This is a genomic window from Streptomyces sp. NPDC090088, assembly GCF_044747345.1.
Lineage (GTDB): Bacteria > Actinomycetota > Actinomycetes > Streptomycetales > Streptomycetaceae > Streptomyces.
In genome coordinates this window covers 1,682,619-1,740,289 of the sequence record NZ_JBIVDZ010000001.1, presented here as the reverse complement: position 1 = coordinate 1,740,289, position 57,671 = coordinate 1,682,619, and the positions used below count along the sequence as shown (strand labels likewise).

48 protein-coding genes (2 of these 48 cut by a window edge) are annotated in these 57,671 nt (G+C 71.4%); 20 read left to right on the top strand and 28 right to left on the bottom strand.

Annotated elements, in window-relative coordinates; translation table 11 throughout:
- Both ACIPSJ_RS07685 and ACIPSJ_RS07680 read right to left on the bottom strand, forming a co-directional pair.
- Positions 1-82 carry the start of a hypothetical protein gene (locus ACIPSJ_RS07685; RefSeq protein WP_365680673.1) on the bottom strand. It extends 245 nt beyond the left edge of the window, so the window shows 82 of its 327 coding nt (coding positions 1-82); it begins with the start codon at positions 80-82; its stop codon lies off the left edge, out of view.
- 70 nt (positions 83-152) lie between these two features.
- Positions 153-1,106 (bottom strand): heme o synthase, encoded by a 954-nt coding sequence (locus ACIPSJ_RS07680; RefSeq protein ID WP_359222081.1) that lies wholly within the window; start codon positions 1,104-1,106, stop codon positions 153-155.
- 378 nt (positions 1,107-1,484) lie between these two features.
- Here ACIPSJ_RS07680 and tkt point away from each other — a divergent pair, with 378 nt between their 5' ends.
- The 9 genes from tkt (at position 1,485) to ACIPSJ_RS07635 (ending at position 13,099) form a co-directional block, all read left to right on the top strand.
- The gene (tkt, locus tag ACIPSJ_RS07675; RefSeq protein WP_401344293.1) at positions 1,485-3,572 is read left to right on the top strand and encodes a transketolase; all 2,088 of its coding nucleotides are present in this window, start codon (positions 1,485-1,487) and stop codon (positions 3,570-3,572) included.
- Positions 3,573-3,604: 32 nt separating this feature from the next.
- Positions 3,605-4,723, top strand: coding sequence for a transaldolase (tal, locus tag ACIPSJ_RS07670; protein ID WP_393655603.1), 1,119 nt, complete (start codon positions 3,605-3,607; stop codon positions 4,721-4,723).
- A 4-nt stretch (positions 4,724-4,727) separates the two neighbouring features.
- A complete protein-coding gene (gene zwf / locus ACIPSJ_RS07665; RefSeq protein ID WP_355715272.1) occupies positions 4,728-6,266 on the top strand; it encodes a glucose-6-phosphate dehydrogenase in 1,539 nt (512 codons plus the stop codon).
- On the top strand, positions 6,263-7,378 hold the full coding sequence (gene opcA / locus ACIPSJ_RS07660; protein WP_359222087.1) for a glucose-6-phosphate dehydrogenase assembly protein OpcA: 1,116 nt from the start codon (positions 6,263-6,265) through the stop codon (positions 7,376-7,378). The genes zwf and opcA overlap by 4 nt, the downstream gene beginning before the upstream one ends.
- Positions 7,375-8,157 (top strand): 6-phosphogluconolactonase, encoded by a 783-nt coding sequence (pgl, locus tag ACIPSJ_RS07655; RefSeq protein ID WP_359222090.1) that lies wholly within the window; start codon positions 7,375-7,377, stop codon positions 8,155-8,157. Before opcA ends, pgl begins: the two co-directional genes overlap by 4 nt.
- A gap of 216 nt (positions 8,158-8,373) precedes the next feature.
- Entirely contained in the window at positions 8,374-9,039 is a 666-nt protein-coding gene (locus tag ACIPSJ_RS07650; protein ID WP_359222092.1) for an SDR family NAD(P)-dependent oxidoreductase, read from the top strand.
- Positions 9,040-9,458: 419 nt separating this feature from the next.
- A complete protein-coding gene (locus ACIPSJ_RS07645; RefSeq protein ID WP_401344289.1) occupies positions 9,459-10,451 on the top strand; it encodes a helix-turn-helix domain-containing protein in 993 nt (330 codons plus the stop codon).
- A gap of 237 nt (positions 10,452-10,688) precedes the next feature.
- Positions 10,689-12,200: an FAD/NAD(P)-binding protein gene (locus tag ACIPSJ_RS07640; protein WP_401344287.1), complete on the top strand. Its 1,512-nt coding sequence runs from the start codon at positions 10,689-10,691 to the stop codon at positions 12,198-12,200.
- Positions 12,201-12,286: 86 nt separating this feature from the next.
- Positions 12,287-13,099 carry a class II aldolase/adducin family protein gene (locus tag ACIPSJ_RS07635; protein WP_401344285.1) on the top strand — a complete coding sequence of 271 codons (813 nt, stop codon included), beginning with the start codon at positions 12,287-12,289 and terminating at the stop codon, positions 13,097-13,099.
- A gap of 72 nt (positions 13,100-13,171) precedes the next feature.
- Here the strand turns inward: ACIPSJ_RS07635 and ACIPSJ_RS07630 are convergent, their stop codons facing one another.
- The gene (locus ACIPSJ_RS07630) at positions 13,172-14,671 is read right to left on the bottom strand and encodes an MFS transporter (protein WP_401344283.1); all 1,500 of its coding nucleotides are present in this window, start codon (positions 14,669-14,671) and stop codon (positions 13,172-13,174) included.
- A gap of 154 nt (positions 14,672-14,825) precedes the next feature.
- On the opposite strand from ACIPSJ_RS07630, the gene ACIPSJ_RS07625 reads away from it, so the two are divergent.
- Complete coding sequence (locus tag ACIPSJ_RS07625) at positions 14,826-15,455, top strand: TetR/AcrR family transcriptional regulator (protein ID WP_401344281.1); 630 nt, start codon at positions 14,826-14,828, stop codon at positions 15,453-15,455.
- 31 nt (positions 15,456-15,486) lie between these two features.
- On the opposite strand, the gene ACIPSJ_RS07620 is transcribed toward ACIPSJ_RS07625, so the two are convergent.
- The 7 genes from ACIPSJ_RS07620 to ACIPSJ_RS07590 all read right to left on the bottom strand — a co-directional run bounded on the left by ACIPSJ_RS07620 (position 15,487) and on the right by ACIPSJ_RS07590 (position 23,512).
- The gene (locus tag ACIPSJ_RS07620; RefSeq protein WP_401344279.1) at positions 15,487-16,710 is read right to left on the bottom strand and encodes a styrene monooxygenase/indole monooxygenase family protein; all 1,224 of its coding nucleotides are present in this window, start codon (positions 16,708-16,710) and stop codon (positions 15,487-15,489) included.
- Between the two features lie 72 nt (positions 16,711-16,782).
- Entirely contained in the window at positions 16,783-17,766 is a 984-nt protein-coding gene (locus ACIPSJ_RS07615; protein ID WP_401344277.1) for an LLM class flavin-dependent oxidoreductase, read from the bottom strand.
- A gap of 64 nt (positions 17,767-17,830) precedes the next feature.
- Positions 17,831-18,412 carry a flavin reductase family protein gene (locus ACIPSJ_RS07610; RefSeq protein WP_401344275.1) on the bottom strand — a complete coding sequence of 194 codons (582 nt, stop codon included), beginning with the start codon at positions 18,410-18,412 and terminating at the stop codon, positions 17,831-17,833.
- Position 18,413: 1 nt separating this feature from the next.
- The gene (locus tag ACIPSJ_RS07605) at positions 18,414-20,078 is read right to left on the bottom strand and encodes an AMP-binding protein (RefSeq protein WP_401344273.1); all 1,665 of its coding nucleotides are present in this window, start codon (positions 20,076-20,078) and stop codon (positions 18,414-18,416) included.
- Positions 20,075-21,295, bottom strand: a complete 1,221-nt coding sequence (locus ACIPSJ_RS07600; RefSeq protein WP_401344271.1) for an acyl-CoA dehydrogenase family protein — start codon at positions 21,293-21,295, stop codon at positions 20,075-20,077. Before ACIPSJ_RS07600 ends, ACIPSJ_RS07605 begins: the two co-directional genes overlap by 4 nt.
- A gap of 44 nt (positions 21,296-21,339) precedes the next feature.
- Positions 21,340-22,917, bottom strand: coding sequence for an FAD-binding oxidoreductase (locus ACIPSJ_RS07595; RefSeq protein WP_401344269.1), 1,578 nt, complete (start codon positions 22,915-22,917; stop codon positions 21,340-21,342).
- A 94-nt stretch (positions 22,918-23,011) separates the two neighbouring features.
- Positions 23,012-23,512 (bottom strand): flavin reductase family protein, encoded by a 501-nt coding sequence (locus ACIPSJ_RS07590; protein ID WP_401344267.1) that lies wholly within the window; start codon positions 23,510-23,512, stop codon positions 23,012-23,014.
- Between the two features lie 282 nt (positions 23,513-23,794).
- Between ACIPSJ_RS07590 and ACIPSJ_RS07585 the strand changes: the two genes are divergently transcribed.
- Entirely contained in the window at positions 23,795-24,898 is a 1,104-nt protein-coding gene (locus tag ACIPSJ_RS07585) for a prephenate dehydrogenase (RefSeq protein WP_401344265.1), read from the top strand.
- A gap of 386 nt (positions 24,899-25,284) precedes the next feature.
- Here ACIPSJ_RS07585 and pgi read toward each other — a convergent pair whose 3' ends face one another.
- From pgi to uvrC, 12 genes are all read right to left on the bottom strand, one after another.
- The gene (gene pgi, locus ACIPSJ_RS07580; RefSeq protein WP_393793930.1) at positions 25,285-26,940 is read right to left on the bottom strand and encodes a glucose-6-phosphate isomerase; all 1,656 of its coding nucleotides are present in this window, start codon (positions 26,938-26,940) and stop codon (positions 25,285-25,287) included.
- Between the two features lie 71 nt (positions 26,941-27,011).
- Positions 27,012-28,205, bottom strand: a complete 1,194-nt coding sequence (locus tag ACIPSJ_RS07575; protein WP_401344616.1) for an MFS transporter — start codon at positions 28,203-28,205, stop codon at positions 27,012-27,014.
- Between the two features lie 186 nt (positions 28,206-28,391).
- Positions 28,392-28,727 (bottom strand): RNA polymerase-binding protein RbpA, encoded by a 336-nt coding sequence (locus ACIPSJ_RS07570; RefSeq protein ID WP_003976875.1) that lies wholly within the window; start codon positions 28,725-28,727, stop codon positions 28,392-28,394.
- Between the two features lie 210 nt (positions 28,728-28,937).
- A complete protein-coding gene (secG, locus tag ACIPSJ_RS07565) occupies positions 28,938-29,168 on the bottom strand; it encodes a preprotein translocase subunit SecG (RefSeq protein WP_352224631.1) in 231 nt (76 codons plus the stop codon).
- Positions 29,169-29,308: 140 nt separating this feature from the next.
- The gene (gene tpiA, locus ACIPSJ_RS07560) at positions 29,309-30,085 is read right to left on the bottom strand and encodes a triose-phosphate isomerase (protein WP_401344262.1); all 777 of its coding nucleotides are present in this window, start codon (positions 30,083-30,085) and stop codon (positions 29,309-29,311) included.
- A gap of 6 nt (positions 30,086-30,091) precedes the next feature.
- Complete coding sequence (locus tag ACIPSJ_RS07555; RefSeq protein ID WP_359222122.1) at positions 30,092-31,303, bottom strand: phosphoglycerate kinase; 1,212 nt, start codon at positions 31,301-31,303, stop codon at positions 30,092-30,094.
- A 152-nt stretch (positions 31,304-31,455) separates the two neighbouring features.
- Positions 31,456-32,466 (bottom strand): type I glyceraldehyde-3-phosphate dehydrogenase, encoded by a 1,011-nt coding sequence (gap, locus tag ACIPSJ_RS07550; protein WP_355715332.1) that lies wholly within the window; start codon positions 32,464-32,466, stop codon positions 31,456-31,458.
- Positions 32,467-32,740: 274 nt separating this feature from the next.
- On the bottom strand, positions 32,741-35,695 hold the full coding sequence (locus ACIPSJ_RS07545; protein WP_401344260.1) for a M14 family zinc carboxypeptidase: 2,955 nt from the start codon (positions 35,693-35,695) through the stop codon (positions 32,741-32,743).
- Between the two features lie 170 nt (positions 35,696-35,865).
- Positions 35,866-36,855 carry a DNA-binding protein WhiA gene (gene whiA / locus ACIPSJ_RS07540; RefSeq protein WP_030791337.1) on the bottom strand — a complete coding sequence of 330 codons (990 nt, stop codon included), beginning with the start codon at positions 36,853-36,855 and terminating at the stop codon, positions 35,866-35,868.
- Positions 36,846-37,913, bottom strand: coding sequence for a uridine diphosphate-N-acetylglucosamine-binding protein YvcK (yvcK, locus tag ACIPSJ_RS07535; protein ID WP_355715338.1), 1,068 nt, complete (start codon positions 37,911-37,913; stop codon positions 36,846-36,848). The genes whiA and yvcK overlap by 10 nt, the downstream gene beginning before the upstream one ends.
- Positions 37,910-38,953, bottom strand: coding sequence for an RNase adapter RapZ (gene rapZ, locus ACIPSJ_RS07530; RefSeq protein ID WP_401344257.1), 1,044 nt, complete (start codon positions 38,951-38,953; stop codon positions 37,910-37,912). The genes yvcK and rapZ overlap by 4 nt, the downstream gene beginning before the upstream one ends.
- Complete coding sequence (uvrC, locus tag ACIPSJ_RS07525) at positions 38,950-41,088, bottom strand: excinuclease ABC subunit UvrC (RefSeq protein WP_401344255.1); 2,139 nt, start codon at positions 41,086-41,088, stop codon at positions 38,950-38,952. Before uvrC ends, rapZ begins: the two co-directional genes overlap by 4 nt.
- A 634-nt stretch (positions 41,089-41,722) precedes the next feature.
- Here uvrC and ACIPSJ_RS07520 point away from each other — a divergent pair.
- Positions 41,723-42,670: a hypothetical protein gene (locus ACIPSJ_RS07520; protein ID WP_359222128.1), complete on the top strand. Its 948-nt coding sequence runs from the start codon at positions 41,723-41,725 to the stop codon at positions 42,668-42,670.
- 24 nt (positions 42,671-42,694) lie between these two features.
- Here the strand turns inward: ACIPSJ_RS07520 and ACIPSJ_RS07515 are convergent, their stop codons facing one another.
- Positions 42,695-43,123 (bottom strand): Rieske 2Fe-2S domain-containing protein, encoded by a 429-nt coding sequence (locus ACIPSJ_RS07515; RefSeq protein ID WP_401344253.1) that lies wholly within the window; start codon positions 43,121-43,123, stop codon positions 42,695-42,697.
- Between the two features lie 243 nt (positions 43,124-43,366).
- Here ACIPSJ_RS07515 and ACIPSJ_RS07510 point away from each other — a divergent pair, with 243 nt between their 5' ends.
- A complete protein-coding gene (locus ACIPSJ_RS07510) occupies positions 43,367-44,494 on the top strand; it encodes a LacI family DNA-binding transcriptional regulator (RefSeq protein WP_401344252.1) in 1,128 nt (375 codons plus the stop codon).
- Entirely contained in the window at positions 44,475-45,386 is a 912-nt protein-coding gene (locus ACIPSJ_RS07505; protein WP_401344250.1) for a carbohydrate kinase, read from the top strand. Before ACIPSJ_RS07510 ends, ACIPSJ_RS07505 begins: the two co-directional genes overlap by 20 nt.
- Positions 45,387-45,564: 178 nt before the next feature.
- On the opposite strand, the gene uvrA is transcribed toward ACIPSJ_RS07505, so the two are convergent.
- Complete coding sequence (gene uvrA, locus ACIPSJ_RS07500; RefSeq protein WP_359222132.1) at positions 45,565-48,594, bottom strand: excinuclease ABC subunit UvrA; 3,030 nt, start codon at positions 48,592-48,594, stop codon at positions 45,565-45,567.
- Positions 48,595-48,818: 224 nt separating this feature from the next.
- Between uvrA and ACIPSJ_RS07495 the strand changes: the two genes are divergently transcribed.
- The 5 genes from ACIPSJ_RS07495 (at position 48,819) to ACIPSJ_RS07475 (ending at position 53,120) form a co-directional block, all read left to right on the top strand.
- Positions 48,819-49,508, top strand: coding sequence for a maleylpyruvate isomerase family mycothiol-dependent enzyme (locus ACIPSJ_RS07495; RefSeq protein WP_401344248.1), 690 nt, complete (start codon positions 48,819-48,821; stop codon positions 49,506-49,508).
- A 44-nt stretch (positions 49,509-49,552) separates the two neighbouring features.
- Positions 49,553-50,209, top strand: a complete 657-nt coding sequence (locus ACIPSJ_RS07490; RefSeq protein ID WP_401344246.1) for an MBL fold metallo-hydrolase — start codon at positions 49,553-49,555, stop codon at positions 50,207-50,209.
- Positions 50,210-50,587: 378 nt separating this feature from the next.
- Complete coding sequence (locus ACIPSJ_RS07485) at positions 50,588-51,472, top strand: ABC transporter substrate-binding protein (RefSeq protein WP_359222136.1); 885 nt, start codon at positions 50,588-50,590, stop codon at positions 51,470-51,472.
- Positions 51,469-52,371 (top strand): amino acid ABC transporter permease, encoded by a 903-nt coding sequence (locus tag ACIPSJ_RS07480; RefSeq protein ID WP_359222138.1) that lies wholly within the window; start codon positions 51,469-51,471, stop codon positions 52,369-52,371. Before ACIPSJ_RS07485 ends, ACIPSJ_RS07480 begins: the two co-directional genes overlap by 4 nt.
- A complete protein-coding gene (locus tag ACIPSJ_RS07475; RefSeq protein WP_359222139.1) occupies positions 52,368-53,120 on the top strand; it encodes an amino acid ABC transporter ATP-binding protein in 753 nt (250 codons plus the stop codon). The genes ACIPSJ_RS07480 and ACIPSJ_RS07475 overlap by 4 nt, the downstream gene beginning before the upstream one ends.
- 61 nt (positions 53,121-53,181) lie before the next feature.
- Here the strand turns inward: ACIPSJ_RS07475 and aroQ are convergent, their stop codons facing one another.
- Positions 53,182-53,655: a type II 3-dehydroquinate dehydratase gene (gene aroQ / locus ACIPSJ_RS07470; RefSeq protein WP_351705240.1), complete on the bottom strand. Its 474-nt coding sequence runs from the start codon at positions 53,653-53,655 to the stop codon at positions 53,182-53,184.
- Positions 53,656-53,827: 172 nt separating this feature from the next.
- On the opposite strand from aroQ, the gene ACIPSJ_RS07465 reads away from it, so the two are divergent.
- Positions 53,828-55,099 carry an MFS transporter gene (locus tag ACIPSJ_RS07465; protein ID WP_401344613.1) on the top strand — a complete coding sequence of 424 codons (1,272 nt, stop codon included), beginning with the start codon at positions 53,828-53,830 and terminating at the stop codon, positions 55,097-55,099.
- Positions 55,100-55,114: 15 nt separating this feature from the next.
- Here the strand turns inward: ACIPSJ_RS07465 and ACIPSJ_RS07460 are convergent, their stop codons facing one another.
- The 3 genes from ACIPSJ_RS07460 to ACIPSJ_RS07450 all read right to left on the bottom strand — a co-directional run.
- Complete coding sequence (locus ACIPSJ_RS07460; RefSeq protein ID WP_401344242.1) at positions 55,115-56,215, bottom strand: calcium:proton antiporter; 1,101 nt, start codon at positions 56,213-56,215, stop codon at positions 55,115-55,117.
- A gap of 114 nt (positions 56,216-56,329) precedes the next feature.
- Positions 56,330-56,632, bottom strand: coding sequence for a hypothetical protein (locus ACIPSJ_RS07455; protein WP_401344240.1), 303 nt, complete (start codon positions 56,630-56,632; stop codon positions 56,330-56,332).
- A 130-nt stretch (positions 56,633-56,762) separates the two neighbouring features.
- A protein-coding gene (locus ACIPSJ_RS07450) for a TerC/Alx family metal homeostasis membrane protein (protein ID WP_401344238.1) crosses the window boundary here: on the bottom strand, positions 56,763-57,671 show its 3' portion. It continues 93 nt past the right edge of the window; the window shows 909 of its 1,002 coding nt (coding positions 94-1,002); its start codon lies off the right edge, out of view — the gene reads right to left on this strand; the stop codon is at positions 56,763-56,765.

Below are 57,671 nucleotides of genomic sequence, written 5' to 3'. Positions count from 1 at the left end.
CGAAGGTGCTGATCTGCTTGGCGAGGCGCGCGACCTTGCGCTCGGCCTTCTGGTCCGCCTCAACCTGCTGCGTGTCTGCCATGGACAGGATGCTACCGACGGGTAGATCGATTGGCGACGGAGGGGCGGAGTGACCCCTGCCTCAGGAACCCCTACCTCAGGAAGGGGTCGACCGCCACGGCCACGAAGAGCAGGGAGACGTAGGTGATGGACCAGTGGAACAGGCGCATCTCCTTGAGCTTCCCGCCCGACACCTCGGACTTCGCGCGGTGCTGTAGGGCGTGTGCCTCCCACAGCCACCAGCCGCCCGCCGCCAGGGCGACCAGGGTGTAGAACCAGCCGGTGTAGCCGAGGGGGGTCAGGAGGAGGGAGACGGCGACCATCACCCAGCTGTAGATGACGATCTGCTTGGCGACCACCTTGTTGGAGGCGATGACCGGCAGCATCGGCACGCCCACGCGCGCGTAGTCGTCCTTCACCTTCATGGACAGCGGCCAGTAGTGCGGCGGCGTCCAGAAGAAGATGACGAGGAAGAGGATGAGCGGCGCCCAGGAGAGCGAGTCCGTGACGGCCGACCAGCCGATCAGCACCGGCATGCAGCCGGCGATCCCGCCCCACACGATGTTCTGCGAGGTACGGCGCTTGAGGATCATCGTGTAGACGACGACGTAGAAGAGGAGCGCTCCGAGTGACAGCCAGGCGCTCAGCCAGTTGACGGTGAGGCCGAACAGCAGCGTGGAGACGACCGCCAGGCTGATGCCGAAGGCGAGGCACTCACGCGGGCTGACCATGCCGGTCACCAGCGGACGCTGCGAGGTGCGGTCCATCAGCGCGTCGATGTCCCGGTCGATGTACATGTTCAGCGCGTTGGCGCCGCCCGCGGACAGGTAGCCGCCGACGCAGGTGAGCAGCACCAGCGTCAGATCGGGCACGCCCTGCTGCGCGAGGAACATCACCGGAACGGTGGTGATGAGCAGCAGCTCGATGATCCGTGGCTTGGTCAGCGCCACGAAAGCTTTGACACGGGCCCCGAACGGCCGGTGACTCGGGCTCTCGCTCGCACCGAGTACCCCCGCTGGACGGGATTCGACGGCCGTCACGCACACCCCTGACAGAGACTCCCAGCGAGCCCCGCCGTGTGAACTCACGGTAAAGGCTCGCGCGTACCACGCCACTTTAGACGTTGCCCATACCCCGACCTTCGCGGGGGTGGGGTCGTGTTGGGGGGCGTCTCGGGAGAGGGGCGGGGTGGCTCGATTGAGCAGTCAGATGAGCGGCTCCGTATTCATGTGCCGAATGCCTTCCCGGCCAGTCGGGAGGCGGATCCCCGCAAGGCCCGGCAGTCTGGAAACACTCGAAAAAATGCACGTCCTTACGGGGGTAGGCTCGACAACGGCCGGTGGGCACCCAGGCCACCGGCAGCCGGTGTGGGCGTATGCCCGAGGACCGGTATCCGAACATGTGGAGAGGAGCCCTGACTCAGGGTGAGCACCAAGCCGACCACCACAGACCTCGACTGGACCGAGTTGGACCAGCGGGCCGTAGACACCGCCCGCGTCCTGGCCGCCGACGCCGTACAGAAGGTCGGCAACGGCCATCCGGGTACGGCGATGAGCCTGGCGCCGGCCGCGTACACCCTCTTCCAGAAGGTGATGCGGCACGACCCGTCCGACCCCGACTGGGTGGGCCGCGACCGCTTCGTGCTGTCCGCCGGTCACTCGTCGCTGACCCTCTACACACAGCTCTACCTGGCCGGTTTCGGTCTGGAGCTGGCGGACCTGGAGGCGTTCCGCACCTGGGGCTCGAAGACCCCCGGCCACCCGGAGTACGGCCACACCAAGGGCGTGGAGACCACCACCGGTCCGCTGGGCCAGGGTGTCGCCAACGCCGTGGGCATGGCGATGGCCGCCCGCTACGAGCGCGGTCTGTTCGACCCGGAGGCCGCGCAGGGCGAGTCGCCCTTCGACCACTTCGTGTACTGCATCGCGGGTGACGGCTGCCTCCAGGAGGGCATCTCCGCCGAGGCGTCCTCGATGGCCGGCCACCAGAAGCTCGGCAACCTGGTCCTGCTGTGGGACGACAACCACATCTCGATCGAGGGCGACACCGAGACGGCCGTCTCCGAGGACACCGTCAAGCGGTTCGAGGCGTACGGCTGGCATGTCCAGCGCATCGCGCCGAAGCCGGACGGCGACCTGGACCCGCACGCCATCTACAACGCGATCGAGGCCGCGAAGAAGGTGACGGACAAGCCGTCCTTCATCGCGATGCGCTCGATCATCGCCTGGCCCGCCCCGAACGCGCAGAACACCGAGGCCGCCCACGGCTCGGCGCTCGGCGCGGACGAGGTCGCGGCCACCAAGCGCGTCCTCGGCTTCGACCCGGAGAAGAACTTCGACGTCGCCGAGGAGGTCATCGCCCACACCCGGCAGGCCGGGGAGCGCGGCGCGGCCGCCAAGGCCGAGTGGGAGAAGTCCTTCCAGCTGTGGCGGGACAACAACGCCGAGCGCGCGGCCGAGTTCGACCGCATCGCCGCGGGCGAGCTGCCCAAGGGCTGGGAGGAGAAGATCCCGGTCTTCGAGCCCGGCAAGGGTGTCGCGACCCGCGCGGCCTCCGGCAAGGTGCTCCAGGCCCTCGGTGCCGTGATCCCTGAGCTGTGGGGCGGTTCCGCCGACCTCGCCGGGTCGAACAACACGACCATCGACAAGGACAGCTCGTTCCTGCCGGCGGACAACCCGCTGCCGGGCGCGAACCCCTACGGCCGCACCATCCACTTCGGTATCCGCGAGCACTCCATGGCCGCGGAGATGAACGGCATCACCCTGCACGGCAACACCCGTGTCTACGGCGGTACGTTCCTCGTCTTCTCCGACTACATGCGCAACTCCGTGCGCCTGTCGGCGCTGATGCACCTGCCGGTGACGTACGTGTGGACCCACGACTCCATCGGCCTCGGCGAGGACGGCCCGACGCACCAGCCGGTCGAGCACCTCGCCTCGCTGCGCGCCATCCCCGGTCTCAACGTCGTGCGCCCCGCGGACGCCAACGAGACCGCGATCGCCTGGCGCGAGATCCTCAGGCGCTACACCAAGGTGTTCGGCAAGGGCGCCCCGCACGGCCTCGCGCTGACCCGCCAGGGCGTGCCGGTGTACGAGTCCAACGAGGACACCGTCAAGGGCGGTTACGTCCTCTTCGAGGCCTCGAACGGGGCCCCCGAGGTCATCCTCATCGCCACCGGTTCCGAGGTGCACGTCGCCGTCGAGGCGCGCGAGCAGCTGGAGGCCGACGGTGTGCCCACGCGCGTCGTGTCCATGCCGTGCGTGGAGTGGTTCGAGGAGCAGGACCAGGGGTACCGGGACAGCGTTCTGCCGCCGTCCGTCAAGGCTCGTGTCTCGGTCGAGGCGGGTATCGGTCTCACGTGGCACAAGTACGTGGGCGACGCCGGCCGCATCGTTTCCCTGGAGCACTTCGGTGCTTCCGCCGACGGCAAGGTGCTCTTCCAGGAGTTCGGCTTCACTGCCGAGAACGTGGCCGACAAGGCCCGGGAATCCATCGCCGCCGCCCAGCGCTGACGCTCATAACGACACGTAGGAGATGTAATTCCATGACAGACGCACTCAAGCGCCTCTCCGAGGAAGGCGTCGCGATCTGGCTGGACGACCTGTCGCGCAAGCGGATCACGTCCGGCAACCTCGCCGAGCTGATCGACCAGCAGCACGTCGTGGGCGTCACCACCAACCCGTCGATCTTCCAGAAGGCGATCAGCGGCGGTGACGGATACGGCCAGCAGCTCGCCGATCTCGCCGCCCGCAAGGTGACCGTCGAAGAGGCCATCCGCATGATCACGACGGCGGACGTCCGTGACGCCGCCGACATCCTGCGCCCGGTGTTCGACGCGACCGACGGCCAGGACGGCCGGGTGTCGATCGAGGTCGACCCGCGCCTGGCGCACAACACGACGGCGACCGTCGCCGAGGCCAAGCAGCTGGCCTGGCTGGTCGACCGCCCCAACACCCTGATCAAGATCCCGGCCACCCAGGCGGGCCTGCCGGCGATCACCGAGGTCATCGGCCTCGGTATCAGCGTCAACGTCACGCTGATCTTCTCGCTGGAGCGCTACCGCGCGGTCATGGACGCCTACCTGGCCGGTCTGGAGAAGGCCAAGGAGCGCGGCCTCGACCTGTCGCTCATCCGTTCGGTGGCGTCGTTCTTCGTGTCCCGGGTGGACACCGAGATCGACAAGCGCCTGAACGACCTGGGCACCGACGCGGCCAAGGCGCTGCGCGGCAAGGCCGCCGTCGCCAACGCGCGGCTCGCCTACCAGGCGTACGAGGAGGTGTTCTCCTCGGCCCGCTGGACCGCCCTGGAGAGCGCGGGCGCCCGCAAGCAGCGTCCGCTGTGGGCCTCCACCGGCGTCAAGGACCCGGCGTACAAGGACACCCTGTACGTCGACGACCTGGTGGCGCCGAACACGGTGAACACCATGCCGGAGGCCACCCTCGTCGCGGTCGAGGACCACGGCGGCATCACCGGCGACACGATCACCGGCACGTACGAGCAGGCCCGCGCCGACCTGGACGCCGTCGAGGCGCTCGGGATCTCGTACGACGACGTGGTCCAGGTACTGGAGGACGAGGGCGTCGAGAAGTTCGAGGCGTCCTGGAACGACCTGCTCAAGTCGACCCAGGCGGAGCTGGAGCGCCTGGCTCCCTCGGAGGGCTGACATCTTGTCCCCCTTTTCCGGTTCCGGAGCGAACCCGCTTCGTGACCCCGCGGACCGACGGCTCCCGCGTATCGCGGGGCCGTCGGGCCTGGTCATCTTCGGCGTCACGGGCGACCTCTCCCGCAAGAAGCTCATGCCCGCCGTCTACGACCTCGCCAACCGGGGTCTGCTGCCGCCGGGCTTCTCCCTGGTCGGCTTCGCCCGCCGTGAGTGGGCCAACGAGGACTTCGCCGCCGAGGTCCACGACGCCGTCAAGGAACACGCCCGCACCCCGTTCCGCGAGGAGGTCTGGCAGCAGCTCATCCAGGGGATGCGCTTCGTCCAGGGCACCTTCGACGACGACGACGCGTTCGAGCGCCTCCGCTCCACCATCGAGGAGCTGGACAAGGCGCAGGGCACCGGCGGCAACTTCGCCTTCTACCTCTCCGTGCCGCCGCGCTCCTTCCCGGTCGTCATCCAGCAGCTGAAGAAGCACGGTCTGGCCGACCAGACCGGCGGCTCCTGGCGGCGCGCGGTCATCGAGAAGCCCTTCGGCCACGACCTGAAGTCGGCCGAGGAGCTCAACAAGGTCGTGCACGAGGTGTTCGAACCGGACCAGGTGTTCCGGATCGACCACTACCTCGGCAAGGAGACCGTCCAGAACATCCTGGCGCTCCGCTTCGCCAACACCATGTTCGAGCCGATCTGGAACCGGTCCTTCGTGGACCACGTGCAGATCACCATGGCCGAGGACATCGGCATCGGCGGCCGGGCCGGCTACTACGACGGCATCGGCGCCGCCCGTGACGTCATCCAGAACCACCTCCTGCAGCTGATGGCGCTGACCGCCATGGAGGAGCCCGCCTCCTTCGACGCGGACGCGCTGGCCGCCGAGAAGGAGAAGGTGCTCGGCGCCGTACGGCTGCCGAAGGACCTGGGCACCTCGACCGTGCGCGGCCAGTACGCGGCCGGCTGGCAGGGCGGCGAGAAGGTCATCGGCTACCTCGAAGAGGACGGCATCGACGCCCAGTCGAAGACCGACACCTACGCGGCCGTCAAGGTAGAGGTCGACAACCGCCGCTGGGCGGGCGTCCCCTTCTACCTGCGCACCGGCAAGCGCCTGGGCCGCCGGGTCACCGAGATCGCGGTGGTCTTCCAGCGGGCCCCGCACTCCCCCTTCGACCACACGGCGACGGAGGAACTCGGCCAGAACGCGATCGTCATCCGCGTCCAGCCCGACGAGGGCATCACGGTCCGCTTCGGCTCCAAGGTGCCGGGCACCTCGATGGAGATCCGGGACGTCTCGATGGACTTCGCCTACGGCGAGTCCTTCACCGAGTCGTCGCCGGAGGCCTACGAGCGGCTGATCCTGGACGTGCTGCTCGGCGACTCCAACCTCTTCCCGCGCACGGCGGAGGTCGAGCTGTCCTGGAAGATCCTCGACCCGATCGAGGAGTACTGGGACACGCACGGCCGGCCCGCGCAGTACAAGTCGGGCACCTGGGGTCCCGCCGAGGCCGACGAGATGCTCGCACGAGACGGACGGAGCTGGCGCCGGCCATGAAGATAGACCTCACGGACACCACGGCCGGCAAGGTCAACAAGGCGCTGGTGCAGGGCCGCCGGGCCATCGGCACGCCCGCCGTGGGCATGGTGCTGACCCTCGTCATCGTCACCGACGAGGAGAACGCGTACGACGCCCTGAAGGCCGCCGGCGACGCCTCGCACGAGCACCCCTCGCGCACGCTGCTCGTCATCAAGCGCGTCTCCCGCTCCCCCCGCGACCGTACGACGTCCCGCCTGGACGCCGAGGTCCGGGTGGGCGCGGACGCGGGCTCCGGCGAGACGGTGATCCTGCGGCTGCACGGCGAGGTCGCCGACCACGCCGACTCGGTCGTGCTGCCGCTGCTGCTGCCGGACGCGCCCGTCGTCGTCTGGTGGCCGGTGAACGCCCCGCTCGACCCGGCGAAGGACCCGCTGGGCGCCCTCGCCCAGCGCCGGGTCACCGACACCTACTCCTCCGAGCAGCCGGTACGGGAGCTGTCCGCCCGCGCGGACACCTACACGCCCGGCGACACGGACCTGTCCTGGACCCGGATCACGCCCTGGCGCTCGATGCTGGCGGCGGCCCTGGACCAGGTGGTCTGCGAGGTCAAGGCCGTCGAGGTGGAGGGCGAGGAGTTCAACCCGAGCTGTGAGCTGCTGGCGATGTGGCTCGCGGACCGGCTGGACGTCCCCGTCCGGCGGTCGCTGTCGGCCGGTCCCGGTCTGACGGCGGTCCGGCTCGACACCAGCGAGGGCGCGATCGCGCTCGACCGCGCGGACGGCTCCCTCGCCACCCTGTCCATCGACGGTCAGCCGGACCGGGCGGTGGCGCTGAAGCGGCGGGAGACGGCCGAGCTGATCGCCGAGGAACTGCGGCGGCTCGACCCGGACGACACCTACGCCTCGGCGCTGCGGTTCGGGGTGGAGCGGCTGAACGCGTCGGCGACGGCGGTGCTCCCGGTCCCGGACTCCTCGCCCAAAGGAGCACCGGTCACCGTCGGATCCGAGCTCGTCGGAGCAGAGCCCGTCGCCGAGCCCGGAGCAGAGCCCGAAGCCATTGCCGAGGCTCCCGCGGCAGAGGCGGCGCCGCAGGAACCGGCACCGCTGAAGAAGAGGGCGAAGGCGACATGAGCACTCCCCAGCTGGTCGTGCACCACGACAAGGAGCTGATGGCGCAGGCCGCCGCGGCCCGTCTGATCACGAAGATCGTGGACGCCCAAGCCTCCCGGGGCGAGGCGTCCGTGGTCCTCACGGGCGGCCGCAACGGCAACGGCCTGCTGGCGGCCCTGGCGGCGGCCCCGGCCAGGGACGCCATCGACTGGGGCCGGCTCGACCTGTGGTGGGGCGACGAGCGGTTCCTGCCCGAGGGCGACCCGGAGCGCAATGTCACCCAGGCCCGCCAGGCCCTGCTCGACCAGGTTCCGGTGGACCCGAAGCGCGTGCACGCCATGCCCGCGTCGGACGGCCCCTGGGGCACGGACGTGGACGCGGCGGCCGAGGCCTACGCGGCGGAGCTGGCCGCCGCGGCCGACCCCGAGAACCACGGTCCGGTGCCGACCTTCGACGTCCTGATGCTGGGCGTCGGCCCGGACACCCACGTGGCCTCGCTCTTCCCGGAGCTCCCCGCGGTCCGCGAGACGGAACGCACGGTGGTCGGCGTCCACGGCGCCCCCAAGCCGCCGCCGACCCGGGTCTCCCTCACCCTCCCCGCCATCCGCTCGGCCCGCGAGGTCTGGCTGCTCGCGGCGGGCGAGGACAAGGCCGAGGCCGTCGCCATCGCCCTCTCGGGCGCGGGCGAGATCCAGGCCCCGGCAGCGGGCGCCCAGGGCCGTCGGCGCACCCTGTGGCTGCTGGACTCGGCCGCGGCGGCCCAGCTGCCGAGGTCGCTGTATCCGCCGGCCTCTCCGTGAGACGGTGACGCACCACCACCGGGGCGGCGGGAACTCTCCCGCCGCCCCGGTGTCGTTCGTACGGCGTCCCCGCCCGCGGGCCGACGGCCCGGCCCGCCGCCACGCTCCGTGACCGCGGTTCCCCCTTCCGGGTGGCCCGGGCCCCGAGCGGAATGGGTCCCACCGCTCCTGGAACATACGCTCCGGTCGTAACTGTCCTCAGACACACGGGAGTTGATGGTGACGACGGCAGTGGTGGTCGGTGCGGGGCCGGGGATCGGCAAGTCCGTCGCGGACCGGTTCGCGCGCGGGGGGCTGGCGGTCGCCGTGATCGCGCGCCGCGAGGAGACCGTGACCCGGGTGGCCGCGGAGATCGGGCAGGGCGGCGGGAAGGTCCTCGCGCTCACCGCGGACAGCACGGACGAGACGGCGCTGCACACCGCGCTGGACACGGCCGCGGCGGAACTCGGGCCGATCGACGTGGCCGTCTACAACGCGGCACTGATCCGCCGGGACGCCCCGGGCGAACTGGACGCGCGCGGCCAGCTGGACGCCTGGGCCGTCAACGTGGTCGGCGCGCTCAGCACCGCGGCGCACGTGGCTCCGGCCATGGCCGCGCGGGGGCACGGATCGATCCTGGTCACCGGGGGCATGCCGCGCCCCGACCCCGGCTACGTCAGTCTGGGTCTCGGAAAATTCGGGGTGCGCACCCTGGTCAGCCTGCTCGACGCGGAGTACGGTCCGGCGGGTGTCCATGTGGCCTCGGTGACCGTACCCGGCGCCGTCGCACCCGGTACCGCCTACGACCCCGACGAGATCGCCGAGCACTACTGGCGGCTGCACAACCAGCCCCGTACGGCGTGGGAGCACGAGGTCGTGCACGGCGGCGGGCCCGTGGCGTAGCGGGCGGCCTCCTGCACCGGCAGGGCGTGACGTCAAGAACGGCTTTCCGGTCGTCCTGTCACGTCGTGCCGGTGGCCGGCCGCGCCGACCGGCGCGAACCGGGACCCGGGACCGCCCTTTCGGCCACGCCGGCCCGGGGGCATCCGACAGCGAGCCGTCGGTCGTGTTTCGCGTCATGAAATCTGTGTGAACTACCCAGTGCACAGGGCCGGTGCCGACACGGCCACCAGGAGGTACACAGTGTCAACAATTGCGACTTTGACCATGGCGTAAACGTTACTGCCAGCCCGGCCGGACACTGGCACAGAATGTCACCGAGAACTACTCCTACCGGTTTGTATGGCAAGGAAAGGAGTTTTCATGCCCCGCCCACGACGAGGCACTGGCATACCCGGGTCCATTCCGGCTGGGCACCGGTCATGAAGACCGCGCTCATCGACACGGGGGAACCGGTGCGGATTCTGCGTACGCGGGATTCACATCTGCACCACAGTTTCCATACCTGGGGGGAGATGGTGGCCGACGCCTGCGGGCCGCTGCACGTCTACCGGACGGATCCGGGCGACTTCCACGGGGCCATCGCCTCCGGCACCTTCGGCACCGTCCAGCTCGCCACCGTCCAGGCCGGCCCGCACTCCGTCGAGCGCACCGAACGCCTGGCCGGCCAGGCCGCCTTCACCCCTCTCTATCTGACCTGCGTCCTCGACGGCGAGGTCCAGGTCAGCCAGGGCGGGCGCACCGCAGTCGCCCGGACCGGCAACCTCTTCTCCCACGACAGCTCCCGCCCCTTCCGGATGAGCATGCGGCGCCCCATCCACATGGTGAGCGTGAAGTTCGACCACCGTCTGGTCGACCTCAGGGTCGGGCTGGAACATCCGCTGCGCGCGGCGACCTGGTCCGGCGCCAGGGGGGCCAGCGTGCTCCTCGCCGGCCTGCTGCGCAGCGCGGCGCTGCACATGACCGAGCTCGACATGACGGTCGCGGACCAGCTGGGCACCAGTGTCGCCAGCCTGGTCACGGCCGTGTGCGCGGAAAAGCTCGGCAGGGCGGGCGACGATCCCGCGGCGGCCCGCCAAGCGCTGCTGCACCGCGTCAAGACGTTCGCGCGGGCCCGGCTGGGCTCCGCGGAGCTGAGCCCGAGCGTGCTGGCCAGGAGCCACAACATCTCGTTGCGCTATCTCCAGCTGCTCTTCCAGGACGAGAACACCAGCCCCGCCCTGTGGATCCGCAACGAGCGGCTGGGGCGCTGTCGTGACGATCTGGCCGATCCGCGCACCGCGCATCTGACGGTCGCCAACGTCGCCGAACGCTGGGGCCTGGACAGCGCGTCGCACTTCAGCAAGCTCTTCCGGGAGCGCTACGGGCTGACGCCCCGTGAGTGGCGCAGGCAGGCTTCGCCGGCCCGCGTCTGACTCCTCCTTCCCCGGATTCGCCCGCCATGCGCGAATCCGCCATCCCGTATGCGTGCACGCGCCACGGACAACGTCCGGATTCCACAACAATGAAGCCGTGTTTTCCGGGTTTTCCTGCGGTACGCATTTCGGTTCGCCGTACGGTACGGCCGATTTCCGTCGGCCGATTCCATCGGGCGCAGAAAGCCGCCCGCACGAACGGGGGTCTCGCATATGCCAATTCCGACGAGAATCGGGGTGATCGGAGGAGGTGCCTCCGCGGTATGCCTGCTCGACGCCCTGAGCCGGCAGGAGGAAGTCCCGCAATCCGTCACCGTATTCGATCCGTCCCCGCACCTGTGGCGGGGACGTGCCTATCAGCCCGACTCGGCGGTCCTGCGGGTGAACGCCCCGCCCGAGGACATGACCGTGCGGGCGGGCGACCCGACCCACTTCTCGCGCTGGCTGGAAGCACGGTCGGTGGTGCTGGGCCCGCCCGCGGACCACACGGACATCCGCTCGGGCATCCCGTTCCCGCCCCGCGCCCTCTACGGCGACTATCTGGAGCAGTGCGCCCGCGGCGCCCTGACCCGGCTGGCGGCCCTGGGCAGCCGGATCCGGCTGGTGCGCGCGGCAGCCACCGATCTGACCCGCGAGGACGGCTCGCTCCTCGTGCGCACCGCCGACCGCGCCGCCCACGGCCTGGACCACGTGGTGCTGTGCGTCGGCACCGGGGTGCCGGCCGACCCGCACGGGCTCTTGGGCGCGCCGGGCTTCGTTCCCGATCCCTACCCGGTGACCCGGCGGCTGGCCGGCATCGGCGAGCGGGACCGGGTGGTCGTGCTGGGCAGCGGACTGACCGCCGTGGACGTCGTGCTGGCCCTCACCGCGAACGGGCACACCGGGGAGGTCGTGATGGCGTCCCGGCGCGGTGTGCTGCCCGGTGTCCGGCAGCGCCCGGTCGAGCACGAGCTGCGCTTCTTCACCGCGGCCCGCTTCCGCGCCCTGGCCGCGCGGGGCGAGCGGCTGCCCCTGGCGGACGCCGTCGCCCTGATGCGGACCGAACTGACCGCCGCGGGTTCCCGCTTCGACACGGTCGCCCGGGAGATCGCGACGGGCGGCGGCGAGGCACCGCTCGCCCGGCTGCGCCGCCAGCTCGGCCGGGTGGACGACCCCGATCCGGGGCTGCGCATCCTGCAGCGCGCCGTCCCCGACACCGGACCCGACGTGTGGCCGCTGCTGCCCGAGCAGGACCGGACCGGGCTGCTGCGCGACCACTACCGGACGATCATGAGCCTGTGCTGCCCCATGCCGCCGGCCAGCGCCGCGGCACTGCTGGCCCAGGCGGACAGCGGACGGCTCGATGTCCTGCGCGGGGTGGAGCGGGTCAGCCCCGGGCCCACCGGGGGCTTCCGGGTGTACGGCGACGGTGGCGTCCGCCCCGCCGATGTCGTCGTCAACGCCGTGAGTCCGCCCGCGCACCGGGTGCCGCCGGCCGCCGCCGCGCTGATCGACTCGCTCACCGGCCGGGGCCTCGCGTCCCGGCACCCTCGCGGCGGGGTCGGCGTGGCCCGGGCCACCAGCGGCCTGCTGCACGCCGGCGGGACCGACCGGCAGGTCTACGTCCTGGGCGACCTCGCCGCCGGATCGCTGTTCTTCACCTTCGGGGTGCCCTCGCTGGTGGACCGCGCCGTCGACATCGCCGAGGCCATCCACCGGGACGCGGCCCGCAGCACCGCCGGGTTCGCGGACTCCAGGCAACCCGTGTGAACGCCGGTCCGGCCAGGACCCGGCCGGTACCGACCACCGACCACCGACCACCGACCACCGACCACCGACCACCGAGGAGTTATCTGATGAGTGACATCGCCACGCGCGAGCGGGCCGGGTATCTCGCGGACACCCACACCGGGCTCCCGCTGCCCACGGAGCCGGTCTTCGACTCCGTGGCGGACGAGCGCAGGCACCGCAAGCAGCGGCTGACCGCCGCCCTGCGGCTGTTCGGCAAGTACGGCTACGGGGAGGGCGTCTCGGGGCACATCTCGGTGCGCGACCCCGAGGACGCGGACCGGTTCTGGGTGAACCCGTTCGGCGTCTCCTTCAGCCGGGTGAAGGTCCGCGACCTGATCCTGGTGGACGGGGAGGGCCGGGTGGTCGAGGGGCACCACCGCGTGAACCCCAGCGCGTTCGTGATCCACTCCGCCATCCACCGGGCCGGTCCCGGCGCCACCGCGGCGGCCCACGGGCACACGCCCCACTCGCGGGCGCTCGGCGCGCTCGGCAGGCTGCTGGAACCGCTCGACCAGGAGTCCGCCGCCTTCTACCAGGACCAGGTCCTCTACGGCGACTACGAGGGCCCCTCCATCAGCCTGGCCCAGGGCGAGGACATCGCGGCCAGGCTGGGTGACCGGCGGGCGATCCTGCTGCGCCACCACGGGCTGATCACCGTCGGCGGCTCGGTGGACGAGGCGGTGCACTGGTTCTTCACCTACGAGGCCGCGGCCCAGGTGCAGTTGCTCGCGGCGGCGGCCGGCCGGCCCGAACCGATGAGCCACGAGCAGGCGCTCGCGGCCCGCGACGGCTTCGGGGACCGGCAGCTCGGCTGGTTCAGCTTCCAGCTGCTGTGGGACGAGATCGTCCACGAGCAGCCGGACCTGCTGGAGGAGTGACCGCACGGCACGACGACGAGGCCGCCCCTCTCCCGAGGGGCGGCCTCCTGCCGTAGCGGACAAGCCCGCGGATCAGCCGGCGGAGCGGCCGGCCGACTCGGCCGTGCGTTCCTCCCCGACGGCCGGCGCACCCGGCGCGGCCGGGGTGGCGGCGCCGGTCCGCAGCCGGGCGGCCAGCGCCGCGACGGGTACCGCGAGAGCCGACACGGCCGCGATGAGGATGATCACCCAGGTGCCGTGGTGGTAGCCGGAGAGCAGGGCGGGCCGGTCGGCCGCGTCGTCCTCGTCGCCCATGCGCACGGTGACGACGGCGAGCACCACCGCGGCGCCCACCTGGTAGCCGGTCTGCAGGATGCCCGCGGCCAGGCCCTGTTCGGACTCGTCGACGCCGTTGGTGGCCTGCACGTTGGCGGCGGTGAAGGCGAACGGGAAGCCGATGCCGATCAGCACCATGCTCGGCAGGACCATCGTCCAGTACGAGGAACCCTCGCCGACCCGCAGGAAGAGCAGGAAGGCGACGGCGTAGGCGAGCATGCCGCCGAAGATCGGCCAGCGCAGTCCGGTGCTGCCGAGCCAGTTCCCGGCGCGCGGGGCGAAGGTGAGGATCAGCAGGCCGATCGGCAGGAAGGCGAAGGCCATCTCCAGCGGGGACCAGCCCCGGTAGGTCTGTAGGTAGAGGCTGCCGACGAACTGGTAGCTCATGTAGGTGCCGAGGATCGCGGCGGCGATCAGGCTGGCGCCGACCAGGGACTTGTTGCGCAGCAGGCCGAGGCGGAGCAGCGGCTGCGGGGCACGTGACTCGATGACGGTGAAGGCGGCGAGCAGCAGGACCGCGGCCGCGAAGACGCCCAGGGTGCGGCCGGCGAGCCAGCCCTCGGCCGGTGCCTGCACGATGCCGTAGACCAGCAGCAGCATGGCGGCGGTGACGGTGACGGCGCCGGCGGCGTCGTAGTGGCGCTTGGTGCCGTCGTGCGCGGGGTCCTTGGGGACCAGGGTCAGGGCGCCGACGAGGGCGGCGACGGCGACCGGCACGGAGAGCATGAAGGTCCAGCGCCAGCTCGCCTGGGTGAGGGCGCCGCCGACCACCACGCCGATGGAGTATCCGACGGCACCGCAGGCCGTGTAGATGCCGAGGGCGCGGTTGCGCTGCGGCCCCTCCGGGAAGTTGCCGACCACGATGGACAGGGCGGAGGGCGCGGTCAGCGCGGCGCCGATGCCCATCACCAGCCGGCCGACGATCACCAGGAAGCCGCTGGTGGCCAGACCGCCCGCGAGTGAACCGGCCGCGAGGACGGTGAGGCCGGTCAGGAACACCCGCCGCTTGCCGAGCAGGTCGGCCATCCGTCCGCCCAGCAGCAGGAAGCCGCCGAAGCCCAGGACGTAGGCGCTGACCACCCACTGTGCGGCGGACGTGCTCATGTTGAACTCGTCCTTGATCTGGGGAGTGGCGATGCCCACCATGATGTTGTCCAGGGCGTCCAGCGAGAAGGCGCCGCACACCACCACGAGCATCAGCCACTCGCGCAGGCCCCAACGCACGCGAGCGTCCGGGACGTCGTCCGCGATAGCCATGAAACCGGGTCTCCTTCGGGGTTGAACCATAGAGTCGACGCAGGACGAAGTGGCCGTACGCCCGCTCCCGCCAGGGACTGTGGGCGACACGACTTCTGTACTAACCTCTACAGATGAAGCTAACGATCGGCTGATCCGCCGTCAAGGAGGTCAAGTGGCCCGCACCGGGCGCCCCCGCGCCTTCGACCGGGACGCGGCACTGCACACCGCCATGCTGGTCTTCTGGGAGCGTGGTTACGCGACCACCTCGACCACCGACCTCAGTGCCGCCATGGGCATCAACCCGCCCAGCCTGTATGCCGCGTTCAAGAACAAGGAAGAGCTGTTCAGGGAGGCCATCGGGCTCTACGAACGCACCGAGTCACAGGCCTCGCGCCGGGAGATGGACGCCGCGGCCACCGCCCGCGACGCCGTCGCCGCGCTGCTGCACACGAGCGCCGACCGGTTCACCATGCAGGACCGGCCGCGCGGCTGCATGATCGTGCTCGCCGCCACCAACTGCACCGAGGACCACGAGTCGGTGCGTGACTTCGCGCTGCGCTGCCGCGCCCGCACCAAGGACATGATCAGGGAGCGGCTGGACGGCGCCCGGGACGCCGGGGAGCTGGCCCCGGACACGGACACGGACCGCATCGCCGCGTTCTACGCCACGTTCCTCAACGGCCTGTCGATCCAGGCCCGCGACGGGGCGGAGCGCGCGCAGCTGCACGAACTCGTGGACATGGCGATGGGCGCCTGGAACGCGCCGGCCGGCCCCCTCGTCGGCGCCTCACCGGCGCCTTGAGGGAGTCCGGCCGACCGGCACTCAGGCCGACTCAGGCCGCGGCCGTGACGCGCTCCAGCCAGGCCCCGGTGGCCTCGGGCGACCTGACGGCCTCCCACATGTCCGCCGGGTGGTTGAAGTTGGTGACGAACGCGTCCGCCACCCGCTGGTCGCCGGTGGCGGCCACGAAGATGCCGCCCAGGTGCTCCGGCGGCGGGCCGATGTTGAGGTTGGACCAGGCGACGACCGGCTCGGCGATCCGCCACAGCAGCTCGCTCGCCCGCTCGGCGAACGCGGTGTCGAACGGCCCGCCCGCCACGATCAGCCCGGCCAGCTCGAAGGCGCACCGCGAGCCGAGGTTGGCGCCCTGCCCGGTCAGCGGGTCGTTGAGCACCCAGGCGTCCCCGACGGCCAGGGCCGGCCGGCCGGAGGGCAGCGTGGTCCAGCCGCGGCGCACCGTCGGGGTGAGGCCGCCCTGGATCACGTCGCCGGGGCGGACGATCCCGAACTCGCTGTCGGTGACGCGCTCGCGCAGCTGGGGCGCGTACTCGCCGACCAGCCCGAGCAGGGTCTTCGCGAAGCCGGCCGGGTCGCCGAGGTGGTCGTAGGAGGCCAGTTGCTCCAGCGGGCCGCCGGGCAGGGCCTCCACCACCATGCCGTGCACCGGGCCGTCGGCGGTGAGGATCCTGGTGGAGAAGATCTCCCCGGCCTCGGAGACCTGGAAGTGGATGTGGCCCGGTTCGACGGGCGCGATGCCGTGGAGGAGACCGGCGGTCAGGATCCGCTGCGGCCCGGCGTACGGCGATCGCTCCGGGTCCCGCGGGAACAGTCCCGTGCGTGCGGCGCGCCCGCTCGCGACCACGACCAGGTCGTGGTCGCCGGAGACCCGGTCGATCTCGGCCGCGTCCGGCGCCAGCACCTCCAGGCGGCCGCCGCGCTCCAGGTAGTCGGCGGTCAGACGCGGCAGGTAGAGCCGCAGGTCTACGCCGCTCGCGGGCTCGTCGAGACGGCCGAGGAAGTGGATGTCCGGGTCGCCGGGCGCGACCAGACGCACGCCGAGGGTGTGGTTCTCCGGCTGGTCCCAGTGCGCGACGCCCAGCTCCCGCTCGCGCCGGACGGTGTGCCCGAAGCGCACCGGGAGGCTGAGCGGGCGGCCCGCGGCGACCTCCTCGGGAGCGCGCTCGGCGTAGACCGTGGTGCTCACCCCGGCCTGCTGCAGCCGCAGGGCCAGGTGCAGGCCGGATACGCCGGCGCCGACGATGGCGATGTCTGGCATGGTGCTGGTGCTCCTTCGTGACGGGAGGTCGTACGACGGGATGGGCGGGCCGCGGCGACGGGCGCCGCCGTCTCACCCGAACTGCGGGACGACGTGCTCGGCGAAGAGGCGCAGCGAGCGGCGGGCCCGGTCGGCGGGCAGGCCGGGCGCCCGCCCGAAGAAGACGACGCGCTCCACGTCGCCCAGCGGCTTGACCCGGTCGCGCAGCCCCTGCGCGACGGTGTCGGGCGGACCCACCAGGAACAGGTCGCGCGGCAGGTCGTCCACGGACGGCAGGCCGGGGTTGCCGAACCACTCCTGGAACTTGTTCAGCAGGTACCAGTAGTGCTCCTTGATCTCCTGCCAGCCCTCCTCGGCGTCCTCGCAGACATACACGCCGGGGGTGACGATGGCCGTGACGCCGAAGCGCGCGGGGTCGTGGCCGTGTTCGGCGAGGGTGCGCCGGTACAGGTCGAGGATCTCCGGCGGGGTGCCGAGGTCGGGCAGGAACCGCAGGCCGTGCCGGCCCGCCCGCAGCGCGGCGGCCTTGCCACCGCCGCCGATCCACAGCGGCGGATGACGGTCGGGCACCGGGGTGACCACGACGTCGTCGACGCTGAAGTGCCGGCCGGTGTAGGAGAACGGCTTCCCGTCCCAGGCCCGGCGCAGGATCTCGACCGTCTCCTCGGTGCGGGCGCCGCGCTCGGCCCGCCCCACGCCGAGTGCCTGGAACTCCTTCTCGCGGTAGCCGGGCGCCAGGCCCAGCTCCAGCCGGCCGCCGGCCAGCAGGTCGGTGACGGCCGCGTCCTCGGCGAGCCGCAGCGGATGGGTGAGGCTCGCCAGCAGCATCGCGGTGCCCAGCCGGACCCGGCTGGTGCGGGCGGCGATGGCGGCCAGCACCGGGAAGAGGGAGGGCAGGTAGCCGTCGTCGGTCAGATGGTGCTCGGAGAGCCAGACGGACTCGAAGCCCAGCTCCTCCGCCTCGGTCGCCAGCGTGAGGTTCTCCTCGTACACCTCGGCCCAGGGCTGCCGCCAGCGCTCGGGGTTGCGGAAGTCGAGCCAGATGCCGAATTTCACGGTTCCTCCTGGGGGGTCGGATCGGGTGGGATCGCGTGGGACCGGGTCGGTGTACGGCGGCGGGTCAGGCCTCGGAGAGGGCGCGCAGGGCGCCGTTGACGGAGACCAGCGGGGGGCGCCGGTGCCGGCCGCCGGTGGCCAGCACCTCGCCGATGAGCACGGTGTGGTCGCCGGTGTCATGCCGGTCGTACAGGCGGCACTCCAGCCAGCCGGGGGCGTCCAGGACCAGCGCCCCGGTACCGGGTCCGGGTGAGGTCGCGCAGGTCAGCAGGGCTCGGGCCCGGGTCTCCCGGTCGCCCTCCAGCGCCTGTGCCAGGTCCACACCGGCCACGTCGAGGATCGACACGGCCCAGAGCCCGGTCGCGAGCAGCGTGGTGAGGACGTCGGAGTCGCGGCGGACGGCCAGGGAGACCAGCGGCGGATCCAGGGAGACGGAGGTGAAGGAACGCACCACCGCCGCGTCGTGGCGCCGTCCGCCGTCCGTCGGGTTCACCGTCCCCGCCGGTGCGGCTGCCGCTGTCTCTGCCGCTGCCTCCGGAGCCGTCTCCGTCTCCGGTGCCGTCTCCGGCTCCGGCTCCGCGAAGGTCGTCACGACGGTGAGCCCGGTGGCGAACGTGCGCATCGTCGCGCTCAGGTCCAGGGACACGTCAGGCCTCTCGTTCGGGGCGCCGCGGCCGGGGCCGGGCACCGGGCAGCCGGGCGGCCAGCACCGACCGGCGGAGCTTGCCGGTGGCCGTCCTGGGCAGTTCGTCCTCCGCCAGTGCCTCCACCCGGGCCGCGTCGGCCCCGAACCGGCCGCGCACCCGCTCCCGCACCAGCTGCTCCGCCCGGCCCGGCGCGGTCCCCGGCCGGGCGCGGAAGAACACCGCCAGGCCGTCGGCGACGGGGCGGGCGACCGCCGAGGCCGGCAGCACACAGTCCAGTTCCTCGACCGCGTCCTCGATCTCGTGGCCGTACCAGGCGGCCCCGTCCAGCCGGACGAGTCCGTCGGCCCGGCCGGTCACCACCAGCTCGCCGTCGGCCACGAGGGCGAGGTCGTCGGTGACCAGCCAGCCGTCGGCGGAGTGCGGGGCCGGCCGCACGCCGCCGCCGTCGAGGTAGGCGCGGACCACCGGTGCACCGGTCACCTGGAGCCGGCCCACCCGGCCGGCCGGCAGCACCCGGTCCTGTTCGTCCACGACCCGCACGGAGACCCCGGGATGCGGAACGCCCACCGGCACGAACCGCCGCGGCGGGCCGTCGCCGGGTCGGAAGACGCTGTCGACGACTCCCGAGGCGGTCTCCGGCATGCCCCAGCCGGGATGCACCGCGCCCGGCGGCAGGCCGTACGGAGCGAGCGCCGCGACGAACCGGCGGACCACCCGGTCCTTGACCGGCGCGCCCCCGTTCATGACGTACCGCAGCCGGCTCAGGTCCCAGTCGCGGTGCGGTCGCCGGTCCAGCCGGTCGGTGACGAGGGCGAAGGCGGGGTTCGGCGCCCAGGTGGTGTCGATCCGTCCGGCGGAGGCGAGGTCCAGCCAGCGCAGCGGGTCGGCCCGGACCCACGCGGTGTCGGCGTGCACCTGGTGGCAGCCGAGGAAGACGTCGCGCACATGGAACATGACGATCCCGCTGACGTGGTCGAGCGGCATCCAGTTCAGGCTCCGCGTGCGCTCGTCGAGGCCGCGGGCGAGGGCCGTGCCCTGGGCGCGGGCGATGAGGTGGCGGTGGGTCAGCGGTACCGCCTTGGGCCGGCCGCCGCTGCCCGAGGTGAGCGTGAGCACCGCCAGGTCGTCGGGCTGGGCGGCGACCGGGGGGACCGTCCCGGGGCCGGCCGCCCGCAGCGCGCTCACCGGCCCGGCCGGGCGTACCCCCGGCGGCGGCCCCGCCGGGAGGTCGTCACCCACCAGCCACGCCTCCCCCACCGCGTCGACGGCCTCGGCGAGTCCGTCCGCCGGGGTACCGGACGGCACCGGCAGCGGGACCAGTGCGCCGAGCGCACACGCCCAGAAGGCGGTGAGCAGATCCGCGGCGCTCGACGTCCGCAGGATCACCCGTGCCCCCGGCCGTGCCCCGGCGGCGGCCAGTCCCGCGCGGACCCGGTCCGCGTCCTCGTACAGCGAGCGGTAGGACCGGCTCGTCGAGACACCCTCCCCGTCCACCAGCACCACACCGCGCGCACCACGCGCGGCCCGCTCCAGCACCTCCCCCAGCGTGCCGACCGACGCCCCGGGCAACTCCCCGCCGTGCAACACCGCCGGGGCGTCCGGGGGCGGGTGGCCGGTTGATGGGTGGCCGGTGGGCGGATGGCCGGTGGGCGGGTGGGTGGTCATGCCACGATGCCCAGGCTGAAGGGGTTGTGCGGGGTGCCGCCGAGGAGGTGGGCGCCGGCCGACTGGAGCACCTGGTCCTGGGCGATGACGTGCTGGCGCATCGTGGTCAGGTCGCGCAGCCAGCGGTCCAGCGGCGACGGACGGTAGACGGCCGTGGTCGCCACCAGGTCGTACAGCCGGCCGACGATGGTGCGGGCCACCCGGAACGCGTTGACCCGGGCGAGGACGGTGTCCACCCGGTCGTCGCGGCCGAGTTCGCCGCCCGAGTCGATGAGCTGCGCCTGCCTGCGCAGGCTGCCGTAGACCGCGTGCCGGGCCGCGCCCAGTTCCATCTCGGACTCGGCGACGGCCAGTTGCACCCGGTAGGTGTCCGCCCAGGGTGTGTCGGTGGCCCGGTCGGTGCGCCCGGCGGCGAGTTCGCGCACATGGTCCAGGGCGGCCCGGGCCACGCCGAGGGGCACTCCGGGCATGTTGCGCAGGATGGCCTCGGGGGTCGCGTGCGGCCCAGGGGTGCGGGGGTGGCCCAGGCTGAAGGTGTGCTCTTCCGGTACGAACAGGTCCTGGGCCTGGTAGTCGCAACTACCGCTGCCGGCCAGTCCGGTGGTGTGCCAGGTGTCGAGGATCTCGAACTCCTCGCGGCGCGCCAGCATGATGCGCCAGTGCCCCGGTGCCCCCTCCGGTCCGGGTTCCGGCCGGCCGTCCCGGTGGACGAAGCAGCCGGCCACCACCCAGTCGGCGTGGGTGATGCCGCTGCCGAACTGCCAGCGCCCGGTGACCCGGTAGCCGCCCGGCACCCGGTCCGCCCGGCCCAGGGGCAGGATCAGGCCGGCGGTGACGATGTCCGGGTCGCCCAGCTCGTCACGGGCGACGGACTCGGGCAGGAACTGGGCGTACAGCGGCGTGTCCATGCCGATCATGGCGCACCACGCGGCGGAGGCGTCCCCGCGGGCGAGGATCTCCACGACTTCCGTCTGCTGGACGGAGTCGAGTCCCGGCCCGCCCTTCTCGGCCGGCACGCCCATCCGGAAGACCCCGGCGTCGCGGAGCTGTTCGACCACCGCGGCCGGCAGCCGACGGGCCCGTTCGATGTCCTCGGCGGCGGCCCGCAGCACCGGGACGAGGTCCTCGGCCCTGCGGAACAGTTCCTCCGCCGTGACGGGCGCGACGGGCCGGGAGGTGGCGGGGCGCCTGACGGCAGCCGCCTGTGATGTGGTCATCTGCGAAGTCCCCTGTCTCACTCGGGTCCGGCGGCGTCCCGCGGTCAGCGGTAACGCCCCGGAGCGATGGCGTTGTTGGGGTCGAGCACGGCCTTGAGCCGACGGACGAGGGCCACGGCCGCGGTGTCCACGGCCAGCGCGTCCCGCTGTCCCGCGTGGTCGACGTCCAGCCGGTACGGCGTGAAACCGGCCTCGGCGAAGGACTCGTACAGGAGGTCCAGCGCCCGATGGGCCCGCTCGGCCGCCTCCTCCTCGTGGGGGAACTTCATCGCCACCACGCAGTCGACGAGGTCGGCGCCGAGCAGGTGCAGGGTGGACGAGAGCCGTACGCCGGTGGCCGCCGCGGCCTCCCGCAGCAGTCGGTCGGCGCGGGCGACCGCCTCGCCGGTGAACGGCAGCAGCGGCAGGAAGAAGAGGAACCCGGCCGACGTGTCGATCTTGTCGGCGCCCACGCCCATCTTGGCCCGGAAGAGCGTGTCGGTGATGTCCGGGTCGCCGGCGTACGCGCGTTCCACCAGCCGGGTCACCTCGTGGTTCGGGTGCGCGGGGTCGGCGCCCTCGGCGGCGGAGACCTTGCTGAACAGGCCGGAGCGGCGGGCCTCGGCGGTCAGGATGCCGGTGAGCGCCTCGACCGACTCGGCGGTGCCGTCGACCGCGAGGTGCACGGTGTACTCGCCCTCGGTACCGCCGTAGGAGAGCCCGGCGGCCGGGTCGTAGATCCGCGGGACGCCCCGGGTGAGTCCCTGGGCGACCCAGCGGCGCACGGTGTCGGTCACCTCGGCGAGCGCCGGGGCCGGGAAGCCGAGGCGGGTCACGCGCACCGCCTCGGGCCGGGCCGGCAGCCGGATCACGGCCGCCGTCACCACCCCGAGGTTGGACTGCACGAACAGCGGCAGCGCGGAGGGGCCCAGGCCGTGCGGGTAGACCGGCGCGGTGCGCCCCGGTGCGGGCCACCAGCCGACGCGGACCGTCTCACCGCCCGGCAGGACCACCTCCAGGCCGGCGAGGTCCTCGGTGCGCTGGCCGCGCAGCCCGACGCCGCGGTCCAGGGCGTTGCCCACGACGCTGGTCGCCGCGGCGGAGACGGTGACGTTGACCATCCGGGGGGTGTGGGCGAGCAGCCGGGACAGCTGTCCCTGGGTGACGCCCGGTTCGACGACGGCCCAGCCGGCCTCCAGGTCCAGCGCGCGCACCCGGTCGAGACCGCCGAGGTCCAGCACCACGGCGTCGTCCCGGGCCGGTTCGCGGGAGCCCAGGCCCCAGTTGCGTCCGGTGCTGACGGCGTGCAGGCTCCCGGAGTCCGGCTCCTGCGAGAAGAGCGCCACGATCGCGCCGACCTGCTCGGCGGTGGCGGGCCGCAGTACGGCGTCGACCCGACGGGAGCGGAACAGGCTGGTGTTGGGCCCGAGGAGCCGGGTCCGCCCGGCGTCGCCGTCGGCACCCACGACCCGGTTCTCGCCCAGGATCCGACGGGCCGCGTCCAGCGCGGCACGCGACGCGGCGGACCCGGAGACGGGCCCGGAGACGGTGCCGGAGGCAGACGCGGGGGCGGGCCCGGTGGCGGCGCCGGAGGTGGGTGGGGCGGCGGCCGGGCTGTCTGTGGCGGTGGACAGTTCGGACATGCTGGTCTCCCTGGACGGTGTGGGTCCTGGCCGTGCGGTCGCTGGTGGGTCGGGCGGCGGCGGGTCGGGCGGCGATGGGTCGGGCGGCGGTCGGTCAGGCGGCGGTGGCCGGGGTGAGCGAACCGTGCAGGAACACCAGCGGGTCCCGGGGCGCGCGCACCCCGGTGGCCAGCACGGTGCCGATCACCATGAGGTGGTCGCCGACGGTGAACGAGTCGGCCAGCGCGCACTCCAGCCAGCCGGTGCCGTCGAGCAGCAGGGCGCCCGTGTGCCGGCCCGGTACGGCGGGCAGGGTGCGCAGCGCCTCGGCCCGGTTCTCCCGGGACCGGGCCAGCGTCCGCGCGGTGTCCGCCCCGGCCGCGGCCAGGATGGACACCCCCCAGGCCTCGGCCGTCAGCAGGTCGGCCAGGAAGGCGGACCCGTGGCGCAGCGAGAGCGCGACGAGCGGAGGCTCGAACGACACCGGGATCAGCGAGTTGACCGTGATGGCGTCATGGCGCCGCCCGCCGGGCGCGGCCGGCTCCTCGGTCCAGGTGCTGACCACACCGACGCCGGTCGCGAAGTGCCGCATCACCGCACGCAGATCGAGTTCCACTGAGCGTCCTCTCCGTCGTACGGACCCGGACGGGCCTCGGGCCAGACGAACGTACGAACCGCGGCGGACGCACGGTGCCGTGCTCGCGCATGTGCTCTGTCGCATTCGCGAAAGCCGGGACATGCGCGGATGCGGCACTCGCCATGCGCGGCTGGCCGAGTCCCGGGCCCCGGCCGCGGGTCACACTGCGACGGTCGCGGGCGTACGGCGGTGACCGCCGCGCCCGCGCACGGCGGGGCGCACCGCCCCGCCCACGGATGATCCGGGCAGAAGGGGGAACCAGTGATCCGCACCGCGGCAGTGGTGGGAACCGGGCTCATCGGCACGTCCGCCGGCCTCGCGCTGAGCCGCCGCGGCGTCCATGTGCGCCTGCTCGACACGGACGAGTCGGCGGCCCGGGTGGCGGCCGCCCGCGGGGCCGGTTCGGTCGGTCCGCCCGACGGCCCCGTCGACCTCGCCGTGCTGGCCGTGCCGCCCGGCGCGGTCGCCCGGGTGCTGGCGGAGCAGCAGCGGCGCGGGCTGGCCAGGGCCTACACCGACGTGGCGAGCGTCAAGGCGCCCACGGCGCTGGCCGTCGCGCACGGCACCCCGCAGCCGCGCAGTTTCGTCGGCGGTCATCCGATGGCCGGGAGCGAGCGCTCCGGTCCGCTGGCCGCCCGCGCCGATCTCTTCGAGGACCGTCCGTGGATCCTGACGCCCGGACCGGAGACCTGCCCGGGCGCGCTCAACCGGGTGCTGGCCGCAGTGTCGCTGTGCGGGGCCGTGCCCGTGGTGATGGATCCGCACGCGCACGACCGGGCGGTCGCCCTGGTCTCGCACGCGCCCCATCTGGTGGCGTCCCTGATGGCGGCGAGACTGGCCGACGCGTCCGGGGAGGCGATCAGGCTCGCGGGCCGGGGGATCCGGGACGTGATCCGGGTCGCGGGCGGCGACCCCGGGCTGTGGACCGACATCGTCCGGGCCAACGCCCCGGCCATCGTGGAGATCCTGGAAGCCCTGACGAAGGACCTGGAGGCGCTCACCCGGGCCCTGCACGCGCTGGAGGTGTCCCCCGGCACCGAGGGAGCCGAGGACGCCCTGGCCTCGCTCGGGGAACTGCTGGCCCGGGGCAGGGACGGCTGGGCGGCCGTGCACCGGCCGGGCGGTGCCGGCACCGTCGGCGCGGTGACGCTGACGGTGCCGCTCGCGGGCCGGCCGGGCGAGGTGGACCGGTTGCTGCACGCGGCCGAGGAGTCCGGCATCGGCGCCCAGGACATCCGGCTGTCCTGGTCCGGGGCGTCCACGGAGCTCTCGGCGAGCCTGGCCGCATCCCGGATCACCGCGGAGTCCGTCCGCCGCAGGCTCGCCGACGACGGCTGGCGGGTGTCCGTGGCCACCGCTCCCTGATCCCGCCCGACACGTGGGCAGGGCCCTGGTCCCGCCCGACACCCGCGCAGGGGCCTGGTCCCGCCCGGAGCGGGACCAGGGTCCTGCGGTGTGCTGTCAGCCGTCTTCGGGCGCGCCGTCCGGCAGCCCGTAGGCGCCGGCGACCAGCTCGTAGGACCGGACCCGGAAGTCCAGGCCGTGCGAGTTCATGGCCGGCATCAGCTCGTCGGCGCCGGTCCTCTTGCACAGGTCGTCCAGGCCCGCCGTGACCTCGTCGGCCGTGCCGTACAGGGCGCGGTCGAGCCGGCCGCCGAGGACGGCCGTCTCCCGCTCGGTGAAGACGTGTGCCTCGGCCTCCCCCGGCGTCGGGATGAGCCCCGGCCGGCCGCCGCGGCGCGCGCCGGCCGTCAGTCGCGCCCGCGCAGCTCCCGGTACTTGGCGACCAGCGCCTTCGTCGACGCGTCCAGGCCCGGTACCTCCGCGCCCTCGGTCAGCGCCGGTTCCACGCGCTTGGCGAGGACCTTGCCGAGTTCGACGCCCCACTGGTCGAAGGAGTCGATGTTCCAGACGGCGCCCTGGGTGAACACCTTGTGCTCGTACAGGGCGACGAGCTGGCCGAGGACCGACGGGGTGAGTTCCCTGGCGAGGATCGTGGTCGTCGGGCGGTTGCCCTGGAAGGTCTTGTGCGGGACCAGTTCCTCGGCGACGCCCTCCGCGCGGACCTCCTCGGCGGTCTTGCCGAAGGCCAGCGCCTGGGTCTGGGCGAAGAAGTTCGCCATCAGCAGGTCGTGCTGGGCCCCGAGTTCACCGCTCAGCTCGGCGACCGGCTCGGCGAAGCCGATGAAGTCCGCCGGGATCAGCTTCGTGCCCTGGTGGATCAACTGGTAGTAGGCGTGCTGGCCGTTGGTGCCGGGCGTGCCCCAGACGATCGGGCCGGTGGTCCACTCGACCTCCTTGCCGTCCCGCGCCACGTACTTGCCGTTGGACTCCATGTCCAGCTGCTGGAGGTAGGCGGTGAACTTGGAGAGGTAGTGGCTGTACGGCAGCACCGCGTGCGACTGGGCGTCGTGGAAGTTGTCGTACCAGATGCCCAGCAGGCCGAGCAGGAGCGGGACGTTGGCCTCGGCGGGGGCGGTGCGGAAGTGCTCGTCGACCAGGTGGAAGCCGTCCAGCATCTCGCGGAAGCGGTCGGGGCCGATGGCGATCATCAGGGAGAGGCCGATGGCGGAGTCGTAGGAGTAGCGGCCGCCGACCCAGTCCCAGAACTCGAACATGTTGGCCGTGTCGATGCCGAAGTCGGCGACCTTCTCGGCGTTGGTGGAGAGGGCCACGAAGTGCTTGGCGACGGCTTCCTGACCGGCCTTCAGCTCGCCGAGCACCCAGTTGCGGGCCGAGGTGGCGTTGGTGATCGTCTCGATGGTGGTGAACGTCTTGGAGGCGATGATGAAGAGGGTCTCCGCCGCGTCCAGGTCGCGGGTGGCCTCGTGCAGGTCGGCGCCGTCCACGTTGGAGACGAAGCGGACCGTGAGGTCGCGGTCGGTGAAGCTGCGCAGCACCTCGTAGGCCATCGCCGGACCGAGGTCGGAGCCGCCGATGCCGATGTTGACGACGTTCCTGATGCGCCTGCCGGTGTGACCGGTCCACTCGCCCGAGCGGACCCGGTCGGCGAAGGCGCCCATCTTGTCCAGGACCGCGTGCACCTGCGGCACCACGTTCTCGCCGTCGACCTCGACCACCGCGTCGCGCGGGGCGCGCAGCGCCGTGTGCAGCACCGCGCGCTGCTCGGTGATGTTGATCTTCTCGCCGCGGAACATGGCGTCCCGCAGCCCGAAGACGTCGGTGGCGGCGGCCAGCTCACGCAGCAGCCTCAGTGTCTCGTCGTTGACCAGGTGCTTCGAGTAGTCGATGTGGAGATCGCCGACCTGGAGGGTGTAGCCCGTGCCGCGTCCCGGGTCGGCGGCGAACAGGTCCCGCAGATGAGTCTCGGCGAGCTCCTCCCGGTGCTTGGCGAGCGCGGTCCACTCGGGCGTCTGGTTGAGCCTGGTACGGCCGTCTGCGTTCATTCGGACTTCAGCCTTCTTCCTTGCACCTGTCCTGTTGCGTGCCTGCGCCGCTGCCGTTCCAACCTAGTTGATCAGCTCGGGGCACGGCCTGCCGTCGCGCTGTCCCGTGGCGCAACAACAGGTACGTCCGGCCGGCGCACCGGTATCAACGAGGTGACGGCCAGCCCGAACAGGGCGGCGGCGAGCAGCGCGGGCCCGTTCAGACCGTACGCACCGGCGACCGCTCCGCCGAGGAGGGCGCCGAGCGGTGCTCCGGACGTCGAGGAGGTGCGGAAGGCGGCGGCGATCCGGCCGGTCATCGACTCGGGGGCGCGTTGCTGCATCAGCGTGACCTGGTTGACGTTCCACACCATGTTCATCGCGCCGAGCAGCAGCATGCCCGCGGCCAGGGCGCCGAGGTGCCGCACGGTGCCTATCAGGACCAGGGACGAGGTCTGGACGGTCCCGGCGACGAGCAGGGCCCGGACCCGGCCGGTGCGGCGGGCGATGCGCTGGGCGAGGAAGCCGCCGGCGATGCTGCCGGCCGAGTAGGCGGTCATGGCGGCCGCGTATCCGGCGGTGCCGGCGTGCAGCCAGCGGGTCACGTGCAGCACCAGGGTGGCGATCAGGGCGCCCATGCCGATGTTGCAGAGCAGGGTGGAGACGCAGACCGCCCGCAGGGCCCGGTCCTGCCACAGGGCGCGCAGGCCCTCTCCGATCTCGGCGCGCAGGGTGCTGCCGGCCGGGCGTGGCGCCCGCTGCGGGGGCCGTGTCCGCAGGGAGGCGACCAGGGCGGCGGCCGCCAGGTAGGTGCCCGCGTCGGCCGCGAAGGGCATGAACGCGCCGGCCGTGAGCAGCAGCGGCACCAGCGGGGCGCCGAGCAGGCCGCCGGCGATCTGCTGCCCGGTCATCAGCCGGGCGTTGGCCGCGCCCAGGGCCTGGCGGTCCACCAGGGAGGGCAGCAGGGCCGTGGAGGCGTTGTCGAAGAGCGTCTGGAGCGTGGTCAGCGCGAAGGCCAGCAGGAGCAGCAGCGGGATCGAGGCGTGACCGAGCGCCACGGCGAGCGCGAAGGCGGCGACGAGCAGCCCTCGTACCGAGTCCACGGCCCACATCGCGCGCCGCTGGTCCACCCGGTCCGCGACGGCTCCGCCGACCAGCCCGAACAGCAGCCACGGCACATAGCCGCAGGCGGTCACCGAGGCGATGGCGAGGGGGTCGTCGGTCAGGCGCACGGCCAGCAGGGGCAGCGCGGACGTCCGTAACGCGTCCCCGAACCGGGAGACCACGGCAGCCGTCCACAACCGTCCGAATCCCCCGCGCCACGCCGGCGCCCGCTCCCCCACCGTCACCGCCGCCCCCTCACGATTCGTCGATACACAAACCGTAGAGGGCACCACTGACAACGGGCCCGGGGCCGGGCCGCGGAGACAACTCCGGCCAGGCGCCCTCGGGCACCCGGCCGACCTCAACTCCTAGATCTCGCCCCGCAGTTTGGCGAGCGCCTCGGCGAGGATCGCCTCGCCGTCCGCGTCGCTGCGCCGCTCCCGTACGTACGCGAGGTGCGTCTTGTACGGCTCGGTGCGCGGCGGGTCCGGCGGGTTGTCCCGGTCCTGACCGGCCGGGAAGCCACAGCGCGGGCAGTCCCAGGTCTCGGGCACCTGCGCGTCGCTGGCGAAGCTCGGCTGCGTCTCATGCCCGTTGGAGCACCAGAAGGAGATGCGCAGACGCGGCGCGGACTCGCCGCGCTCGGCCTCGCCCATCGGCCCCGCCCCGACCCGGCTACCTCGGATCGCGTTGCCACTTGCCACGGTCGTAACTCCCTGCGTGATGGTGCCGCGAAGCGAGTCGGCGTGTCGCTTCGTTGCGAGCGCCTCAGTCTACGTAAGGCCCAACGCGCGTCCAGTGGTGGGAGTTACCGCCCCCGCACCTAGACGCAAGCCCCATGATAGGCCGCGCTCAGGTGCGCGTACCGAACATGGGGCCTTACGTGCGGAATGTGCGTGTGTGCGAGTCGCGGCTCAGCTGTTCGTCTTCATCAGCATGCCGAGGACGATGATGCACGCGAACCACAGCAGACCGATCACCAGGGTGATCCGGTCCAGGTTCCGCTCGGCGACCGAGGAGCCGCCGACGGAGGACTGCATGCCGCCACCGAACATGTCGGAGAGACCGCCGCCCTTGCCCTTGTGCATCAGCACCAGCAGCATCAGCAGCAGGCTGAAGACGATCAGGGCGATCGAGAACCCCAAAACCACGGCTGGACCAACTTCCTCGGATACGGATGGACTGCGGGGCCGGAGACCGTCTGAGGCTTCACGCTCCTGACGACAAACAGCCTCGGCCCCGCAAGGGTACGACGGATCGCCGCTACCGCCTACTCACGGTCTGCTCACTGATCGCGGAAGCGCACGATCTTGACGAATTCGTCGGCGTCCAGCGAGGCACCGCCCACCAGGGCGCCGTCGATGTCGGCCTGCGCCATGATCTCGGCCACGTTGCCGGCCTTGACGGAGCCGCCGTACTGGATGCGGACCTGGTCGGCCAGCTCCTGGCTGTACAGCTCGGCCAGCTTGGCGCGGATCGCGGCGCAGACCTCCTGGGCGTCCGCCGCGCCGCAGACCTTGCCGGTCCCGATGGCCCACACGGGCTCGTAGGCGATGACGATCGTCTCGGCCTGCTCGGCCGTGACGTCCTTCAGACCGCCCTCGACCTGGGTGAGGGTGTGGGAGACGTGGTTGCCCGCCTCGCGGACGTCCAGCTCCTCGCCGACGCACAGGATCGGGGTCAGACCGTGCTTGTAGGCGGCCTTGACCTTGCCGTTCACGACGGCGTCGGTCTCGTTGTGGTACTGGCGGCGCTCGGAGTGGCCGATGACCACGTACGTGCACTTCAGCTTGGCCAGCATCAGGCCCGAGATCTCGCCGGTGTAGGCCCCGGAGTCGTGCGCCGAGAGGTCCTGGGCGCCGTACTTGATCTTGAGCTTGTCGCCGTCGACCAGGGTCTGCACGGAGCGCAGGTCGGTGAAGGGCGGCAGGACGGTGACCTCGACGGCCTCGTAGTCCTTGTCGGCCAGGGCGAAGGCGAGCTTCTGGACGTGCGCGATGGCCTCGAGGTGGTTGAGGTTCATCTTCCAGTTACCCGCCATGATCGGCGTGCGAGTGGTCATGCGGGGTCAGTCCTCCAGTGCGGCAAGGCCGGGGAGCGTCTTGCCCTCGAGGTATTCGAGGGAGGCGCCGCCACCGGTCGAGATGTGTCCGAACGCGTTCTCGTCGAAGCCGAGGATGCGCACGGCGGCGGCGGAGTCACCGCCACCGACGACGGTGAAGCCCTTCGAGTCGACGAGGGCCTGGGCGACCACGCGGGTGCCCTCGGCGTAGTCGGGGTGCTCGAAGACGCCCATGGGGCCGTTCCAGAAGACGGTGGCGGCGTCGGCGAGCTTCGAGGCGTACAGCTTGCGGGTCTCCGGGCCGATGTCCAGGCCCATCTGTCCGGCGGGCATGGCGTCCGCGGCGACCGTGCTCGGGTTGGCCGGGGCCTTGCCGGACAGGTCCGGGAACGCGGGGGCGACCAGGGTGTCCACCGGCAGGACGAGCTCGACGCCGGTCTTCTCGGCGCGCTCGATGTACTCGGTGACGGCCGCGAGCTGGTCCTCCTGGAGGAGGGAGCTGCCGACCTCGTAGCCCTTGGCCTTCAGGAAGGTGTAGACCATTCCGCCGCCGACGAGGATGCGGTCGGCCTTGCCGAGCAGCTGGTCGATCACGGCGAGCTTGTCGGAGACCTTGGCGCCGCCGAGCACGACGACGTAGGGCCGCTGGACGTCCTCGGTGAGCTTCTTCAGGACGCCGACCTCGGTGGCGATCAGGTGGCCGGCGTAGTGCGGCAGCCGGGCCGGGAGGTCGTAGACGGAGGCGTGCTTGCGGTGCACGGCGCCGAAGCCGTCGCCGACGTAGACGTCCGCGAGGGCGGCCAGCTGGTCCGCGAACTCGCCGCGCTCGGTCTCGTCCTTGGAGGTCTCGCCGGCGTTGAAGCGCAGGTTCTCGATGACCGCGACCTGGCCGGGCTCCAGGCCGTTCACGGCGTCGTGGGCGGCGGGGCCGACGGTGTCCTGGGCGAACGCGATCGGGGCGTCGAGCAGTTCACCGAGCCGCTCGGCGGCCTGGAGCAGGGAGAACTGCGTGTCCGCGGCGCTCTTGGGGCGGCCCAGGTGGGAGGCGACGACCACCTTGGCGCCCGCGTCGGCGAGGGCCTTGACGGTGGGCAGGACGGCGCGGATCCGGCCGTCGTCGGTGATGAGGCCGTCGGCCATCGGCACGTTGAGGTCGGCACGGACGAAGACCCGCTTGCCGTCGACCCCTTCGGCGAGGAGTTCGTCGATCGTCTTCATGTGTTGGGGACTCCTACAGGAGGGCTCTTGATCGTACGAGGACAGATCGAACCGTAGACGGGCGGGTCGATCCTTACGTGCGTCAGGGCTCGGGCGGCGCGACCGTGCGCTGCCCGAGCCCTGCTACCGCATCGAGGTGCCTGCTCGGCCGATCAGAGCTGGTCGCCGACGAAGACCGTGAGGTCGACGAGGCGGTTGGAGTAGCCCCACTCGTTGTCGTACCAGCCGAGGATCTTCACCGTGTTGCCCTCCTGGACCATGGTCAGGGAGGAGTCGAAGGTGCAGGAGGCCGGGTCGCCGACGATGTCCGAGGAGACGATCGGGTCCTCGGTGTACGCGAGGTAGCCCTTCAGGTCGCCGTCGTCGGCGGCCTTCTTGAACGCGGCGTTGACCTCGTCCTTGGTGACCTCGCGCTGGAGCGTCACGACCAGGTCGGTGGCGGAGCCGGTCGGGACCGGGACGCGCATGGCGATGCCGTCCAGCTTGCCCTTGAGCTGCGGGAGGACCAGCGCGGTGGCCTTGGCGGCACCGGTGGTGGTCGGGATGATGTTCTCGGCGGCGGCCCGCGCGCGGCGCAGGTCCGAGTGCGGGAAGTCCAGGATGCGCTGGTCGTTGGTGTACGCGTGCACCGTCGTCATCAGGCCCTTGACGATGCCGAAGTTCTCGTCGAGGACCTTGGCCATCGGCGCCACACAGTTGGTGGTGCAGGAGGCGTTGGAGATGACGTGGTGGTTGGCCGCGTCGTACTTGTCCTGGTTGACGCCCATCACGATGGTGATGTCCTCGTCCTTGGCCGGAGCCGAGATGAGGACCTTCTTGGCGCCGCCGGCGATGTGCTTCTCGGCGTCGGCCTTCTTGGTGAAGATGCCGGTCGACTCGATGACGATGTCGACGCCCAGCTCGCCCCACGGGATGTCGGCGGGGTTGCGCTCGGACAGCACCTTGATGGTGTGACCGTCGACGGTGATCGTGTCGGCGGTGTGCGTCACCTCGGCCTTGAGCCGGCCGAGGATCGTGTCGTACTTCAGCAGGTGCGCGGTGGTCGCGGTGTCACCCAGGTCGTTGACAGCCACGATCTCGATGTCAGCGCCCTGCTCCAGCAGCGCGCGGAAGTAGTTGCGACCGATACGACCGAAGCCGTTGATGCCTACGCGGATCGTCACGAACCGATCTCCTCGTTGGTACGCCGGCCATGCGGTGCCGGCGAGCTGTATTTGGGATGTCCCCGACCACCCACGACCCTACCTCCCTGAGGCTCCCGTGGTGACATCCAGATGCCCCATACACGGCGAGGCGGTCCGTACCCGCCAGTAGGGGTACGGACCGTCTCGGATCGGGGGTCGCATCGCCCCTTTTTGTCAGGTAATGCCGACCCGTGTTTACGGCCCTTTCACTCGTTCGTGAGCGGGTCGGCTCACTTGTCGAGTGCCGTCGGCGTCAGTTGTCGAGTGCTGTCAACGCCTTCTTCACCAGAGCGGCACGATCGGCGGCCGAGGTGACCTGTTCCAGGCCGAAACCGAGCAGCACGGTGCGGTCGGTGGTGACCGCTCCGTACGTCTTGAACAACGCCCCGGTGCGCTCCCAGTCCTTGAGGACGGCCGGGCTGCCCGCGGGCGGTCCGGCGACGCTCCAGGAACCGAGTGAGGTCTCGAAGCCCTCGGTCTCGGTGGCCGCGCCGCCGACGACGAGCGAGGCGTCGTCGACGAGGACACCGTGGCCGCCGGTGCTCGGGTCGGTGATGTAGGAGATGGACAGCTCGACGGACTTGCCGGCGTAGGCGCCCAGGTCGAAGCTCACCGACTGCCAGCCCGCGGAGCTTCCGGTGAGGCTGTGCCAGGAGCCGCTGGTGCCGGACGAGGTGCACTGGTTGTTGTCGATGGTCAGGTAGTGCTTGAGCCAGGGGTGCTCGGCGATCAGGAAGCCGGCCCCGCACTCGGACGGTACGGCGTCGGTGGTGGCACCGCCCTTCTCGGGCAGCGTCGTCCAGTCGTCGGAGCCGACGACGTGCGCCTCGACGACCGCGTGGTCGTAGCCCGGCTCGGTGTCCCAGAGCAGCTTGGTGCTGAAGGTCGGCTGCTGGGACGCGGTGACACCGGTGAGGTCGATGGTGCGGGTGAGGCGCTTGTAGGAGTCGTCGGTGTGCACCGCGGCGGCCATGTACGACCCGGAGTACGGCCCGTACGGGTTGACGGTCCCGGCGAACTGGCCCGCGCCCGCGCTGGCGAACTGGGGATAGGTGTCGGTGGAGAGCTCGTCGGAGGTGACGGCGTAGGTGCCGGCCTTGTCGAGCGGGTTGGCGGAGGTACCGCTCAGGGCTCCGGTGAAGCCGTCCAGGGTGCCGGAGCCGGTGAAGCCGGTGGCCCCGGGAGTGGACGTACGGGAGTAGGCGCCCAGGTAGTACTGGCTGAAGTCGTTGGACGGGGTGCCGTCGCCGAGGTTCACGCTGCCGCCGGCCAGCTCGCCCGCCTCGATCAGCTTGCCGCCCTCGTTGAGGTAGGCGCGCAGCTGGAGCTGGGTGTCGTTGCCGGGGCCGCTGGTGCCCGAGTAGTGGACGACGTTCCTGAAGTGCTTCAGCACGCCGAGCGCGTCGGGCGCGCCCTGGGTGGCGACGTCCCAGACGACGGCCTTGTGCCCGGCCGCCTTCAGCGCGTCGACGTAGGTCTGCGCCTGGGTGGCCTTGGCGCCCTCCTCGGCGACCACCAGGGTGTCCGCCTTGGCCCGCTCGGCGACGGTGTACGTGAAGTGCGCGCTGGAGGCCTTCTTGCCGCCCTTCGCCTCACCGGTGAACCACACCTCGACCTTGTCGCCCGGTGCGCCGTCCTTCACCTTGGCCCGGTACTGGTCGAAGTAGAGGTTGTCCGCACCGCCGTAGGTCTCGCCGCCCCGCCAGGGCCGCAGCGCCGTCTCGTGGGTGCGGCCGCCGTTGACGCGGTACTTGAGCTCCTTGTCCCGGACCGCCTTGCGGACGACGACGGAGACCTCCTGGTCGGCGCCGCGCGAGTACGACGTGGAGAACGTGGCCGGGGTGAAGTCGGCGGCGCTCAGGCCGACCGAGGAACTGGGCCGGTCGGGGTGGGCGGCGGTCTCGGCGACGGAGAGCGCGAACGGGATGTTCTTCGCGAACTCGTCCTGGATCAGCTTCTCGTCGTCCGGGAAGTTGAAGACCGACTGGCAGTCGGCCGCCTTCCAGGCGTCGTTCGGGTCGATGTCCGACGCGGTCTGGCAGGTCGACATCTCCGGGGTGAACATCGCCATGCCGTTGACGTTCGACGCGTGGCCGTCCGCCTCGCCGTTGGTGGTGTAGAGCTCCGAGGAGACCTGCGGGTGGTAGCCCGGGACCGCCGAGTTGTCGGGCGTGCCGGCGAGCGCCTTGTACAGGACGTCGTCCGGGGTCGGGGTGGCCACCTGCCAGCCGACGCCGTAGAGGAGGAGTTCGGCGGCGGAGTGGTAGTTGATGCCGTACGTGAACCCGACCCGCTTCTCGAAGGAGTCGAGCGCCTTGGTCTCGGGCTCGGACTCGGGGCTCGCGCCGCGGTAGGTCTCGCTGGTGGGGTTGGGGGACGAGCCCTCGTCGTCGTAGCCCCACTTGTAACCGAAGTTGCGGTTGAGGTCGACGCCGTCACCCGTGCTGATGACACCGTCGCCGTTGACGTCCCGCAGGTTCTTGCGCCACAGCCGGGTGTCGGAGTTCTGGAAGGTGTAGTCGTAGCCGTCGGGGTTGGCGGACAGCACGAACCACAGTTCGGTCGAGTCGACGATCTTCTTGATGCGTTTGTCGGTGCGGTAGTTGTCCAGGTAGTAGTGCATCAGCCGGCGGGTCATCTCCGGCGTGATCCACTCGCGCGCGTGCTGGTTGGACACGTACAGCACGGAGGGCTTGGAGCCGTCCTTCGACTTCTTCGCGCCCTTGGTCAGTTTGAGCGCGAGGATGTCCTGGCCGCCCAGCGTCTTGCCGATGGACTCGACCTTGGTGAGGCCGGGGTTGGCCTGCGCGGTCGCGAGGATCTCCTGTTCGAGCCCGCCACTTCCGCTGTACGGGCGGAACACCCCCTGGGAGGCGTCCTCGACGCGGGTCTCCGCCTTGGCCGAGAGTGTGTGCTCGGTGAGGTCGACGCCCTGCTTCTCCAGCTTCTGCGCCTGCTGGTCGGTGAGGTACAGCTCGACTTCCGTCTTCCCGGATCCGGTGACCTGGTCGCCGAGTTCGTGGCCGTCCTGTCCGGCCTTGAGCAGCAGCGGGATCTGCTGCTTGGTGACGTCCGCGCGGAAGACCTTGACCTCGTCGGGGTCGGGCTTCGGCGCCGCGCCGGTCTGTGCCTGGGCCACGGGTGCGAGCGCCGCTCCGCCGATCAGGAGCGCGCCGACAGCGAGGATCGATCTCGCTCTGTGTCTCATGAACCCCCCTAGCAGTGGTCCGCCCCGGCGGCGAACTCATGCCAGGCTCATGACACTCCTTGATCGAGTCAAGGGCGACTCACAGACAGCTCATGAGTAATTCACGGACTTGCAAACGCCGGTGCCGACGACCCCCGATCGGCCGTCGGCACCGGTGAGGTGACGACGGCTCAGCCGACGAGGTTGTCCGCCAGCTCCTCGGAGAGGTTGGCCTCGGTGCCCGGGATGCCCAGGTCGGACGCGCGCTTGTCGGCCATCGCGAGAAGACGGCGGATCCGGCCCGCGACCGCGTCCTTCGTCAGCGGCGGGTCGGCGAGCGCGCCCAGCTCCTCCAGGGAGGCCTGCTTGTGCTCCATGCGCAGCCGACCGGCCGCCGCGAGATGCTCGGGAACCTCGTCCGCGAGGATCTCCAGGGCCCGCTGCACCCGCGCGCCGGCCGCCACGGCGGCCCGGGCGGAGCGGCGCAGATTGGCGTCGTCGAAGTTGGCGAGGCGGTTCGCGGTGGCCCGGACCTCGCGCCGCATCCGGCGCTCCTCCCAGGCCAGCACCGACTCGTGCGCGCCGAGCCGGGTCAGCAGCGCGCCGATCGCGTCACCGTCACGGACGACCACCCGATCCACGCCACGCACCTCACGGGCCTTCGCGGCGATGGACAGCCGACGGGCCGCGCCGACCAGGGCGAGGGCGGCCTCGGGGCCCGGGCAGGTCACCTCCAGGGAGGACGAACGGCCGGGCTCGGTCAGCGAGCCGTGCGCCAGGAACGCGCCGCGCCAGGCCGCCTCCGCGTCGCAGGTGGCGCCGGAGACCACCTGCGGGGGCAGCCCGCGGATCGGGCGGCCCCGGCCGTCCACGAGCCCGGTCTGGCGGGCGAGCTGGTCACCGCCCGCGACCACCCGCACCACATAGCGGGAGCCGCGGCGCAGCCCGCCGGGTGCCATCACGATCAGCTCGGAGCTGTGGCCGAAGATCTCCAGGATGTCCCGCTTGAGGCGCCGGGCCGCCATCGCGGTGTCCAGCTCCGCCTCGATCACGATGCGCCCGCTCACCAGGTGGAGGCCGCCCGCGAACCGCAGGATGGCGGAGACCTCCGCCTTCCGGCAGCAGGTCCGGGTGACGGGTAGCCGGGAGATCTCGTCCTTCACCGCTGCCGTCATCGCCATGGGCCGATCCTTCCATGCATCCGAAAAATACGGTCGTACGCGGCGGCCAACAGCTCCGGATCATGCCGGGGTGAACCGTCGGTCCGGGCCACGGGGGCCAGCTCGACCGCGGCTCCGAGCCGCTTGGCGGCCTCGGTGAGCGAGTCGCGGTCGGGCACGGCGGCCTCGTCGGCCAGCACCACGTCCAGGGCGAGTTTAGGGGCGTGTCGCCCCAAAACCTCCAAATGACGCTGCGGGGAGAAGCCCTCTGTTTCTCCGGGCTGCGGTGCCAGGTTCAAGGAGAGAACCTTACGGGCCTTCGTCTCGGTGAGCGCGTCGATCAGATCGGGGACCAGCAGGTGCGGGATCACCGAGGAGAACCACGACCCGGGGCCGAGCACCACCCAGTCCGCGTCCTGCACCGCCGCGACGGCCTCCGGCACGGCCGGCGGGTCGTGCGGCACCAGGTGCACCGACTGCACCTCGCCCGGGGTGAGCGCCACCGTGGCCTGCCCCCGGACGATGTCCACCTCGTCCGGACGCTCCGGGTCGTGCCCCTTGACCAGGGCCTGCAGCTCCAGCGGCACGGCGGACATGGGCAGCACCCGCCCGTGCGCGCCGAGCAGCTTGCCGACCAGGTCCAGGGCCTGGACGTGGTCGCCGAGCTGCTCCCACAGGGCGACGATCAGCAGATTGCCGACCGCGTGCTCGTGCAGGTCGCCCTTGGACTGGAAACGGTGCTGGATGACCCGGGCCCAGGTCTGGCCCCAGTCGTCGTCCCCGCACAGCGCGGCCAGGGCCTTGCGCAGGTCACCGGGCGGCAGCACACCCAGCTCGTCACGGAGGCGGCCGCTGGAGCCGCCGTCGTCGGCCACGGTGACGACGGCGGTGAGGTCGCCGGTGATCCGGCGCAGGGCGGCGAGCGAGGCGGACAGGCCCATGCCGCCGCCGAGGGCGACCACCTTGGGCTGGGCGCCGCGACGGCGCGGCCGGGCACCACGGGGCTCGACAGGACGGCCGGCAAGGCTCTCGGGCGCCATCCGGCGCAGCCTGCTCAGCCGTGGAGTGCGGTCGGTCACTCGCGCCCCATGTCCCGGTGCACGACTACGGTCTCCACTCCCTCGGCGGCCAGGCGGGCGGCGAGCTTCTCGGACACGGCGACGGAGCGGTGCTTGCCGCCCGTGCAACCGATGGCGATCGTCACATACCGCTTGCCCTCACGCCGGTACCCGGTCGCGATCAGCCGCAACAGCTCGGCGTACCGGTCGAGGAACTCCTTGGCGCCCGGCTGGTTGAAGACGTACGCCGACACCTCCTCGTTCAGGCCGGTGTACGGGCGCAGCTCCGGCACCCAGTGCGGGTTGGGCAGGAACCGCATGTCGGCGACCAGGTCGGCGTCGACCGGCAGGCCGTACTTGAACCCGAACGACATCACGGTCGCCCGCAGCTCGGGCTCCTCCTCGCCGGCGAACTGGGCGTCCATCTTCGCGCGCAGCTCGTGCACGTTCAGGCTGGAGGTGTCGATCACCAGGTCGGCGTCGCCGCGGAGCTCGCGCAGCAGTTCCCGCTCGGCGGCGATGCCGTCGACGATCCGGCCGTCACCCTGCAGCGGGTGCGGGCGGCGCACCGACTCGAAGCGGCGGACCAGGGCGTCGTCGGAGGACTCCAGGAACACGATCCGGCGGGTGACGCCCCGGCCGTCCAGGTCGGCGAGGGACTCGCGCAGGTTGTCGAAGAAGCGCCGGCCGCGCACGTCGACGACGACCGCGATCCGCGCCACGTTGCCCTGGGAGCGGGCGCCCAGCTCGACCATGGTGGGGATGAGGGCCGGCGGGAGGTTGTCCACGACGAACCAGCCGAGGTCCTCCAGGCACTTGGCCGCCGTCGAACGGCCGGCCCCCGACATGCCGGAGATGATCACCAGCTCGGGGATGGCCGCCTCGGGGACCACGGCCCCAGTGGCATCCGTACTCACTTCTTCTGCTCCGTTTTCCTGGACCGCTACCGCTTCCTGCGGCTGATCCTGGCCCGCCTCGTTGTGCGTTTGCTGGGGCTCGCCCGGTGTTTCGCCGACCGCAGGATCTCGCTGTGCTGTGGGCTGTGTCTCGTGCTCGGTCATCTCTCCTGCCCCCGTCGATCGTCCGGGGCACCCGCGGGTACGGGCTCCCCCGAGGCGTCCGCCGTCGTCCCGGGCGCCTCGTCTTCCCTGTCATCCATGATCTCTCCAGTGGCCGTGTTCACGGCGGGAGCGGCCGGGGCCGCCTGTGCGAGGGCCACGGCGATGGTCTCGGCCGTCTTGCGGCCTATCCCGGGCACTTCCTGGATCTGCTCGATTGTGGCGGACCGCAGCTTCTTCACCGAGCCGAAATGCTTGATCAGCGCCTGTTTGCGAGTCTCGCCGAGGCCCGGCACGTCGTCCAGGGGGCTGGAACGGAAGCGCTTGGCCCGCTTGGTGCGCTGGTAGGTGATGGCGAAGCGGTGCGCCTCGTCACGGACCCGCTGGAGCAGGTACAGCCCCTCGCTGCTGCGGGGCAGCACCACCGGGTCGTCGTCCTCGGGCAGCCAGACCTCCTCCAGACGCTTGGCGAGACCGCAGACGGCGATGTCGTCGATACCGAGCTCGTCGAGCGCCCGTTTGGCGGCGGCGACCTGGGGCTGGCCACCGTCGACCACCACGAGCTGGGGCGGATAGGCGAACTTCTTGGGACGCCCGTCGTCGTCCTTGAAACCGTCGGCCGTACCGCCGTCGGTGTCGGTCCCGGTGTCGTTGTCGTTGTCGGTCCCGGTGTCCGTGTGGGCCGCGGTGTCCGTGAGGGCGTCTTCGGTGCCCTCCTCCACCCACTCGCCGGTCTTCTCCTTCTCTGCGAGGTAGCGGCGGAAGCGGCGGGTGATCACCTCGTGCATGGAGCGCACGTCGTCCTGGCCGGCGAAGCCCTTGATCTGGAAGCGGCGGTACTCGCTCTTGCGCTGCAGTCCGTCCTCGAAGACGACCATGGAGGCCACCACGTCGTCGCCCTGCAGGTGCGAGATGTCGTAGCACTCGATGCGCAGCGGGGCGCTGTCCAGGTCCAGGGCGTCGGAGATCTCCTCCAGGGCCCGCGAGCGGGTGGTGAGGTCGGAGGCCCGCTTGGTCTTGTGCAGGGCGAGTGCCTGCTGGGCGTTGCGCTGCACGGTCTCCATCAGGGCCTTCTTGTCGCCGCGCTGCGGGATGCGCAGCGAGACGTTCGACCCGCGGCGGCCGGTGAGCCACTCCTGGACCGGCTCGACCGGGTCGGGCAGGGCCGGGACCAGCACCTCCTTGGGAACCGCGTCGCCGGTCTCCTCGCCGTACAGCTGCTGGAGCGCGTGTTCGACCAGCGCCGCGGTGGTGACGTCCTCCACCTTGTCCGTGACCCAGCCGCGCTGGCCGCGCACCCGTCCGCCGCGCACGTGGAAGATCTGGACGGCCGCCTCCAGCTCGTCCTCCGCGACGGCGATGAGGTCGGCGTCGGTCGCGTCGGCGAGCACGACCGCGTTCTTCTCCATGGCCTTCTTCAGGGCCTCGATGTCGTCGCGCAGCCGGGCGGCCCGCTCGTACTCCATCTCCTCGGCGGCGTCCCTCATCCGCTGTTCCAGCCGGCGGAGGTAGGTGCCGGTGCGGCCGGCCATGAAGTCGCAGAACTCCTCGGCCAGTTCGCGATGGTCCTCCGGCTCGATCCGGCCGACGCAGGGGGCCGAGCACTTGCCGATGTAGCCGAGCAGACAGGGGCGGCCGGTGCGGGTGGCGTTCTTGAACACCCCGGCGGAGCAGGTGCGCACCGGGAACACGCGCAGCAGCAGGTCGACGGTGTCCCGGATGGCCCACGCGTGGCCGTACGGCCCGAAGTAGCGGACGCCCTTCTTCTTGTGACCGCGCATCACCTGGACCCGCGGGAACTCCTCGTTCATCGTCACCGCGAGGTACGGGTAGCTCTTGTCGTCGCGGTACTTGACGTTGAACCGGGGGTCGTACTCCTTGATCCAGGAGTACTCCAGCTGGAGGGCCTCGACCTCGGTGGACACCACGGTCCACTCCACGGACGCGGCGGTGGTGACCATCGTCCGGGTGCGCGGGTGCAGGCTCGCCAGATCCTGGAAGTAGTTCGCCAGGCGCTGGCGCAGGCTCTTCGCCTTCCCGACGTAGATCACCCGTCGGTGCTCGTCACGGAACCTGTACACCCCGGGAGAGTCCGGGATCTGTCCCGGCTTGGGGCGGTAGCTGGAGGGGTCGGCCATGTCTCACACCCTACTGGCGAGCACCGACACCGCGACGAGCCTGTGGACAACCCTCGGCGGAGCGGGCGGGGCGGGCAGGAGCGGCGGGAGGAGGGGAAGATTCCCCCGGGATCCGGGGAGGTCGGCGGCCGGGGCCGGGGCCGGGGCGGGGCCAGTGACACCCAGCGCGCCGAGCGAGGCGGCCGGGCCCGCGGGCCGCCTGGACAGCGGATCCGGAAATCGGCCACCTCGGTGACGATCCGGACCGGTGCGGCACGCCACCCGCGCAGGCCGGCTCCACGGCCGCGGCGGAGCCCCCGGCCCGATACCGAAGGATCCTGCGCGGCTTCCTCCCCGAATCGGCACACTTCGCACGACCGATCCCAGGCATCCGGGGCAATCACGCCACTGCCGCGCCCTCCCGGTCCCGCCGGTGACGGGGGCACGCCTCGGCCAGGTGGGCGCCCTCGGCCGGACGAAGGTGTTGTCGGGGATTGGTCAACACGCTTCAATGCGGGGGAACTCGGGGCCGTGAGCCACGGCGCCTGCGGATGCGGCGTACCCAGGTGCGGCCGCCCCGGCGCCGACGGGGTGGCCCCGAGCCCGCGCCAACGGCCTGACCAGCCGTTGCACCCCCCAAGAGAAAGGCCCCTGCATGCGGCACGGCATACAGCACGCGGACGTCGCCACCGCGGAACTGGACTCGGCCCTGCGCGGCGGCCCCTTCCATGTGGCCCTGCGCGCCGCGATCGCCGCCCGCGGGCTGCCGCTCCAGCGCGTGCAGCACCACCTGTCGCGCTACGGGGTCAAAGTGGGCGTCACCAGCCTGAGTTACTGGCAGCAGGGCGCCCGCCGCCCGCAGCGCCCGGAGTCGCTACGAGCCGTCCGCGCGCTGGAGGAGATCCTCCAGCTCCCGGACGAGTCCCTGATCCGGCTGCTCGCCGAGGCCGACCAGGGCCCTTCCGTGCGCCGCCCCGCGACCCGCTCCTACCGCTCGCTGGTCGAGGCCTCCGACGTGCTGGAACAGCTACAGGCCGAGCTCGGCTGGTCCCTGGACGGCGGCCTGCACACGCTGGGGCACCACGAGCGGGTGCGGATCGGCGCCCACCGCGAGCTGGCCCTCCGCGAGTCGCAGTACATCGTGCGCGCCCACCGCGACGGCGTCGACCGCTTCGTGGCCGTGCACCACGGCGACCCCGGCTGCGCCCCGCAGCACATGGCCGTGCACGCCCTGGAGAACTGCCGCACTGGACGCGTCCGCGCGGACCACGAGACCGGCCTGCTCGTCGCCGAGATCCTTTTCGGCACCCGTCTGCGCTCCGGCGACACCTTTCTCTTCCGCTACGCCGTCGAGGACGGCACGGCCGGTGCCTCACGCGAGTACGTCCGCGGTTTCGGCTTTCCCGGAGGCCAGTACACCCTCCAGGTGCGCTTCGCCGCCGACGCCCTGCCGACCCGCTGCCACCGCTTCGCCCAGCACTCGGCGGCGGCCCCGCGCAGCGGCCGGCAGTCCCTGCCGCTCAGCGGGCTGCACCGCTCCGTCCACCTGGTCGAGCCCCGGGTACGGCCGGGCCTCCTCGGGATCGGCTGGGACTGGGAGTAGCCGGGGCCGAGTCCGCGCGTCGGATCAGGCGCCGGGCCCCGCCACGATCCGGCCCTTCACCGCCTTGACCGGGAGCTCGTTCAACGGTTCGGTGGCCGGTGACCGCACCACCTTCCCGCTCACGGCGTCGAACTCACTGCCGTGGCAGGGGCAGACCAGCGTCGTGCCCTGGAGCTTGTTGATCGGACACCCGGCGTGCGTGCAGATCGTGCTGTACGCCTGCAGAGCGCCGTCGGCGGTCCGGCTGACCACCATGTTGTGCTCCCGGTAGAGCTTCGCGCCGCCCTTGGCCACCTCGCTCTCGGCCCCGAGATCGACGGGCGCGGTCGGTGTCGCGTCCGCCGAGGTGCCGCCGTCGGGAGCCGTGCAGGCGGCCAGCCCCAGCGCGGCGACCGGTGTGACCGCCGCCCCGCGCAGGACGGTACGGCGGCTCGCGGAGGGACGGGCGGGCATGAGGGCTCCAGGTGGGTCGGGCGGTGCGGGGTGTTCACGGGGGCGGGCGACGATAGAGGGCGACGATACCTGGACAGATCGCCCCGCTTCGGGGCGGGTCGGGTAGGGCAGGAGCAACGTGCGGGACGGCCGGTCGGCCCAGGGGGACGTAAACGCTTACGCAAGCGTTTACGCGAGGGTGTCGGATGAGGTAGCTTCCCGGCCGAGCCTTGCCGTAGAGCGGGAGACGAGGACGGGAGCCCCATGCCCACGATGGCCGACGTGGCCCGGAGTGCCGGTGTCTCCGTGGCGACCGTCTCCCATGTGCTGAACGAGACACGTCCGGTGCTGCCCCACACCCGTCAGGCCGTGCTCGACGCCATCGAGGAGCTGGGCTACACGCCCAACACCCTGGCCCGTTCCCTGGTGACCTCCCGCACCCGCTCGATCGGGCTCGCGGTGTCGGCGATCAGCAACCCCTACTTCACGGAGATCCTCCAAGGTGTCGAGGCCGCCGCTCTGGAGAAGGGCTACAGCCTCCTGATCGCCGACCCGCACGACGACCCCGGGCACGAACGGAAGGTCGTCCAGCTCCTCCACGAGCGCCGCGTCGACGGCATGATCGTCGCCCCCTCCGCCGACCCGCGCGAACTCCTCGCCTACCTCGGCCGCCATGCCGTACCGGCCGTCCTGCTCGACCGGGTGATCGACGGGCATGTGGGCAGCGCCCCGCGCTTCGACCAGGTGTGCGCGGAGAACACCGAGCCGACGGCCCGGCTCGTCACCCACCTCGCCGGTCTCGGGCACCGCCGGATCGGCCTGGTCGCGGGGCTGCCCGGACTGAGCACCACCAACGAGCGCGTCGCCGGCTACCGGCAGGGGCTGGCGGCCGCCGGCCTGCCCCTGGACGAACGGCTGGTCGTCCCCGGCAACCCCGAGTCCGACGGCGCCGGAGAGGCGACCGCCACCCTGCTGTCGCTGCCCGTCCCGCCCACGGCACTGGTCACCGCCAACAACGCGATGACCATCGGCGCCCTGCGCGCCCTGCACGCACGCGGCCTGTCCGTACCGGACGACATCGCCCTGTGCTGCTTCGACGACTTCACCTGGGCCGATCTGTTCTCGCCCCGGCTCACCGCCATCGCCCAGCCCAGCAGGGAGATCGGCGCCGAGGCGGTCCGGGTGCTGCTCGAACGGCTCGCCTCGCCCGACCGGGCCGCCCGGACCGTACGGCTCCCGTGCGCCTTCGTGCACCGGACGTCGTGCGGATGCCGGGAGGAGGGCGCCGGCAAGACCCGCAATCCAGGTACCACGAACTCCCCGAGCACTCCGAGTACTCCGCCCCCGAGCACCTCGAGAAAGGAACCCTCTCGTGATCGTCGTCGCCGGTGAGGCACTGATCGACCTGGTACCGCAGGGCACGGGCGCCCTCGCGGCCCTGCAGCCGGCGCCCGGCGGCGGCCCGTACAACACGGCCGTGGCCCTCGGCCGCCTCGGCTCCCCCACCACGTTCTGCTCCCGTACCTCGTACGACGCCTTCGGGGAGGCCCTGCTGGACGGGCTGCGGCGGGCGGGGGTGGATCTCTCGCTGGTGGAGCGTGGCGCGGAGCCGACCACGCTCGCGGTCGCCACGGTCGACGCGCGGGGCTCCGCGTCGTACTCCTTCCATGTCGACGGCACCGCCGACCGTCTGTTCGCCGCCCCCGCCGACCTCCCCGCCACGACCCGCGCCGTGTCCTTCGGCACGCTGTCGCTCGTCCTGGAACCGGGGGCGAGCGCCTATGAGGAGCTGATGCGCAGGGCGGCCGAGCAGGGCCTGTTCACCGCCCTCGACCCCAACATCCGGGCAGGTCTGATCCCGGACCCGGACGCCTACCGGGCGCGCTTCAAGAGCTGGCTGCCCTCGGTGACTCTCCTCAAGCTCTCGGAGGAGGACGCGCTGTGGCTGGGCGGCACCCCGCGCGAATGGCTGGCGGCGGGACCCTCGGCGGTCGTGATCACTCACGGCGGGGACGGTCTGAGCGCCTTCACCCGTGACGGCACCGTGTACGCCGTCCCCGGTGAGGAGGTCGCCGTCGTGGACACGATCGGCGCCGGTGACACCGTGAACGCGGCGCTGCTGCACGGGCTGGCCGCGCAGGACGCCCTGTCGGCCGAGGCGCTCCGGGGACTGGACGCCGACGGCTGGACAAGGCTGTTGCGGTTCGCGGCGCGGGCGGCCGCGATCACCTGTTCCCGGGCGGGCGCGGAGCCGCCGTACGCCTCGGAACTCGGGAATCCGTGAGGGACGTTCGGCACTCCCCACCGGTTCGCCACCATCGCTGATCTCGCTGTTGAGGAGTCAAGGTTCGCCGTGGCCGCGGGGATCGGGCGGCTGATCTTGCAACGAGCGGCGCCCCGCGGGAAGTTCCCGCGGGGCGCCGCACTTTTCTGGATTTGTCGGAGCAGATGCCCCGGAGCACTCAGGCCTTGCGGGCCCGCGTGGTCTTCTTCGCGGGCGTCGCCTTCTTCGTGACCCCGGCGGCCTTCTTCGTCGCCGTGTTGTTGGTGGTCGTGGCGGTCGCCGTCCGCTTCGCCGTGGACTTGGCCGCGACCGTCTTCTTCGCCGCCGTCTTGCGCGGGGCCTTCACCGAGCTGGCGTCGCTGACGCGGTCGGCGCCGAGGATCTCGCGCAGGAACTTGCCGGTGTGGCTGGCCGGGACGCCGGCGACCTCCTCGGGCGTGCCCTCGGCTACGACGAGTCCACCGCCGGCACCGCCTTCGGGACCCATGTCGACGACCCAGTCCGCGGTCTTGATCACGTCGAGGTTGTGCTCGATGACGATGACCGTGTTGCCCTTGTCGACGAGGCCCGCGAGGACCTTCAGCAGCTTGCTGATGTCCTCGAAGTGCAGACCGGTGGTCGGCTCGTCCAGGACGTAGACCGTGCGCCCCGTGGAACGCTTCTGCAGTTCGCTGGCGAGCTTCACGCGCTGCGCCTCACCGCCGGAGAGGGTGGTGGCGGACTGGCCGAGGCGGACATAGCCGAGACCGACGTCGTTCAGCGTCGTGAGGTGACGGTTGATCGCCGGGACGGCCTCGAAGAAGTTCATGGCTTCTTCGATGGGCATGTTCAGGACCTCGGAGATGGACTTGCCCTTGTAGTGGACCTCCAGGGTCTCCCGGTTGTACCGGGCGCCGTGGCAGACCTCGCACGGGACATAGACGTCCGGGAGGAAGTTCATCTCGATCTTGATGGTGCCATCGCCCGCGCAGTTCTCGCAGCGGCCGCCCTTGACGTTGAAGGAGAAGCGGCCCGGCAGGTAGCCGCGGACCTTCGCCTCGGTGGTCTCGGCGAACAGCTTGCGGACGTGGTCGAAGACACCGGTGTACGTCGCCGGGTTCGATCGCGGGGTGCGGCCGATGGGCGACTGGTCGACGTGCACGACCTTGTCGACGAGGTCGTCGCCGTCCACGCGGGTGTGCCGGCCAGGGACGTTTCTCGCGCCGTTCAGTTCGCGGGCGAGGTGGGTGTAGAGGATGTCGTTGACCAGCGTCGACTTGCCCGAGCCGGAGACGCCCGTGACGGCCGTGAACACGCCCAGCGGGAAGGAGACGTCGATGTCCTGGAGGTTGTTCTCCCGGGCACCGTGCACCGTGAGCCGGCGGGACGGGTCCTGCGGGCGGCGGATGTCGGGCAGCGGGATCGACTTCTTGCCGGACAGGTACTGGCCGGTCTGCGACTCGGCGTTGACCAGCAGCTCCTTCAGGGAGCCGCTGTGCACGACCTTGCCGCCGTGCTCACCTGCGCCGGGGCCGATGTCGACGACCCAGTCGGCGACCTTGATGGTGTCCTCGTCGTGCTCGACGACGATGAGCGTGTTGCCCATGTCGCGCAGCCGGACCAGGGTCTCGATCAGCCGGTGGTTGTCGCGCTGGTGCAGGCCGATCGACGGCTCGTCGAGGACGTACAGGACGCCGACGAGGCCGGAGCCGATCTGGGTGGCCAGGCGGATGCGCTGGGCCTCACCGCCGGAGAGGGTGCCGGCCGCGCGGTTCAGCGAGAGGTAGTCCAGGCCGACGTCGACCAGGAACTTCAGCCGCTCGTTGACCTCCTTGAGCACGCGCTCGGCGATCTTCTTGTCACGGGCGTTGAGCTTCAGCTCGCCCAGGAAGTCGGCACAGTCGCTGATGGACATCGCCGAGACCTCGGCGATGGACCTGTCCATGATCGTGACCGCGAGGACGATCGGCTTCAGGCGCGTGCCCTGGCAGGTGGGGCAGGGCACCTCGCGCATATAGCCCTCGAAGCGCTCGCGGCTGGCGTCGCTCTCGGCCTCGCTGTGCCGGCGCTTGACGAAGGGCACCGCGCCCTCGAAGGGCGTGGTGTACACGCGCTCGCGGCCGTACCGGTTGCGGTAGCGGACCTCGATCTGCGTCTTGTGGCCGTGGAGCAGGGCCTTCTTGGCGCGCTGCGGCAGCCCGGCGAAGGGGATGTCGGTGCGGAAGCCCAGGGCGTCGGCGAGGGCTCCGATCAGCCGGCCGAAGTAGTCCTTGGTGTGCCCGTGCGACCAGGGGTGGATGGCGCCCTCGTCGAGGGACTTGTCCTCGTCCGGGACGATCAGCTCCGGGTCGACCTCCATGCGCGTGCCGATGCCGGTGCACTCGGGGCAGGCGCCGAAGGGCGAGTTGAAGGAGAAGGAGCGGGGCTCCAGCTCCTCGAAGGACAGGTCGTCGTACGGGCAGTACAGGTGCTCCGAGTACATGCGCTCGCGCTCGGGGTCGTCCTCGGGGAGGTCGACGAAGTCGAGCACGACCATGCCGCCGGCGAGGCCGAGCGCGGTCTCCACGGAGTCGGTGAGACGGCGCTTGGCGGTGTCCTTCACCGTGAGGCGGTCGATGACCACCTCGATGGTGTGCTTCTCCTGCTTCTTCAGCGCCGGCGGGTCGGAGAGCTGGATCGTCTCGCCGTCCACGCGCGCGCGGCTGTAGCCCTTGGTCTGGAGGTCTGCGAAGAGGTCGACGAACTCGCCCTTTCGCTCGCGCACCAGCGGCGACAGCACCTGGAAGCGGCTGCCCTCCGGCAGCTCCAGGACCTTGTCGACGATGGCCTGCGGCGACTGGCGGGAGATCGGCCGGCCGCATTCGGGGCAGTGCGGCTTGCCGATGCGCGCGAAGAGCAGCCGCAGGTAGTCGTAGACCTCGGTGATGGTGCCGACCGTCGAGCGCGGGTTGCGCGAGGTGGACTTCTGGTCGATGGACACCGCCGGGGACAAGCCCTCGATGAAGTCCACGTCCGGCTTGTCCATCTGGCCGAGGAACTGGCGGGCGTACGAGGAGAGCGACTCCACGTAGCGACGCTGGCCCTCGGCGAAGATCGTGTCGAAGGCCAGGGAGGACTTGCCCGACCCGGACAGGCCCGTGAAGACGATGAGCGAGTCACGAGGCAGGTCGAGCGAGACATTCTTCAGGTTGTGCTCACGCGCGCCACGGACGATGAGACGGTCGGCCACAGCCGGTCCGCACCTTTCTTGAGAGAAGTGACAGGGGCAGGGCCCCGTGCTTCTTCAGACTAGGGGGAGCCACTGACAACGCCGGTCGGATTCCTGGATGCGTAAACAATCCCGGACCATCCAGCATGCCCGACGCCGCCACTGACGATATAGCACGCGCATTCGATTTACGGAGCCCGCGCGAAACCTTCACCCGAAGGTGTGGCGGGGCTACTGTCAGCCCCATGATTGATCACGCCCATGACCTGGCGTCTGTACAGGAAGCGACGGAACGGCTGCTCACCGCAGTCGCCGCACTGGACAACGCGTCCGTCGCGCGACCGTCACGGCTGCCCGGCTGGACGGTCGGTCACGTCCTGGCCCATCTCGCCCGCAACGCGGACGCGCTCACGAACGTCCTCGACGGACGCCTCATGTATGTCAGCGGCGAGGCCCGGGACGCCGACATCGACCGTGACGCACCGCGCGCGCTCGACGTCCACCTCGCCGACCTGCGCGACAGCGACGCCAGGTTCCGGGCCCGCGGCGCCGAGCCCGCGGACTGGACGCGCACGGTGGAGCTGCGCAACGGGGTGACCGACTCGGCGGCCCGGGTGCCGTTCCGGCGCTGGTCCGAGGTCGAGCTGCACCATGTCGACCTCGGGATCGGGTACGACCTGGAGGAGCTGCCGAAGGAGTTCACGGAGCGGGAGATCGACTTCCTCGCGGAGCGCTTCGGCGGACATCAGGACGTCCCGTCGACCGGGCTGCGCAGCGACAGCGGCCGCGTCTGGACGACGGGCGGTGGCGCGCCGGGAGGCCCGGTCTCGGTCGAGGGCACGGCCGCCGACCTGCTCGGCTGGCTCGCCGGCCGCCGCGACGGCTCGGCCCTGAAGGTGACGGGCGGAACACTGCCCGCCCTGCCACCGCTGTAGCACGCGGCACCTCGCCGGCCACTCCCCGCTATAGGCTGACCGCCATGACGTACAGCGGAGAGGTGACGGTCGGCGGACCGGCGGACGTGCACGAGCTCAAGGACCTGATGATCACCAAGATCGCGGTCGGGCCGATGGACAACAACGCCTATCTGCTGCGCTGCCGCGCCACGGACGAGCAGTTGCTGATCGACGCGGCCAACGACGCGGAGACTCTGCTGGGCATGATCGGTGACGACGGCATCGCGTCCGTCGTCACCACGCACCAGCACGGCGACCACTGGCAGGCGCTGGCCGAAGTCGTCGCCGCCACCGGCGCGCGGACCTACTCGGGCCGCGAGGACGCCCCCGGCATCCCGGTCACCACCGACGTCCCCGTCGACGACGGCGACGTCATCCGGGTCGGCCGCGTGGAACTGACCGCCCGCCATCTCGTCGGCCACACCCCCGGCTCCATCGCCCTGGTCTACGACGACCCGCACGGCCACCCGCACGTCTTCACCGGGGACTGCCTCTTCCCCGGCGGCGTCGGCAACACGCGCAAGGACGCCGAGGCCTTCGCCAGCCTGATCCACGACGTCGAGACGAAGATCTTCGACGCGCTGCCGGACGAGACCTGGGTGTACCCGGGGCACGGCAACGACACCACGCTGGGCACCGAGCGCCCGCACCTGCCGGAGTGGCACGCGCGCGGGTGGTGAGTACGGGGGCGGCCGAGCCCGAGGCGTGGGCGCGGGGCGTGAGCGCACGGCGTGCGTCCACTGGCGTACGCCCATGAACTGCCCCGCACGCCCGTGAACTGCTTCGCGCGCCCCGTGTGAACAGTTCGCACACGCCGGAGCCCAGCGCACGCTCCCGGCGTGCGCGGTCGCGCAGTCAACTGGTGGCAGCCCCGCACAGGATGACGGCTCCTGCGCGGTACGGGCCGCCGGTCATCATTCCCCGCCCTCGACCGGCGGCCCCGGCGCGCTCACCCGCATCCACGGCAGTGTTCACAAGACCGCAACACCCGTTCCCAGTATGCGGACAAATACCCTCTTGACCTGGACAAACGCGGCCTTCGCTGTCACTCTCCCGCCATGCACCCTGCCCCGAGCGCACTGCGTCGCGCTGTCGCCGCCGCCACCATAGCCCTGCTCGCCACCGCTGTCGGCTGCGCTCCGCAGCCGGACGACAAGGCGTCCGGGAGTTCCTCCTCGTCGGCCGGAACCACCTGCGCCAAGGGCAAGTTGGCCACCCAGACCTCCGGCAAGCTGACCATCGCGACGGACGAACCGGCGTACGAGCCCTGGTTCAAGGACGACAAGCCGGCCAACGGCGAGGGCTTCGAGTCGGCGGTCGCGTACGCCGTGGCGAAGCAGCTCGGCTACGACAAGAGCGCGGTCGTCTGGCAGAGCGTGCCGTTCAACAAGGCGTTCGCGCCCGGTGTGAAGACCTTCGACTTCGACATCAACCAGGTGTCCATCAGCGCCGAACGCAAGAAGGCCGTGGACTTCTCGTCCGGCTACTACGACGTGCGCCAGGCGGTCATCGCGCTCAAGGGCAGCAAGGCCGCGAAGGCGACGAGCATCGCGGGCCTGAAGGGCCTCAAGCTGGGCGCCCAGGTCGGCACGACGAGCCTGAACTACATCAGCGACGTCGTGAAGCCGTCCCAGGAGGCGGCCGCGTACTCCAAGAACGACCAGGCCGTCTCGGCGCTCAAGAACGGCCAGGTGGACGCGATCGTCGTCGACCTGCCGACCGCCTTCTACATCACCGCGGCCCAGGTGACCAACGCCGAGATCGTCGGCCAGTTCGAGAACCAGAGCGGTACGCCCGAGCAGTTCGGGCTCGTCCTGGACAAGGGCAGCGCCCTCACCTCCTGCGTGAGCTCGGCCGTGGACGCCCTGCGCAAGGACGGCACCCTCGCGGCGCTGGAGAAGCAGTGGCTGTCGGACGCCGTCGACGCGCCGGTGCTCAAGTGACGGTCGCGAAGGCCGAGTCCGGGGAGGACTCCGGCGAAGACGGAATGCGCGACGCGTACGTCCCCTCGCAGCGGCGCCTGGACCGGGAGCGCCACAAGCGTGCCCGGGCCCGGCGCGCGACCGCGATCGCCGCGCTGTCGACCCTGGTCACGGCCGTCGTCCTGTACCTGGTCGTGGTCAGCGCGCCTGGCTGGGAACGCACCAAGGAGACCTTCTTCGACGGGCAGTACGCGCGCGAGGCGCTGCCCAAGGTCCTCGAAGGTCTCTGGCTCAATGTGCGGCTGCTGCTGATCTGCGGTGTGCTGGTGCTCGTCCTGGGCATGCTGATCGCGATCGCGCGCACCCTGCCGGGGCCGGTGTTCTTCCCCGTGCGGGCGCTGGCGGCGGCGTACACGGACTTCTTCCGAGGTCTGCCGCTGATCATCAACCTGATGATCGTGGTCTTCGGCGTGCCCGCGCTGCGCCTCCAGGGCGTGACCGTCGATCCCGTGCTGCTGGGCGGTACGGCGCTCACCCTGACGTACTCCGCCTATGTCGCGGAGGTGTTCCGCGCGGGCATCGAGTCCGTGCACCCCTCGCAGCGTGCCGCGGCCCGCTCGCTGGGGCTGACCAACCGGCAGGCGCTGCGCCACGTGGTGCTCCCCCAGGCCGTGCGCCGTCAGGTGCCGCCCCTGCTGAACGACCTGGTGTCGCTGCAGAAGGACACCGGGCTCGTGTCGATCGGCGGTGCGATCGACGCCGTACGCGCGGCCGACATCATCGCCCAGCGCAGTCTCAACTACACGCCCTACATCGTCGCGGGGCTGGTCTTCGTGGCGCTGACCATCCCGATGACCCGTTTCACGGACTGGGTGACCGCGCGGATGGACCGGCAGCGGGCCCAGGGAGGATCCGTATGAGCGACGCACCTGTGCTGCGTATGGAGTCCGTCCGCAAGACCTTCGGCGACTCGGTGGTGCTGCGCGATGTCGACCTGGAGGTCGCCCCGCACACGGTGACCGCGCTGATCGGCGCCTCCGGCTCCGGCAAGTCGACGTTGCTGCGCTGCGCCAACCTCCTGGAGGAGATCGACGACGGCGCGATCTGGCTGGACGGCGAGGAGATCACCGACCCGCGGGCGGACCAGGACGCGGTACGGCGCCGGATCGGCGTGGTCTTCCAGGCGTACAACCTGTTCCCGCACATGACCGTGCTGGAGAACATCACCCTGGCGCCGCGCCGGGTGCACGGCGTCTCCCGCGCGGAGGCCGAGGAGCGGGCCGGGGAGCTTCTCAGGCGCCTCGGACTCGGTGACAAGGCGAAGGCCTATCCGGACCGGCTCAGCGGCGGTCAGCAGCAGCGTGTGGCGATCGTGCGCGCCCTGGCGGTACGGCCGCGGCTGCTGCTGCTCGACGAGATCACCGCCGCCCTCGACCCGGAGCTGGTGGGCGAGGTGCTCACCGTGGTCCGCGACCTCAAGGACGAGGGCATGACCATGGTGCTGGCGACGCACGAGATGGGCTTCGCCCGGGACGTCGCCGACCAGGTCTGCTTCCTGGACGGCGGTGTCGTCCTCGAACGCGGCACGGCCGAGCAGGTGTTCGGCGACCCGCAGCAGGAGCGCACCCGGCGCTTCCTGCGGCGGATCGTGGAGGCCGGACGGCTCTGAAGGACCCTGAACCCCTGAAGGCCCCTGAAGGCCCCTGGAGCCCCCTGCCGGCCCCTGAGAGCTACGCGTCGGCGGTGGCGGCGCCCACCAGCGCCGCCACCCGCTCCACGCCGAACACATAGCCCTGTACGCCGCATCCGGCGATCACACCGTCGGCGCGCAGGGAGACGTAGGAGTGGTGCCGGAACGACTCGCGCTTGTGGATGTTGGAGATGTGCACTTCCAGCACCGGCATCCCGTCACAGGTGTTGAGGGCGTCCAGGATCGCGACCGAGGTGTGCGAGTACGCGCCCGGGTTGATGACGATCCCGCAGTGGTCGAGCCGGGCCTCGTGGATCCAGTCGACCAGTTCGCCCTCGTGGTTGGACTGCCGGAAGTCAACGGTCCCGCCGTGCGCGGCCGCCGCCTTGGCGCACAGTGCCTCGATGTCGGCGAGCGTGTCGGAGCCGTAGATCTCGGGCTGGCGCTGGCCCAGCAGGTTCAGGTTGGGCCCGTTGAGGATCATGATCGGGGCGTTGGCCAGGGTGCGGGGCACGATTCCTCCGGTCCGTTGGGACGACGAGCGGCCCTCGGAGGACCGCAGCTCAGACCGGTTTATCACGGTGCGCCGGGGCGCCTCCGAAGGAGGCCGTGCGCCCCCGTAACTCGTGATCACCGTGGGTAGTTGACGCGGCATGAGCGATGTACGCACCGTGAGGGCCCCTTCGATGCTGCGGCTGGCGGCCGCCTCGCTCGCCGGGACGGCGATCGAGTTCTACGACTTCTTCGTCTACGGCACGGCCGCGGCGCTCGTCCTGGGGCCGCTGTTCTTCCCGACGTTCTCGCCGGTGGCGGGGACGCTGGCGGCGTTCGGCACGTTCGGAGTGGGGTTCGTGGCCCGGCCGCTGGGCTCGATGCTGTTCGGGCACATCGGGGACCGGCGCGGCCGGCGTCCGGTCCTGGTCATGTCCCTGTGGCTGACCGGCGCCTCGACGGTCGCGGTCGGGTTCGTGCCGACGTACGACCGGATCGGCGTCGCCGCTCCCCTGCTGCTGCTCCTGCTGCGCTTTCTGCAGGGGCTGGGGCTCGGCGGGGAGTGGGGCGGGGCGGTGCTGCTGACGGCGGAGCACGCGCCTGCCGGACGGCGCGCCCTGTGGTCGAGCTTTCCGCAGATCGGTCCGGCCGTCGGCTTCCTGCTCGCCAACGGCGTGATGCTGGCCCTGTCGGCGACCCTGACCGACGCGCAGTTCGCCCAGTGGGGGTGGCGGGTGCCGTTCTGGGCGGCGGGCGCGCTGGCGCTGGGCGGGCTGTGGCTGCGTTCCTCGCTCGCCGAGAGCCCCCGGTTCCTGGAGATCGACGACCACGCGCGCGTGCCGCTCGTCGAGGTCGCACGGCACCACTGGCGGCTGGTGCTGCTGACGGCGGGGGCGCTCGCGGTCGGGTACGCGGTGTTCTACGCGGTGACGACCTGGTCGCTGGCGTACGGGACCGAGCGTCTCGGGGTGAGCCGTACCGTCATGCTGACCTGCATCATGGCCGCGGTGGTGGTGAAGGGCTCGCTCACCCCGGTGATGGCCCTGCTCGGCGACCGCTACGGCCGCAAGCCGCTGTGTCTGGCGGGGTGCACGGCCTCGGCGCTCTGGATGTTCCCGATGGTCGCGCTGCTGGCGACCGGCCAGCCGCTGCTGATGTTCCTGGGGTTCACGGGTGCGCTGGTCGCCTTCATCACGATGTTCTCGGTGATCGCCGCCTATCTCCCGGAGCTGTACGAGCCCCGGGTGCGCTGCACCGGTGCCGCCGTCGGCTACAACCTCGGCGGGGTCCTCGGGGGCGCGCTCACCCCGATCGTGGCGACGGCGCTGGCCGAGCACGGCGGGCGCGTGCCGTGGGGTGTCGGGGCGTATCTGACGACGATCGCACTGCTGAGCCTCGGCTGCTTCGCGCTGCTTCCGGAGACCCGTCCGGTGCCGGTGGCGGCGGCCGAGCCGGTCACCGGGTGAGGGCCTCCGAGCCCGCTACGGGTTGATCGCCAGTTCCAGGTACGCGGCGAACAGCACCAGGTGCACGCCGCCCTGGAGCGGTGTGGCCCGGCCCGGCACCACCGTCAGGGAGCTGACCACCACGGTGAGCGCGAGCAGCAGCATATGGGTGGCGCTCAGGCCGAGAATCAGGGGTCCGGACAGCCAGATGGAGGCGAGGGCGACGGCGGGGATGGTCAGGCCGATGCTCGCCATGGCCGAGCCGAGCGCCAGGTTGAGACTGGTCTGCACGCGGTCCCGGCGGGCCGAGCGGAGTGCGGCGATGGTCTCGGGGAGCAGCACCAGCAGGGCGATGATCACACCGACGACGGCCTGGTGCAGGCCGGCCGCCGCCACGCCGGACTCGATCGTCGGCGACACGCCCTTGGCCAGTCCGACGACGCCGACCAGGGCGAGGCCCAGCAGGCCGAGGCTGATCGAGGCGGTGCGCGCGGACGGGGCCGCGGCGTGGTCGTCGATGGTGATCACCTCGCCCTGTCGGGTGATGGGCAGGAAGTAGTCGCGGTGCCGGACGGTCTGGGTCGTCACGAACAGGCCGTACAGGATCAGTGAGGACAGGGCCGCGAAGGTGAGTTGGACGCCGGAGAACTCGGGTCCGGGTTTGCTGGTGGTGAAGGTCGGCAGCACCAGGCTGAGTGTGGCCAGGGTGGCCACGGTCGCCAGGGCGGCGCCGGTGCCTTCGGGGTTGAAGACCGCGGTGCCGTGGCGTAGTGAGGCGACCAGGAGACAGAGGCCGACGATGCCGTTGCAGGTGATCATCACCGCGGCGAAGACGGTGTCCCGGGCCAGGGTGGAACTCTTGTCGCCGCCGTCGGCCATGAGCGTGACGATCAGGGCCACTTCGATGATCGTGACGGCGATGGCGAGGACCAGGGAGCCGAAGGGTTCGCCGACCCGGTGGGCCACGACCTCGGCGTGGTGGACCGCGGCGAGGACGGATGCGGCGAGGACGACGGTCACCAGCGCGACGACCGCGCCGGGCAGATGGCGGCCCCAGGTGAACAGGAGCAGGACCACCGCGAGCACCGGCACGAGGAACGTCCACTGGGTGGTGAGCGACCTGAGCCGAATGATCATGCAGCGATGGTGGCAGAGGCGTACAGGGTTCGCATTCCGGTCCTTTCGTTCTCCGGGGGCCGGTCGCCGGTACGGCACGGCCCCCGGGTCGTTCAGGTGCGGTCGGTCGAGCGGTTACGTGAAGTCGGTCAGGTCCACGACGTCACAGTCGGTGAAGGACGGCGGCCGGGTGCACAGGGCGGCCATCCGCTCGGCGAACTTGCTCGTCTCGGGGTCGCCGCTGTTCCGCATGGCCTCCTCGTAGGAGTTGAACTCGATCACGCCGAGGTAGCGGCCGGGCCGGTCCCGGTCCCTGAGGATCAGGCGGCGCGTGGGACCGTCCTCGCGGCCGGCGAGCTGGTTGCCCATCTCGTCGGCCAGGGCCTTCAACTCGTCGATGCGGTCGGTCTCGAAGTCGATGATCTGGACGAACGTCATGGCTGCCTCCACCGGGTGGCGGCGTCCCCGGACGGGGGGACGCTCGCCACTCAAGGAAGCATCGGGAGCGGTGGGTCGGCAATGCGCTTCGCACCGCTCCACGGGGTGGTTGTTCCTACGTCCGACGTGGTCAGACGTCGATGTTGTCCTTCGGAGCGCCTTCGCTCCGAGCCTGCGCCGCCTCGGCCGCCGCCTGCTTCCTGGAGGCCCTCAGGCTGGTGATCGTGGTGACGATCAGGACCCCGCAGATGACGCCGAGCGAGACCGGGATGCTGATCTCCGGTACATGGACGCCGGACTCGTGCAGGGCGTGCAGCACCAGCTTGACGCCGATGAAGCCGAGGATGATCGACAGGCCGTAGGAGAGGTGGACCAGCTTCCTCAGCAGTCCGCCGATGAGGAAGTACAGCTGCCGCAGCCCCATCAGTGCGAAGGCGTTGGCCGTGAAGACGATGTACGGGTCCTGCGTCAGGCCGAAGATCGCGGGGATGGAGTCCAGCGCGAACAGGACGTCGGTCGTACCGATGGCGAGCATCACGACCAGCATCGGGGTCATGACCCGCTTGCCGTTCTGCTGGATCCACAGCTTGGTGCCGTGGTAGCGGTCGGCCACGCCGAACCTGCGCTCGGCGGCCTTGAGCAGCCTGTTCTCCTCGAACTCCTCTTCCTCCTCGTCGGCCCGGGCCTCCTGGATCAGCTTCCAGGCGGTCCAGATCAGGAAGGCACCGAAGAGGTAGAACACCCACGAGAAGCTGGCGAGGATCGCGGCGCCGGCCGCGATGAAGATGGCCCGCAGGACCAGGGCTATCAGGACGCCGACGAGCAGCACCCGCTGCTGGTACTGCGAGGGCACGGCGAACTTCGCCATGATCAGGACGAAGACGAAGAGGTTGTCGACGCTCAGCGACTTCTCGGTGATGAAGCCCGCGAAGAACTCTCCCGCGGGCTGACCGCCGGAGAAGACGAGCAGGCCGAGGCCGAAGAGTCCGGCCAGGGCGATCCAGACGACGGTCCAGATGCCGGCTTCCTTGATGGATAC

Coding starts and splice junctions, on each gene's coding strand:
- tal (WP_393655603.1), top strand. CDS start 3,605: ATGACAGACGCACTCAAGCGCCTCTCCGAGGAAGGCGTCGCGATCTGG.
- opcA (WP_359222087.1), top strand. CDS start 6,263: ATGAAGATAGACCTCACGGACACCACGGCCGGCAAGGTCAACAAGGCG.
- pgl (WP_359222090.1), top strand. CDS start 7,375: ATGAGCACTCCCCAGCTGGTCGTGCACCACGACAAGGAGCTGATGGCG.
- ACIPSJ_RS07650 (WP_359222092.1), top strand. CDS start 8,374: ATGGTGACGACGGCAGTGGTGGTCGGTGCGGGGCCGGGGATCGGCAAG.
- ACIPSJ_RS07645 (WP_401344289.1), top strand. CDS start 9,459: ATGAAGACCGCGCTCATCGACACGGGGGAACCGGTGCGGATTCTGCGT.
- ACIPSJ_RS07635 (WP_401344285.1), top strand. CDS start 12,287: ATGAGTGACATCGCCACGCGCGAGCGGGCCGGGTATCTCGCGGACACC.
- ACIPSJ_RS07630 (WP_401344283.1), bottom strand. CDS start 14,671: ATGGCTATCGCGGACGACGTCCCGGACGCTCGCGTGCGTTGGGGCCTG.
- ACIPSJ_RS07620 (WP_401344279.1), bottom strand. CDS start 16,710: ATGCCAGACATCGCCATCGTCGGCGCCGGCGTATCCGGCCTGCACCTG.
- ACIPSJ_RS07605 (WP_401344273.1), bottom strand. CDS start 20,078: ATGACCACCCACCCGCCCACCGGCCATCCGCCCACCGGCCACCCATCA.
- ACIPSJ_RS07600 (WP_401344271.1), bottom strand. CDS start 21,295: ATGACCACATCACAGGCGGCTGCCGTCAGGCGCCCCGCCACCTCCCGG.
- ACIPSJ_RS07595 (WP_401344269.1), bottom strand. CDS start 22,917: ATGTCCGAACTGTCCACCGCCACAGACAGCCCGGCCGCCGCCCCACCC.
- pgi (WP_393793930.1), bottom strand. CDS start 26,940: ATGAACGCAGACGGCCGTACCAGGCTCAACCAGACGCCCGAGTGGACC.
- tpiA (WP_401344262.1), bottom strand. CDS start 30,085: ATGACCACTCGCACGCCGATCATGGCGGGTAACTGGAAGATGAACCTC.
- ACIPSJ_RS07555 (WP_359222122.1), bottom strand. CDS start 31,303: ATGAAGACGATCGACGAACTCCTCGCCGAAGGGGTCGACGGCAAGCGG.
- ACIPSJ_RS07545 (WP_401344260.1), bottom strand. CDS start 35,695: ATGAGACACAGAGCGAGATCGATCCTCGCTGTCGGCGCGCTCCTGATC.
- whiA (WP_030791337.1), bottom strand. CDS start 36,855: ATGGCGATGACGGCAGCGGTGAAGGACGAGATCTCCCGGCTACCCGTC.
- rapZ (WP_401344257.1), bottom strand. CDS start 38,953: ATGACCGAGCACGAGACACAGCCCACAGCACAGCGAGATCCTGCGGTC.
- uvrC (WP_401344255.1), bottom strand. CDS start 41,088: ATGGCCGACCCCTCCAGCTACCGCCCCAAGCCGGGACAGATCCCGGAC.
- ACIPSJ_RS07520 (WP_359222128.1), top strand. CDS start 41,723: ATGCGGCACGGCATACAGCACGCGGACGTCGCCACCGCGGAACTGGAC.
- ACIPSJ_RS07515 (WP_401344253.1), bottom strand. CDS start 43,123: ATGCCCGCCCGTCCCTCCGCGAGCCGCCGTACCGTCCTGCGCGGGGCG.
- ACIPSJ_RS07510 (WP_401344252.1), top strand. CDS start 43,367: ATGCCCACGATGGCCGACGTGGCCCGGAGTGCCGGTGTCTCCGTGGCG.
- ACIPSJ_RS07495 (WP_401344248.1), top strand. CDS start 48,819: ATGATTGATCACGCCCATGACCTGGCGTCTGTACAGGAAGCGACGGAA.
- ACIPSJ_RS07490 (WP_401344246.1), top strand. CDS start 49,553: ATGACGTACAGCGGAGAGGTGACGGTCGGCGGACCGGCGGACGTGCAC.
- ACIPSJ_RS07485 (WP_359222136.1), top strand. CDS start 50,588: ATGCACCCTGCCCCGAGCGCACTGCGTCGCGCTGTCGCCGCCGCCACC.
- ACIPSJ_RS07475 (WP_359222139.1), top strand. CDS start 52,368: ATGAGCGACGCACCTGTGCTGCGTATGGAGTCCGTCCGCAAGACCTTC.
- ACIPSJ_RS07465 (WP_401344613.1), top strand. CDS start 53,828: ATGCTGCGGCTGGCGGCCGCCTCGCTCGCCGGGACGGCGATCGAGTTC.
- ACIPSJ_RS07460 (WP_401344242.1), bottom strand. CDS start 56,215: ATGATCATTCGGCTCAGGTCGCTCACCACCCAGTGGACGTTCCTCGTG.
- ACIPSJ_RS07455 (WP_401344240.1), bottom strand. CDS start 56,632: ATGACGTTCGTCCAGATCATCGACTTCGAGACCGACCGCATCGACGAG.